Origin of the sequence: Streptomyces sp. NPDC007808 (assembly GCF_042868655.1) — a bacterium.
Lineage (GTDB): Bacteria > Actinomycetota > Actinomycetes > Streptomycetales > Streptomycetaceae > Streptomyces.
On the sequence record NZ_JBIAEQ010000007.1, the window covers coordinates 277,573 to 332,594 of the forward strand.

Here is a 55,022-nt window from a genome sequence, read left to right on the forward strand (position 1 = left end):
ATGAACTCGCCGCCGCCCTCGGTGACACCGCCGTTCGCCAGGTTCAGTCCCACGACCCGGCCGCCGACGCGGTCGCGGGCCTCCAGGACGGTGACCGACCGGCCGGCGGCCACCAGGTCGCGGGCCGCGGTGAGGCCGGCCAGCCCGGCGCCGACGATCGCGACGTCCACGTCGCGCGACACGGCCGCCGAGGCCGTACCGGCGGCGGTCGTGGTGAGGGCCGCGCCGCCCGCTGCCGCCGCGGCGCCCCCGAGCAGGGAGCGCCGGGAGAGGCGGGGGGCTCGGGAGAGCCGCGGGTTCCGGGGGGCCCGAGGGGACGGGCTTTCGGGTTGCTGTCCTTCACGTGCCACGTGCGTCCTCCGTCGTGCGAGAGGGGAGTGGAGCCGAAAAGTTGAACAGGGCTCACATTCTGGCTCCGTGCCGGGGCGCGGTACAGCCCTCCCGCCACTTCTGACGCGGAAGTAACAAAGGGACCACGTAGGAGAGTTGAGCGGTCTACGTCACCGGCAGCCGTGAGACCCGCAGCGACCTGTCCCGGGCGACGGATTTGGCGATCTTCGTCGCGTCGATCGCCATCTCCCGGAGGTTGCCGCTGATCGGGTTGGTGAAGCCGGTGAAGTAGAGGCCGGGCGCGTTCGCCGGGGTGCGGCCGCCCCGGGCGGTCGGCCTGCCGCGCGGGTCGAGGACGCCGAGGTGTCCGACGAGGCCCTCCAGGGCGCGGACGTAGCCGGTGGCGGCGATGACGGCGTCCGGCGAGAGGCGGCTGCCGTCGGCGAGGATCACCTTGTCGCCCTCGAAGCCGTCGACGGCGGCCACGATCTCCACGCGGCCCTTGCGTACCGCGTCGACGAGACCGACGTCCAGCACCGGGACGGCGCCTTCCTCGACCCGGCTGTACAGGCCGGTGTCGGGGCGCGGCAGCCCTTGCGCCGACAGGTCGGGCACACTGAGCCTGGCCAGCGGCCTGGCGAGCCGGTCGACGAGCCCGACCGGCAGCCGCCGTACGAGGATGCTGGTGAACTGGGCGGCCCACCCGGCGGTGGAGCGGCGCACGATGTGCGGAGTGGTGCGCACCGCCAGCCGTACCCGCGAGGCCCCGCCCTCCGCCAGGTCCACGGCGATCTCGGCGCCGGTGTTGCCGACGCCGACGACCAGGACGTCGCGGCCGGTGTAGGGCGCCGGGTTGCGGTACGCGCGGGCATGCAGGAACTCGCCGCTGTAGGTGTCCCGTCCGGGCCAGTCGGGGATGCGCGGCGTGTGGTTGTGGCCGGTGGCCACGACGACCGCGGCGCCGGTCAGTTCGCGGCCGCCGGTGGCGCGCAGCAGCCAGCCGGAGCCGTCAGGGGAGGGCTCGACGCGGGAGACCTCGACGCCGGTGACGATCTCCAGGTCGTGGTGCTCGGCGTACTTCTCCAGGTAGCGCACGACGTCGTCCCGGGACACCCAGCGTCCGAAGCGACGCGGCATCGGCAGCCCCGGCAGGCCCGACAGCCGGCGGGTGGTGTGCAGGTGAAGCCGGTCGTAGTGGCCCCGCCAGGAGGCGCCTATCCGGTCCGACTTCTCCAGCACGACGGCACGCAGTCCTTGGGCGCGCAGGGTGTGTGCGACGGAGAGTCCACCTGGGCCGCCGCCGATGACGTAGACGGGATGGTCCGTGTGGTTCGGGGACGCTGTGGAGTCGGCCATGGTCGGGAGCGTAATCACGCTGTCGGTTGATGGGTCTCGGTCAAGACCGGAATTGGTTGCGGATCGATCACGACTGTAGGAGTTGCGGGCGGGGTCTGTGACGTAGGTCGCCTGGTTGTGGCGCGGCGGTGGATGTGGCGCGGATCCCGGCGGGGTGTGACGAGGGGGGAAGCGGAGCGGGAAGTGGAGGGGGAGCGGAGCGGGAAGCGGAGGGCTCGTCCTCAATCTCCGGGGGCACAGGCCCGGGCGATCGAGAGGCTGTTCTCGTAGAGGTGGTGGCGCGTGATCCGGCCGTCCTCGACGGTGAGGCGCAGCGCGAACGGCCCCTCGAAGGACTTCCCCGTCGCGCACACGGTCCCCGAGAGGTGCCCCGTCAGGACGGCGTCGGTGCCGTCGACGAGGAAGGCGTCCACGCGGGCCCGGGCGTCCTCGGGGACCGTGTACCGCATCAGATCGGTGAACTGCGCGGCGCATTCGGCGCCGGTGGAGCGCGGGCGGATCCAGGGGACCCCGGGATTCTCGGCCAGCACCCAGTCCACCTCCTCGGCGAAGAGCTCGACCAGCCGCCCGGTGTCCCCGGCCAGCCGGGCGGCCAGGAACTCCAGTACGACGGCCCGGGTGGCCTCGGTGACCGAACAGGCGGCGGTGCCCGGACGTTCCCTCACGGCGGCGGACTCGGCGGTCATGACTCTCTCCTCGCGACTTGGGCGGGCTGCGGCGGGCTGCGGCGGGGGTCCCCGCCGGTGTGCCCGATCCTGCCGGGGGAGTGCGTGGCGGTCGATTACGCGGGAGGTAAGGAGCGGCGCGCCAGGCCGTTCCCCTGGCATCCTCTGCCCCGAGGAGGGTCCATGGCACTGGGACGCAGGGGCGCACGGCGCATCGTCGTCGACGGCACGGCCTACCGCTGGCGGGTGCGACGCCGGCCGACCTCGGTGCAGGGGCTGTGCTGGGCTCCGTGCAGCTTCGCGGTGGAGTGCGCGGATGCCGTCGGGGCGGTCCTCGTGGTCGTCACCGACCGGCCCCGTGCCGACAACTGGATCGGGCGGGAGACGCGGCCCGTGCTGCCGTCCGATGTGGCCCGTGCCGTCGAGCGGGCCCTGCGGGAGGGCTGGGCCCCGACGGCACCGGGCTCCCCGTTCCTTCTCGACCTGTCCGGCGGCTTCGAGGCGTCGCCCTGAGGGAGGGCGGGCAGTGCCCCGCTTCCGGAAGCCGGGCGGGCCGCCCTCGCCTGCCGGGCCGCGCCGTTCGGGACTGCGCCGCACGGGCGTTGTCGGCCACCCTTATCTGACGTACCGTCAGATCCATGGACGCGATCTGGCTCACGGGTGCGCAATGGCTGGCCGTGCTCCGCATAGGCCTCGGGCTGTGGTGGCTGGAGAGCTGGCGGCACAAGGACAAGAAGAGCTGGTTCGAGGGCGCCGGGATCAGGTGGGCGGCGGACGTGGCTGCCAAGCACCGCTGGAACGCCGTACGTTCCGGATTCCGGGCCGTCGTGGCGCCCCGGCCACGGGCCATGGCGTACGTCGTCCTGTACGCGGAACTCGCCCTCGGGCTCGGGCTCGTCCTCGGGTTCCTGACCCCGGTCGCCCTCGTCGGCGCGCTGCTGCTCAACGGCCTCTACTTCGCCCTGATGATCCACGACTGGGCCGAGCAGGGCCAGAACTCGATGATGGCGCTGATCTCACTGGTCGCGCTGTTCGGGATGTCGTGGCAGTCGTGGTCGGTGGACAGCGCGCTGGGGCTGTTCTGATGCGGTACGACGTCCCCGAACCCGACGCGTTCACCCGGCCTTACTGGGACGCGGCGGCGAACGGACGGCTGCTCGTCCGGGCCTGCCGGGCGTGCGGTCGCTGCCACCACTACCCCCGCGAGTTCTGCCCGCACTGCTGGAGCGAGGACGTGACCTGGCGGCCCGCGAGCGGCCGGGCCACCCTCTACACCTGGTCCGTCGTCCACCGCAACGACCTGCCGCCGTTCGGGGAGCGGACACCGTACGTCGCCGCGGTCGTCGACCTCGCCGAGGGCCCGCGGATGACGACGGAGGTGGTGGAGTGCGCGGACCCCGGGCGGCTGTACGCCGGGATGGACCTTCAGGTCGCCTTCCGGGACGGGGTCCCGGTGTTCCGCCCCGCGAAGTGACCCGCAGGGGTTCGAAGCCGGCCTCGCCGGTGCACCGCTCGAACGCGACCACGCCGTCGGCCACGACTCCTCGCATACCGGGACAAGGACCTGCGCGCGCGAGCGGCGACGGGCGCCCCGGACGTCAACCAGCCGGCCCGCGCGGCGTGAACACGGCGCCCCTCGACGCCCGCCTGGGAGTGGGCTCTTGTGTCGGGTTCGTATCCACGGCGGAAAACCGTGCACAACTGCCCCCGGGGCGCGGGATCATGAGCTATGCGCCCGGACCACTGGTACTGCACCGAGGACCTCACCGGCTTTCTCGCCCACGCCGGTGGCTTCCTGCGCTCACGCCCCGATCTGCACACCGTCGCCCTGACGGTCACCGAGTCACTGCGCACGAACGGGCTTCGCGCGTACGGCGACGAGGCGCCCGTCTTCGGTGTACTGGAGCTGGACGGGCAGGTGCGTGCCGCCTACTTCCGCACCCCGCCCTACCGGCTGAACGTCACCCCCCTCACCCCCGAGGAAGCCGACGCCCTGGCCGCCCACCTGGTGGCCCTCGGCCACCCGGTGCCCGGTGTCATCGCGGCGCACGAGACCGCCGAGGCCTTCGTCGCCGCCTGGCGGCGGCACGCGGGCGTACGGGCCGCGGTCAGCCAGCGCCAACGCCTGTACCGGCTGGGCAACCTGACCCTTCCGCAGCCCGCCCCGGCGGGCCGGGCACGGATCGCCGGCCCGCACGACCGGGAGCTGCTGGCGCGCTGGTACGCCGAGTTCGTCGAGGAGGCTGGGCATCACGCCGCCCGTGACGCCGAGGCGTGGGCCGACTCACGGATCGCCTACGGAGGCGTCACCCTCTGGGAGGCCGAGGACGGCACCCCCCTCTCCATGGCCGGCGTGACCCCGGTCGTCGCCGGCCAGGTCCGGGTCGCCCCCGTCTACACCCCGGCCCCACTGCGCCGGCGCGGGTACGCGGGCGCGGTCACCGCCCGGGTCAGCCGGGCCGTGCTCACCTCCGGGGCGCGTGAGGTGCTGCTCTTCACGGACCTGGCCAACCGCACGAGCAACGGCCTCTACCAGCGCATCGGGTACCGGGCGGTGGTCGACTTCGCGGCGTACGACTTCCGGCGGAACCGCACCTACTGACGGGCGCGGGCCCTCAGGGCCAGAGCAGTTCCCTGGCCCAGCCGTCCGGCGTACGGCGATAGACGAGCCGAACGTGGCGGCGCTGCGCGTCGCCCTGGAAGAACTCCACCTCCTCGGGCCGCAGGCGGTAGAGGGTCCAGGACGGGACCGGGGCGTCCGGTTCGTGCCGGGCCCGTTCCCAGGCCGCCCGAGACTCCCGCGCCAGCTCCTCCAGCGAGGACAGGACCTCGCTCTGGCGGCCGGTCAGGGCCGCCGCCAGCGCCCCGGTCGAGCGGGCGTGCAGGTCGGCCTGGGACTCGGTGGACGGGGCGGCCGTCACCGCGCCCCGCACCCGCACCTGGCGGCCCTGCGCCGCCCAGTAGAAGCCGAGGGCCGCGTGCGGACGGGCGGCGAGCTGACGGCCCTTGCGGCTGCCCGCGTGGGTCGCGAAGGACCAGCCGGACGCGTCGGCGCCGTGCAGCATCACAGTCCGTACGTCGGGCAGGCCCTTCTCGTCCACCGTGGCGAGGGACATCGTGTGGGGCTCCACCTGCCCGGCCTCGACCGCCTGCGCGAACCAGTCCGTGAAGAGGGTGAGCGGGTCGGCGGGCGCGGCGCCCGGGTCGAAGGAGGGCAGGTCGACGTCCCAGACCCGCAGCGACCTCAGCAGCTCATGAAGATCCGTTGCCATGCCCCGATTGTGTCCCGCGGCTCCGGCTCACACCTGACCGAGGTCGGACGACACCCAGCGTTCGGGCCGCATGTGCAGCACGACCTGCTCGCCGTGGTCCTTCCAGGCGGACTCGACATAGCCGTCGACCTTCTCGGCCGGAAGGTAGCGGGCCGAGATCTCCCGGAGCTGGTCGAGGGTGGCGGGGGCCGTCTTCACGCTGATTCAGTTCTCACGAGGGCCGAGCCGTAAGAGGGCCCTCTCCGCAGAGTGTTCCTGCGGAGAGGGCCCGTCCGTGTTTCCACGTCAGTGGCGCTGCTCGCTGTTCTTCACCGGCCGACGCAGTACGTTCCTGATGCGCCACCACAGCTTGCGGGCACGTGGGGTGTCAGTGGCGTAGCTGTTGCCGAGCCGGATGCCGTCCGCGGTGCCCCCCAGTGGTGTGCCTTCGGGTGAGTACCGCGTGGGGGGGTGTTCGGCCATGCGCTTCTCCTACGGATTCGGAGACCTGGTCCCGCATCCCTTGCGCAGTTCGTTGTCGGAGCGGGTCTTCGGGCCCCAGCCGATCCCGCTGGCGCACGCGACGCCGGCAGCGGGTGGGCGCTGGGTGGTTCGAGTTGTCTCGATCATCGTCTCAATCCCTGCCCAGTACCAACGTCCCCGACGAGCAGAACCATCCCCCGGTCGCCGAAGCGACTGCGAGGCGCGGCAGACTCCCTGCGCGGCACCGGACTTGGCGCTCGCCGCCCTCGCCGCGCAGCTGCCGCACCGCCTCGACCAGAAGGAACAGCCCCCGCATCCCGGGGTGTTGGGCCGACAGGCCGCCGCCGTCCGTGTTGACCGGAAGTTCCCCGCCCCGCACCAGCAGCCGTCCCTTCTCCACGAAGGCCCCGCCCTCGCCCTTCCCGCAGAAGCCGAGGTCCTCCAGGGTCACCAGGGTCATGTAGGTGAAGGCGTCGTAGATCTCCGCGAAGTCGATCTCCTGGGGCCGCACGCCGGCGCGTTCGAAGGCGAGTCGTCCGCTCACCGCCGCCGGGCCCGTCGTGAAGTCGGGCCATTCGGACATGGCGCAGTGCGAGACGTGCTCGCCCGTGCCGAGGATCCACACCGGTGCCGTACGGCAGTCCCGTACGACATCCTCGGCGGCCAGCAGCACCGCCGCCCCGCCGTCGGAGCGCAGGCAGCAGTGCAGCTTGGTGAAGGGGTCCGCGATCATCGGACCCGACAGGACGTCGTCCACGGTGATCGGGTCACGGAACATGGCCTCGGGGTTCAGTGCCGCGTTCGCCCTGGCCTGGACGGCGACCTGCGCCAACTGCTCGATCGTGGTGCCGTGTTCGATCATGTGGCGGCGGGCGGCCATGGCGTACTTGGCGATCAGGGTGTGGCCGTAGGGGACCTCGAACTGCGCGGGGCCCCGGGAGCCGAAGGAGAGGTTCCCCGTCCGCCGGCCGGCCCTGACGTCCGCGCGGGCCGTCGAGCCGTAGACCAGGAGCACGGCCCGCGCGTGCCCGGCCGCTATCGCGTCCGCGGCGTGGGCCGCCATCACCTCCCAGGTGGAGCCGCCGACGGAGGTGGAGTCGACCCAGGTGGGACGCAGGCCCAGGTACTCGGCCACCTCGACGGGGGCGAGGGTGCCCAGGCCGGCGGAGGCGAAGCCGTCCACCACCGCGCGGCCCAGCCCGGCGTCGGCGAGGGCGCGGCGGGCCGCCTGGGCGTGCAGGGCGTACGGGGTCGTGTCGTCCAGGCGGCCGCAGTCGGAGAGGGACACCCCGACGACGGCGACTTTCCGGCTCCGGGCGGTCATGCGAGGCCTCCAACCCCTGGGCATATCGCTGCGACCCTCCTAATATGACGGCCCGTCAGATACGGAGGGAAGAGCCATGGACGCCCGCTTCACCCCCGAACAGGACGAGATCCGCCGCACCCTCCGCGAGCTGCTGCACAGCCGCTGCGGCCCCCGCGAGCTGCGCGCGGCCCTCGACACCCCGGCCGGACACGACCCCGCCCTGTGGGCGGACCTCGCCGGCCGGCTCTGCCTGCCCGGGCTCGCCCTCCCCGAGGCGTACGGCGGTGTCGGCTGCTCGTCGACCGAACTCGCCCTCGCCTGCGAGGAGACGGGGCGCGTGCTGGCCCCCTCACCGCTGCTGGCCACCGCCGCGCTCGCCGCGCCGCTGATCGCCGCCCTGGGCACCGCAGCCCAACGCGCCCGGCTGCTGCCCCGCCTCTGCGGCGGCACGCTCACGGCCGCCCTCGCCGTCCCCGGTACGGCGCTCGCCACCGCCCTCGCCCTCACCGGCGCGGGCGGCGGCGACTGGGCCGGTGGCGGACGCGCCGGAGGTGTGCAGGCGCGGCGGACGGAGAGCGGCTGGCGGCTGTACGGGCAGGTCGACCAGGTGCTGGACGGGCACAGCGCCGGGCTGCTGGTGGTCGCCGCGCACGCCGGGGGGTTCGTCCGCTCCCGCACCCTGCTGTTCCTGGTGCCGGGGGACGCGGCCGGCGTCGTCCGGACGCGGCAGACGGCGCTGGACGCGACACGACCGCAGGGGCGGGTGCAACTGCGGGACGTGGAGGCGGAACCGCTGGGGGAGGAGAGCGCGCAGGTGCTGGGCGCCCTCGCCGACACCGGGGAGCGGACCGCCGCCGTCCTGGCCTGTGAAGCCGTGGGGGCCGCCGACCGGGCGCTGGAGCGGACCGTGGAGTACGTCGGGCGTCGGGAGCAGTTCGGCCGGCTGATCGGGTCCTTCCAGGCGGTGAAGCACCGGCTCGCGGACGTGTACGTGGCGGTGCAGGCGGCACGCTCGGCCGCGTACTACGCGGCGTGGGCGACGGCCCACGGGGAGCGGGTCGGCGGGCTCGCCCTCGCACAGGCCCTGGAGGCGCTGCGGATCGCCGCCGCCGAGGGGATCCAGTTGCACGGCGGCATCGGTTTCACCTGGGAGCACGAGGCCCACCTGTACTTCAAGCGGGCCGCTGGCGACGAGCTGCTCTTCGGGCCGGTGCACCGGCTGCGGGCGCACGCCGCCGAGACGGCCCGGCTCTTCACGGTCGCCGAGGCGCGGGAGGTGGCGGTGTGATCGGCGTGCGCCTGGTGCAGAAGGTGTCCTCGACGCGGGGCTTCGCCAAGCTCGCCCCGCACGTCGTCCCCGCGCTCGACCGTGCCGTGCACCGGCTCACCCGTGGCAAGGTGCTGCTCAGCGCCCAGCTGCTGCCCGGGGTGATCCTCACCTCGACCGGCGCCCGCAGCGGTCTGCCCCGTCGTACGCCGCTCGCCTGCATGCCCGAGGACGACGGCCGCTGCTGGATCCTCGTCGGCTCCAACTTCGGCCGCCCCGGCCACCCGGCCTGGACCCACAACCTCCTGGCCCACCCCGAGGCCGAGGTCAGCTGGAAGGGCCGGGACGTCCCGGTCACGGCCCGGCTGCTGGAGGGGGACGAGCGGGCGGCGGCGTGGCGGGCGGTGCTGGAGTTCTGGCCGCCCTACGCCTCGTACCAGGCGCGGGTGGAACGGGAGATACGGCTGTTCAGGATCGTCCGTCGCGCCCGGTGAGCCGGGATCACAGCGTCGCCAGGCGCTGCACCAGCAGGAACGCGCCGATCCCCAGCATCGCCGCCCCCGACGTGCGGGTGACCGCCCGCGCCGCCGCCGGGCGGGCGCCGAGGACCGCGCGGGCCCCGAAGCCCACGGCCAGGTAGACGGCGGCGCAGCACACCATGTGGAGCAGGCCGAGTACGGCGGTCTGGGCGGGGACCGGCAGGTGGTCGCCCTTCGTCACCAGGAACTGCGGCAGCACCGAGAGGTAGAGCAGCAGCCCCTTGGGGTTCAGGCCGCTGATCGTCGCGCCCCGCAGAAAGGCGCGGGACGGGCTCGCGGCGACCGGCTCCTCGGCGGCCCCCGGCGTGCCCGGCCGGCGCAGTACGCCCCATCCCAGCCACACCAGGTAGCCGGCGCCTGCCGCCGTCAGCGCGGTCAGCAGCCCCGGCTCACCCGCCACCAGCACCGCCAGGCCGGCCGCGGCGAGGGCCGTGTGCAGCGCGTACCCCGTGACCAGGCCCGCCACCGCCGTCGACGGCGAGCGGTCGCGCAGTCCCGCGGAGATCGCGTACGCCCAGTCGGCGCCCGGAACGCAGACGAGCAGCAGGTCGATGGCGAGGAAGGAGAGGAGCAGTCCGGAGTCCATGGTGGCGACATTAGGCGTGAATGGCTCGAAAGTGTTGTCGAAGTTTGCGGGTAGGGGGCCTCATCGAGGGAAGATCTGCCTCATGGACGACGTGGACAGAAAGATTCTTGCCGAGCTCCAGCAGGATGGGCGGCTGACCGTGACCGAGCTGGCCGCGCGGGTGCGGCTCAGCGTCTCGCCGTGCCACCGGCGGCTGCGGGAGCTGGAGCGGGCCGGCGCCATCAGCGGATACCGGGCCGTGGTGGACCCGGCCGCCGTCGGCCTGAACTTCGAGGCGCTGGTCTTCGTCTCCATGCGGCAGGAGGACCGGGACACCGTGGCCGAGTTCGAGCGGGCGCTCGGCGATGTGCAGGAGGTGCTGGAGGCACAGCGGTTGTTCGGCGAGCCGGACTACCTGCTGCGGGTCGTGGCCGCCGACCTCGCCTCCTACCAGCGGCTGTACGACGAGCGGTTGGCCACGCTGCCGGGGGTGCAGCGGCTGACGTCGACGCTGGTGATGAAGCACGTGGTGAAGGACCGGCCGCTGCCAGGCTGAGCGGCCGGTCCCCGAAAGCGCAGCGGGCGGTGGTCCACCCGTGAGTGAACCACCGCCCGCGAGACAGGACTTCGGGATCCGGAGAGCGGCTGCCGGCCTCCCGGTGCTACTTGGTCGGCTTCTTGCCGGTCACGCCCAGATGCACCAGGAGCGCCAGGTTGGGCTTGAGTTCGGCCTGCTTGACGCCCCACGTCTGGAAGCCCTTCTGGTGCGAGGCCACCGCCGCGAGCATCGCGACGAGCGACCCGGCGACCGCGGCCGGGTTGACGTCCTTGTCCACCCTGCCCTTGGCCTGCAACTGCGCGACGGCGTCCGCGAGGGAGTTGTTGACGGAGTTCAGGATCTTCATGCGGATCTTGTAGAAGCGCTTGTCGCCCTCGGACGCGCCGAGGTCGACGACCCTGAGGATCGCGTCGTTCTTGCGCCAGAACTCCAGGAAGCCGTCCACGAGTTCCTGCGCGGTCTGCCAGCCGGCCTTGCCGACCCAGCTGCGGCCCTCCACGAGCTCGGTCAACCCGGCTCCCTCGGCGGCCATTTGCTCGGCGATCTCCAGGACGGCGCCCTCGACGTCCGGGAAGTACTGGTAGAAGGTCGCGGGCGAAGTGCCCGCCTTCCGGGCGACATCGATGACTTTGACGTCCCGGTACGGGGAGGAGCTGAGCATCTCGCTGAGGCAGTCGAGCAGCTTCTGCCGGGTCGCCTGCCCACGTCGGCCGGCCACGCGGCCGTCGACGGTACGCACTTGTCCTGTCATGTCGTCAGCTTACCGAGGCGTGATCGGGGCGCGATTCGGCCGACTGCAAATGGGGTGCGCGAGGACGTGGAGGCTGGTGTGCCTGGTCTGCGGGTTGCGCGCAGGGCCGTTACTTTGGCGGCATGGCCGAAAACAGGGCATCCGCGAACGGAACGGGATATCGGGAGGGCGTCCCGTGCTGGGTGGACGCGCAGCTCGCCGACGTGGAGGCGGGCAAGCGCTTCTACGGTGAGCTCTTCGGATGGGCCTTCGAGGAGGCTTTCGACTCCACCGTGCTCGCCCGGCTGGACGACGAGCCCGTCGCCTCCCTCTCGCGCAAGACGGACGGGCGCATGCCCACCGTGTGGACGGTGTACTTCGCCACCCCGGACGCGGGAGCGCTGGCCAGGCGGGTGCGCGAGGCCGGGGGGCAGGTGGTCACCGCGCCCGTGGAGGTGGGGGACGCGCTGGGCAGGGTCGCCCTGGTCACCGACCCCGAGGGTGCCGTCTTCGGCCTCTGGCAGGCGGGCGAGCACAAGGGTTTTGGGCGTCGGCACGAGATCGGCACCTTCGGCTGGGCCGAGCTGTACGCCCGGGACACCGAGGTCGCCAACGCCTTCTACGGCGAGCTCTTCCACGACGCCCTGTTCGGCCCGGACGCCGAGCCGGACTTCGGGCGCGCGGCCGTCGGGGAGGTCTTCCCGGCGATGATGCCGCCCCACTTCGTCGTCCACTTCCGGGTGGCGGACTGCCAGGAGGCCCTCGGTACGGTGAACCGGCTCGGCGGACGCGTCCAGGTTGCGCCCTTCGAAACGTCGTACGGGACGGTGGCGGTGGTCAGCGACGACCAGGGGGCGTCCTTCGCGCTCCTGGAGCGCCGGACCGCGCCGTAGGCCTGACCTGGGCCCCACTCGTGCCGTCCCACCATGCGAGCCGGAGCTTCCGGTGGGGCCACGGCTGTGGTTTTGTCCCAAGACACCCCGTTCCGCCCTCGGGTTCGCAACCACGCCCTCGGACAGGAAGAATCGGGGTGCGTGCCGCCAAGGCGGTGCGGTGGTGAGACGCTGCACGGGGTCGCGTACATATGTGGGTGACGCGGCTCGTACGGGGAGGTGGCAGGCAGAGTGGTGGATCAGCTGACGCAGCACGATCCGCGCAGGATCGGGCCGTTCGAGGTGCTCGGACGGCTGGGTGCCGGCGGCATGGGGCTGGTCTATCTCGCGCGCTCGGCGTCCGGGCGACGCGTGGCGATCAAGACAGTGCGTACGGAACTCGCCGAGGACCAGCTGTTCCGGGTCCGCTTCACCCGTGAGGTGGAAGCGGCCCGCGCGGTCTCCGGCTTCTACACGGCGGCCGTCGTCGACGCCGACCCGCGCGCGGCCGTGCCGTGGCTGGCCACCGCGTACGTCCCCGCGCCCTCTCTCGAAGAGATAGTGAACGAGTGCGGGCCGCTCCCGGCCCAGGCGGTGCGCTGGCTGGCGGCGGGTGTGGCTGAGGCCCTCCAGTCGATCCACGGCGCCGGTCTCGTCCACCGGGACCTCAAGCCGTCCAACGTGCTGGTCGTCGAGGACGGCCCCCGCGTCATCGACTTCGGCATCGCGTCCGGCGTATCGAACACGCGTTTGACGATGACCAACGTCGCCGTCGGTACGCCCGCCTACATGTCGCCGGAGCAGGCGAAGGACTCCCGGAGCGTGACCGGCGCGAGCGACGTCTTCTCGCTCGGCTCGATGCTGGTCTTCGCCGCCACCGGCCACCCGCCCTTCCACGGCGCCAACCCGGTCGAGACCGTCTTCATGCTGCTGCGCGAGGGCCCGGACCTGGAGGGCCTGCCGGACGAACTGCGTCCGCTGATCGAGTCCTGTATGCAGATGGACCCGACGGCCCGCCCGAACCCCGCCGACCTCCAGGCCCAGCTGGCCCCCCACCTGTTCGGCTCCGGCTCCGACGACAGCGGTACGGCCTCGGCCTGGCTGCCCGAGCGGGCGGTCGGCCTGATCGAATCCCGAAGAGGCGGCCGCCCGGCGGCGAAGCCCTCGACCGGCGGTCGCAGCGGAGGCCGGATCGCGGCCCCCGTGCCGCCGCCGCCCTCGCGCGACCCGGTGGTGCCCGGCCCGCAGCCCGCCCCCGTCCCGGTCGGCGCCCCCGACACCGGCCCGGTACGGCTGGCCGGCGCGGCGGTGCCCATCGGTCCCGGGCCCCGGGTGGCCGACGTCCGCTCCGCCGCGATGCAGGCCCCGCCCCCGGAGGCCGGCCTGGTCGCCTCCTGGACCAAGCCCCGCCCCGGCGTCAACGGCGCGGATCCCGCCGTGGGCCCCGCCGTACCGGCGCCGCCGCCGCTGCCCCCGGAGACGGCGGCCGGCTGGCGCCCCTGGCGGTTCCGCATGTCGAACGACGTCTGGGGCACCCCCTCGGTCGCCGACGACCTCGTCTACGTCACCTCCTTCGAGGTGCACGCCCTGGACGTGGCGACCGGCCGGCGCCGCTTCAAGACGCGGGACGTGGCCTGGTCGATGGCGGTGGCGGACGGCCGTATCCACGCCTCCGACGGACCGACCCTGTTCGCCCTGGACTGCCGCGAGGGCGCCGACCTCTGGCGCCTGCAGACGGACGCCTGGGTGTACTCCCTCAAGGCCGAGCGGGGCACCGTCGTCACCGGCACCCGCGGTGGCGGGGTGCAGGGCTGGGAGGCCTCGAACGGGCAGAAGCTGTGGGAGATCACCGGGGCGCAGACCGACTTCGAGTCGCCCGAGGCCGGGCCGGCGCTGTACGACGGCACGGTGTACGTGTGGCAGGACGCCAGGCTGCGCGCCCTGGACGCCCGTACGGGTGACGAGCGCTGGTCGTACCCCATCGGCGACGCCGCCTCCTGCGGCGGGGTTCCGGTGCGGGTGGCGCAGGCGCCGGACGGTTTCGTGTACGTCTCGGCCGGGACGCGGGTCCTCGCGCTGGACGTGGCGAGCGGCCATGTCCGCTGGCACTTCGAGGCCCCGGCGGTCTTCCTGTGCCCGCCCGCCTTCGTACCGGGTCCGGCGGTGACCGGCGGCGGCGTGTACCTCGCCGACTACCTCGGCACCGTCTACGCCCTGGACGCCACCGACGGCCGCGACCGCTGGCGCATCGCGACGGAGTCCCGTTCCTCCACCGACCCGGTGCTGGTGGCGGCGGGCCATGTGCACGTCGGCAGCGGCAAGGGCCTGTACACGCTGGACGCGGTCACCGGGACGCCGAAGTGGCGCTTCCAGGCGGGTGGCGACATCGTGGGCGCACCGGCGGTCGCCGAGGGCCGGATCCACTTCGGCTCCACGGACCATCTGCTCTACACCCTGAAGGCCGACGACGGGCGGCTGCGCTGGAAGCTGGCGACCGGCGGCGAGATCACCGGCTCCCCGGTGGTGAAGGACGGGGTCGTGTACGCGTGCAGCAAGGACCGCTGCGTGTACGCGCTGGACGCGGAGAAGGGCACGGGCACGGCCCGCGGCGCGTAGGGCCTGTCGTTCGGATCACGCCGGGTCGCGGGGCCCCCCGGGGGCGTTCGTGACGGCCGTCGTACCGGCACACGGAAGGGATCCGGACGGCGGCCGTCCCGCACGGAGGCGGTCATCTTCACCGCTCCTGCACGAGACGCTACGCCGGGTAAGCGCTGTCCGCCACGCGGCCGCTGCTAGCGTGACGTGCTCACGCTCAGAACGCCAACGGGGTGGCACGACAAATCGGGGGTTGTACCAAGTGAAGCTTCGCCATGTCCGCGCTGTGGCCGTGTTCGTCGGTGTGGTGGTCGCCCTGACGGGGGCGCGGCACTCCAGCGGCGGCGGCTGCGACAGCAGCTCCAACTCAAGCAGCTCGTCAAGCAGTTCGGGCGGCACGTCGGGGGGCAGCACCTACGGCGATGACGACGACTACGGCTCCTCCGGCGGCACGGGCGGCGGCACCGAGAGCGCGTCCGCCGAGCCCACCGCCGACGTGCGGCTGGAGAGCTGCACGTACGACGCGAGCCGGGGCATCGTCGCCCGCGTCAAGGCCACCAACAGCAGCACGATCACCACGTACACCTACGCGTTCGGCGTCACGTTCAAGGACCCCGACGGCGCGGTCGTGCGCACCAGCTCGTCCACCATGCCGTTCGTGGGCCCGAACTCCTCCGACACCCTGGACGTGGCCGCCGTCTACGTCCCGCCGGCCGGCGAGAGCACGACCGGTGTCGTCACCTGTGTACTGGACGACGTCACGCGCACCGCTCACTAGGTGATCAGCGCGTAAGGCTCAGCGCAGCCGGTGCTCGCGGCGCCGTGCCCGGAACAGCTCGCCCTGCCGCTCGGCCGGCAGGTTGCCCAGCGAGATCAGGTGCGGCGCCTGCGCGAACGCCTGGGCGAGGGCGGCCTCCCTGGCCGCCCACAGCGCCCGCACGGTGCCCTGCACCGCCGCGGCCGGATACCCGGCGATGACGGTCGCGCAGTCCATGGCGGCCGCCAACGCCGCGCCCGGCGCGGTCACTTCGGAGACGAGTCCGATCTCGTGGGCCCGTCGCGCCGACAGCCGCTCCGCGCTGCCCATCAGCGCCATGCGCGCGGCCTCCCCGTAGGGCATGCGCAGCGCCATGAGCATCGACTCGTAGGCGCTGACCATGCCGTAGGTGGTGTGCGGGTCGAAGAAGGTGGCGTCGGGTTCGGCGATGACGAAGTCCGCCTCCCCGAGCAGGTAGAAGGCGCCCCCGCAGGCCATGCCCCGGACGGCGGCGACCACCGGTTTCCACAGGTCGTTGGCCTTGGGCCCGACCCGCAGCAGCGGATCGTCCGTCATGTACGGCGAAGGGGGCTGCGGTACGACGGCGTCCCGGTCCAGCCCGGTGCAGAACGCCCGCTCCCCCGCTCCGGTGAGTACGACGGCCCGTACGGTGTCGTCGAACCGCAACGCCCGCCAGGCGGCCACGAGTTCGTCCCGCAGCGCGAGGTCCAGTGCGTTGAGCCGCTCCGGCCGGTCAAGGGTGACGACGGCGACCGCGGTGGCCGCGTCGATGCCGACGTCCAGGCTCACGGGCGCTCCAGGGCCCACCGGACCAGCCCGGTGGTGTCGAAGACGGCCTGGACCTTGGCGCCGATCCGGATCCGGTCCGGCGCCAGGGAGTCGAGGGGCGCGTCCGGGCCGGTGACGAGGTTGCCGACCAGCCGGATGCGGGGCGCGTCGGTGAGTTCGACGACGACCACGTTGTACGGCGCCCGCTCGGCGTAGCCGGGCAGCAGGGGAGGGTGCGGGACGACGTACGACCAGACGCGGCCCTGCCCGGACGTGCGGCGCCATGCGCTCGCGAAGGACTGGCAGTGCGGGCAGCAGGGGCGGGGCGGGAAGCGGGGTTCGCCGCAGTCGGCGCAGGTCTGGACACGCAGCTCGCCCTGGGCGGCGTACTGCCAGAAGGGGGCGCCGTCGGGATCGGTGACGGGGGAGAGCACCGTGGATCAACTCCTCAGGAGCAGCGCGGAGGTGGGGACGCCCTCACCGGCGGTGACGAGGCAGGTGGTGGCCCCGGGGACCTGGGCGGTACTGGTGCCGCGGAGCTGTTTGACGCCCTCGGTGACGAGGTTGAACCCGTGGACGTACGCCTCGCTGAGCCCGCCGCCCCCGGTGTTGAGGGGCAGCAGCCCGCCGATCTCCAGTGCGCCCCCTTCCGTGAACGCCCCGCCCTCCCCTCTCCCGCAGAAGCCGTAGCCCTCCAGGGACAGCGGTATCAGGGCCGTGAACGCGTCGTAGATCTGGGCGACGTCCACATCCTGGGGAGTGAGGTCGGCGTGCTTCCACAGGTGCCGGGCGGCGGTCCAGGCGGGGCCGGTGAGGGGGTCGTCGTTCCAGTAGTTGACCATGCCGTGGTGCTGGGCGGGCAGGCCCTGGGCGGCGGAGTGGACGTACACGGGGGTGTGCGGGCAGTCGCGGGCCCGCTCGCGGCTGACGACCACGCAGGCCAGCGCCCCGTCGGTCTCCAGGCAGTTGTCGAAGAGGCACAGCGGTTCGCTGATCCACCGGGAGGTCATGTACATCTCGCGGGTCAGCGGCCGCTCGTGCATCACGGCGGCCGGGTTCTGGTTGGCCCGGTTCCGGCAGGCGAGCGCGACGTTGAAGAGGTGGTCCCGGGTCGCCCCGTACTCGTGCATGTAGCGGCGGGCGAGCATGGCGATCTCGTCGACGGGCCGCAGGAGCCCGTACGGTCGCGTCCACTGGGCGGGGGTGGGCAGTTGGGTGGCGGTGTTCCGCCAGGGACGCGGCCCGCTGCCCCGTTTCCGCGACCGCCACGCCACCCCCACCGTCGCCTGGCCGGTGGCGATCGCGGCGGCCAGATGCGCGACCGTCGCGCACGAACCGCCGCCCCCGTAGCCGACCTTGCTGAAGAAGGTCAGGTCGCCGAAGCCGACGGCCTTCGCCAGCTCCACCTCGTCCGTCTCCTCCATGGTGTACGAGGCGAGCGCGTCGACCTCGCCGGGCGCGATCCCGGCGTCGTCGAGGGCGGCGAGGACGGCACGGCAGGCGAGGGTCCGCTCGTCCTGTGGGAGGTGCTTGGCGAACGGCGTCTGACCTATGCCGACGATGGCGGTCGCGTCCTTGAGTCCGGCCATGTGCACACCTCCGCGCCGCGGACAGGTTGCTGACAGGTCGTCAGGCTACCGTTAATCTGACGGGTAGTCAGCTACCGAGTTCGGGGAGGCCGATCGTGCAGTGGCAGAGCATCCCGGAGCTGGTCCGCGGGGCGGCCGAGCGGTACGCGGACACCGAGGCGGTGGTGGAGGGCCGGACCCGCGTCTCCTACGGCGAACTCGGCGCCCGCGTCGAACGGTCGGCGGCGGCCTGCCTGGCCAACGGCGTCGCGCCGGGCGACCGGGTCGCCATCTGGGCCCCCAACTCCCTGGACTGGATCGTGGCGGCGCTGGGCGCGGTGTCGGCGGGCGCGGTGCTCGTGCCGGTGAACACCCGGTTCAAGGGCACGGAGGCGGCGGACGTACTGCGCCGCAGCGGGGCCCGGCTGCTCTTCGTGACCGGCACCTTCCTGGGCACCTCGTACGTGGCGTCGCTGCGCAGGGCCGTCGCTCAGTGGCCGGGGCTGCCGCAGCTGCGGCAGGTGGTCGTGCTGTCGGACGACGCCCCCGCGGACTTCCGCACCTGGAAGGACTTCCTGGCGAGCGGGGACGGGGTGAGCGAGGCGGAGGTGCGGGCGCGCGCGGCGGCCGTGGCCGGCTCCTGGCCCTCGGACATCGTCTTCACGTCCGGGACGACGGGCCGCCCGAAGGGCGCGGTGATCACCCATGCGCAGACCCTGCGCGCCTACGAGGTGTGGAGCGAGCTGGCGGGACTGCGCCACGGCGACCGCTACCTCATCGTGAACCCCTTCTTCCACACCTTCGGTTACAAGGCGGGAGTGATCGCCTGCCTGATGCGGGGCGCGACGATGATCCCCCAGCCGGTGTTCGACATCGACACGGCACTGGCGAACATCGCGGCGGAACGGGTGTCGGTGCTGCCGGGCCCGCCCACCCTGCACCAGTCGCTGCTGGACCACCCGGCCCGCGCCGCGCACGACCTCTCGGCGCTGCGGCTGGTGGTCACCGGCGCGGCGGTGGTGCCCCTGCGGCTGGTGGACCGCCTGCGCGGGGAACTGGGCGTGCGCACGGTGCTGACGGCGTACGGCCTGTCGGAGGCCAGCGGCATCGTGACGATGTGCCGGCGCGGCGACGACCCGTCGGTGGTCGCGTCCACGTCGGGGCGCGCGATCCCGGGCACGGAGGTCCGTGTCGAGGCGCCGGTCGGCGAGCCCGGCGAGGTGCTGGTGCGGGGCTTCAACGTCATGCGGGGCTACTACGAGGACCCGGCGGCGACGGCGGAGGTGCTGACGGCGGACGGCTGGCTGCGCACGGGCGATGTGGGGGTCCTGGACGAGGCGGGCAATCTGCGGATCACCGACCGCATCAAGGACATGTTCATCGTCGGCGGCTTCAACGCCTACCCCGCTCAGATCGAGCAGGCCCTCGGCCTGCATCCCGCGGTGGCGGACGTCGCGGTGATCGGCGTACCCGACGCGCGGCTGGGCGAGGTGGGCAAGGCGTTCGTGGTGCGCCGGCCGGGCGCGGTGCTGACCGCGGACGACCTGATGGCGTGGGCGCGGCGGGAGATGGCCAACTACAAGGTGCCGCGGGTGGTGGAGTTCGTGGCGGAGCTGCCGCGCAACGCGAGCGGGAAGGTGCTCAAGGGGGAGCTGCGGGGACGAGGCGCCGCGCCCGCATGACACCCCTCGGCCGCGGCGGCTCCCCTCCGTGCCGCCGCGGCCGATCCCCGTGGGGTGTGGTCCTCAGGCCTCGTCGCTCGTGATGTGGGTGTCGCCGAGCGGCTTGACCGTGCCCGCGTCGGCGTCGGTGATGTGGGTGTCCCCGAGCGGCTTGACCGTGCCCGCGTCGGCGTCGGTGATGTGCGTGTCGCCGAGCGGCTTGACGGTGCCGTCGGTCTTCTTCTCTTCGGCCATGCTGTTCAACTCCTGTGGCTGGGTGACGAGGCCCGCCCGGCGACTCCCCCGAGGACCGCCGGACGGGCTGGTCAGGGCCGTTCACCTTAACGGTGGGCCTCTTTGACGAACCGTCTGCCCCCCGACGCGACGGTTCGACGGCCTTCAGCATGCCGGGGGGCGATAAACGAACGATGAACGCGGGCCGTTGCCGGCTACGCGGCGGCCACGGGCAGGAGCAGGCCCCGCACCTCCGCGGCCTCCGGGGAGCCCAGACCCTCGTAGATGGACAGGGCCTCACGCCAGCAGGCCTGCGCACGGTCGAGCTGCCCGATGCCGTACAGGGCACGCCCGAGGACGGTGAGCACGTTCCCCCGCCGCCAGTCCCCGCCGATGCCGCGCAGTACCGCGAGTGACTGCTCCGCGAGCGTGGCGGCCTGGGCCGGCTTGCCCTCGGTGAGCAGTATCTCGGCGATCCGGAAGATCGTCATGCCCTCCCAGAGGCGCTGGCGACTGTCCCGGAAGACCTCAAGCGCTTCGTTCAGCTGGTCGACGGCCTGGGTGAGTTCCCTGGCCTGCGCGAGGGCCAGCCCCAGCGCGTAGCGGCCGTTGGCGCCGCGCAGGGTGTGGCCCAGACGGTCGTAGATGCCGACGCCCTGTCGTGCGAGCTCGATCGCGCTCGTGGTCTGCCCCATGGCCAGGTGCGCCCGGGAGAGGTTGCACAGCGCGCTGGCCTCACCCGCCAGGTTGCCGTCCGACCGGAAGCTGGTGATGGCCTCCTGCAGGTAACCGGCCCCTTCGGCGTGCCGGCCGCCGTAGACCGCGATCACGCCGCGGTGGTTCGGCACCCAGCTGTTGAGTGCCGGATCGCTGACCTCCCGTGCCAGCGTCGCCGCCCGGCCGACTTCCTCGTCGGCCTGGGCGAAGCGGCCCGCCGCCAGATGGGCGTCGGTCAGCGTCGTGCGGGCCCGGCCTTCCGCCTGCGCGTCGCCCGCAGCCTGAGCGGCGTCGCGCGCGGCCGTCGCCGCCGCCTCGTAGTCACGGGAGTTGGCGCCGGACTCGGCCAGGTCCTTCGCCGCCCAGAGAAGGTCGACGGCCCTGCGCAGCTCGCCGGTGCGCACGGCCTGACTCGCGCAGGCCAGCAGGCAGTTCGCCTCGGAGTACAGCCAGTCCTGCGCCTCATGGCGATCGTCGAAGCGCAGGCCCGGGAACTCCCCGTGCTCCAGGTGGTCCACCAGCCGGTCGCCGGGCCGCTCGATCGCGTACACCTGCGCGGTCGTGGCCAGGTAGAAGTCCAGCAGCCGCGACAGCGCCGCGTCGCTCCCCCACTGCCCGAAAGGCGTGGGAGGTGCCCCCTCGCTCGGCGGCTGCTCGTCCCGTTCCGCGCAGGCACGCGCGTAGAGCCGGACCAGATCGTGGTACCGGTACCGACCGGGCGCCGCCGACTCCAGCAGCGACGTGTCCACGAGGGACTCCAGCAGGTCCTCGGTCGTCTCCACCGGGAGGTCCAGCACCGCCGCCGCGGCGGCGAGCGAGATGTCCGGGCCGTCGGCCAGCCCCAGCAGCCGGAAGGCGCGGGCCTGGGCGGGCTCCAGGGCGCCGTAGCCGAGCTCGAAGGTCGCCTTCACCGCGAGGTCTCCGGCCTGCAGCTCGTCCAGGCGGCGGCGTTCGTCCGCGAGCTTGGCGGCGAGCACCGACACCGTCCACGTGCGCCGCGACGCCAGGCGGGACGCGGCGATACGGATCGCCAGCGGCAGGAAGCCGCATGCCGCGACCACGTCCAGGGCCGCGTCGCGCTCCGAGGCGACCCGCTCCTCGCCCACGATCTTCGTGAACAGGGACAGCGCCTCGTCCGGGGACATCACGTCCAGGTCGACCAGATGGGCACCCGCCAGGTCCACCATGCGCACCCGGGACGTCACCAGCGCCGCGCAGCCCTCCATGCCCGGCAGCAGGGGCCGCACCTGGGCGGCGTCCTTGGCGTTGTCCAGGAGCACGAGCACCCGACGGCCGTCCAGCACCGACCGGTACAGCGCCGCCCGCTCCTCCAGCGAGTCCGGGATCGCCGAGTCGGCCGTGCCCAGCGCCCGCAGGAAGGAACCCAGCACCGTCTCCGGATCCGCCGCCCGCGGGCCGGCGCCCTGGAGGTCGACGTAGAGCTGGCCGTCGGGGAAGGCAGTGCGGGCCTGGTGCGCCACGTGTACCGCCAGCGTCGTCTTGCCCACGCCGCCGATGCCGGCCAGGGCGGACACGGCCATCACCCGGCCGTCCGCGGAGGCGAGGACCTCGCCCAGCTCGTCGACGAAGGCGGACCGCCCCGTGAAGTCGGGGACCGTGGCGGGCAGTTGCGCCGGGCGCACCGGGACCACCGCCGGTTCCGCCACCGGTGCCGACGGCTCCGCCAGTGCCGGGTCCGCCTGCAGGATGCGCTGTTGCAGTTCCTTCAGGCCCGGACGGGGGTCCACGCCCAGCTCGTCCGCCAGCAGCCGGCGCGTGTCCGCGTACACCGCCAGTGCCTCCGCCTGCCGCCCGCTGCGGTACAGGGCGAGCATCAGCAGCTCCCGCAGCCGCTCCCGCAGGGGATGCGCCGCCGTCAGCGCCGTCAGCTCCGAGACCGCCTCCGCGTGGCAGCCCTGCTCCAGGTCCATGTCGAGGCGGGACTCCAGCAGCTGGAGCCGCCACTCCTCCAGGCGGACCCGCTGCGCCTCCGCGTAGGGGCCGGGGACCGAGGCGAGCACCTCGCCGTCCCACAGGGCCAGCGCCCGGCCCAGGACCTCCCGCGCGTGACACAGGTCCCCGGCGCCGCGCGCCTTCTCCGCCTCCGCCGCCAGGTCCTGTGCCCGCGCGAGGTCCAGCGCGCCCTCGGTCAGGCCCCGCACCGCGTAGCCGCCGGACTCGCTCACCAGGACGCCGGGGTCCAGCACCTTGCGCAGCCGGGAGGCGTACGTCCGCACTGCGGCCAGCGCCTGCGACGGCGGTTCCTCGCCCCACAGGGCGTCGATCAGCTCCGCCGCGGTGGCCGTACGGCCCTCGCGCAGCAGCAGGGCCGCGAGCAGGGCGCGTTGCTGCGGGGAACCGGTGGGCAGCTGCTCCTCGCCGCGCCACGCGCGCACCGGGCCGAGCACGGCGAAGCGCAGCGCCGCCACCGGCTGTGCCGCTTCCGCCGAGGCGTCGGGACGCCTCTGCTCCGGCACTCGCGGTACCCCGTCCATCGCAGTCCCCCTAGGACCCGTTTACATCTCCGCCAGTTTGCCTTGTTCCGGCAGTCGCGTCAGCTGTGGAGAGGCTGATGACGCACTGGCGCGCGGGATATCACAGGGCCCTCACGTGCCCTTCGCAAGGCGGCCCCCTCCCGCGTAGCTGACGGTCCGTCAGATCGGCGCTACCGTGAACGCCATGGACGACACCGAGACGACGTTTCCGCTGATCATCTCCGTCGACGACCACACCGTGGAGCCGCCCACCGTGTGGCAGGACCGGCTGCCGAAGAAGTACCTCGACACCGGCCCCCGCACGGTCCGTGCCCCGCTGCGGGAGATGACCTTCCTCGGCGGCCGGTTCAAGCCCGTCATGGGCCGCCAGGGCGAGGACGGCCCGATCGGCGACTGGTGGGTCTACGAGGACCTGCACCGGCCCCTGACCCGCCTCGACACGGCCGTCGGCTACGGCAGGGACGAGATCAAGCTCGAGGTCATCACCTACGAGCAGATGCGCCCCGGTTCCTACGACGTGCCCGCCCGCCTCGCCGACATGGACGTCAACCACGTCCAGTCCGCGCTGTGCTTCCCGACCTTCCCCCGCTTCTGCGGCCAGACCTTCACCGAGGCCGCGGACCACGAGCTGGGCATGCTGTGCATCCGGGCCTACAACGACTGGATGGTGGAGGAGTGGTGCGGCCCCGAGGCGCACGGGCGTCTCATACCGCTCACCCTCATCCCGCTCTGGGACGCCGAACTGGCGGCGGCGGAGGTCCGGCGCAACGCGGCGCGCGGTGTGCGTGCCGTCGCCTTCTCGGAGATACCCCCGCATCTCGGCCTGCCCTCCGTCCACACCGACGCCTGGGACCCCTTCCTCGCCGCCTGCGACGAGACCGGCACGGTCGTCGCCATGCACATCGGCTCCTCCAGCCGGATGCCCTCCACCTCCGCCGACGCCCCGCCCGCGGTCGGCTCCACGATCACTTTCGCCAACTGCTGCTTCTCGATGGTCGACTGGCTGATGAGCGGCAAGTTCGAGCGCTTCCCGAACCTCAAGGTCATGTACGCCGAGGGGCAGATCGGCTGGATCCCCTACATCCTGGAGCGCGCCGACGTGGTGTGGGAGGAGAACCGCGGCTGGGGCGGGGTCGCCGACAAGGTGCACCGGCCGCCGTCCGAGCTGTTCGCCGACCACGTCTACGGCTGCTTCTTCGACGACGCCTTCGGGCTGCGCAACCTGGACGCGATCGGGCTGAACAACGTCCTGTACGAGACCGACTACCCGCACTCCGACTCCACCTGGCCGGAGTCCCGCCAGGTCGGTGAGGCGCAGATGGGACACCTGGAGCCCGAGGTCGTCGAGCGGATCGTGCGGCGCAACGCGATCGAGCTGCTGGGGCTGACCGACGACGGGCTCTGGGAGGGTTCGCGATGAGCCTGTCGTACGGGATCCAGCTCCCCGTCCAGTCCCAGAGCACGATGTACGCCGAGCCCTGGGAGGCCGCGGCCGGTCCCGCCGACCTGGTCGCCGTCGCCCGTGCCGCCGACCGCGCGGGCTTCGCCTACCTCGCGTGCTGCGACCACGTCGCCGTCCCGCGCCGCCTGGCGCCCGCGATGAGCACGGTCTGGTACGACCCCGTCGCCACCCTCGCCCATCTCGCGGCGGTCACCGAGCGCGTCCGGCTGCTCAGCCACGTCGCCGTCGTGGGGCTGCGGCATCCGCTGCTCAGCGCCAAGCAGTACGCCACCCTCGACCACCTGTCGGGCGGCCGGCTGATCCTCGGCGTCGGGGCCGGCCATGTGCGTGAGGAGTTCGAGGCGCTGGGGGTCGACTTCGAGCGGCGCGGACTCGTCCTCGACGAGACGATCGACGCCCTGCGGGCCGCCCTCGGGCCCGAGGAGTTCCCCGAACACCACGGCAAGCTCTTTGACTTCGAGGGCCTCGGGCAGCTGCCACGGCCCGCCCAGGAACGCGTCCCGGTGTGGGTCGGCGGCTCCTCACCGACCGCCGTGCGCAGGGCCGCGCTCAAGGGGGACGGCTGGCTGCCGCAGGGGGACCCGCGGGACCGGCTGCCGGCGCAGATCGCGCGGATCCGGCAGCTGCGCGAACAGGCCGGCGAAGACACGCGCTTCGTCGTCGGAGCCATCGCCGAGCCGCTGTACGTCGGCAGCCCCGGCTGGGACGTCGGACGCCGGACGCTCACCGGCGGCGGCGAGGAGCTCGCCGAGTCGCTGCGGGCCTACCGCGCCATGGGTGTGCACCAGCTCCAGGTGCGCTTCCGGTGCCGTGGCCGCTCCGAACTCACCGACCAGATCGAGGCGTTCGGGGCGGAGGTGGCACCGCTGCTGTAGCCGGGCCGACGCCGTGCGCTCGTCGCACCCCTGACAGGGTCGGACATCCGGCAACGCCCCCGACTTGTATCTGACGCTGTGTCAGATATGGCGCTACGATGCGGGCTCCACCGTGTCCACCGCGTGAAGGGGGCCGAAATGGGCAAGCTCGACGGGCGTGTCGTCATCGTCACCGGGGCGGCGCGCGGGCAGGGGGAGCAGGAGGCGCGCCTCTTCGTCGCGGAGGGTGCGAAGGTCGTGGTGGCGGACGTCCTCGACGAACAGGGAGCGGAGCTGGCCGAGGAGATAGGCGCGCTCTACGTCCACCTGGACGTGGGCCGTGAGGCCGACTGGAAGGCCGCGGTGACCGCCGCGCGTGCGGCGTACGGCCATGTCGACGGTCTCGTCAACAACGCCGGCATCCTGCGCTTCAACTCGCTCGTCGACACGCCCCTGGAAGAGTTCATGCAGGTCGTGCGGGTCAACCAGGTCGGATGCTTCCTCGGGGTCAAAACGGTGGCGCCCGAGATGGCCGACGGCGGCACGATCGTGAACACCGCCTCGTACACGGGGGTGACGGGCATGGCGGCCGTGGGCGCGTACGCGGCCACCAAGCACGCCGTCCTCGGTCTCACTCGCGTCGCCGCCCTGGAGCTGGCGCCCCGTGGGATCCGGGTCAACGCCGTGTGTCCCGGCGCCATCGACACCGCGATGTCCAACCCCGCCCACCTGGACCCGGCGGCGGACGCCGAGGAGACGTCCAGGGCCCTGGACGGCCTGTACCGCAAGCTCGTGCCGCTCGGTCGGATCGGGCGGCCGCAGGAGGTGGCACGCCTCGCGCTGTTCCTGACCTCGGAGGACTCCTCGTACATCACCGGGCAGCCGTTCGTCATCGACGGCGGCTGGCTGGCCGGAGTGTCCGTCATCTGACTGACCGTCAGCTATTGACGGTGCCCGCGGGCGGTGCGACAGTCGGGCGGCAGAGCATCTGACGGTTCGTCAGGAACTAGGGATGGTGACCCGCCGTGGAATTCGGGCTCTTTGTACAGGGGTACGTGGGCAAGCGCGCCGAGACCGACCCACTCGCCGAGCACAAGGCGCTGATGGAGGAGACCGAGTACGTCATCCAGGCGGACAAGTCCGGCTTCAAGTACGCGTGGGCGTCGGAGCACCACTTCCTGGAGGAGTACTCGCACCTGTCCGCGAACGACGTGTTCCTCGGCTACCTGGCGCACGCGACGGAGCGGATCCACCTGGGATCCGGGATCTTCAACCCGCTCGCCCAGGTCAACCACCCGGTCAAGGTGGCCGAGAAGGTCGCCATGCTCGACCATCTCTCGCAGAACCGCTTCGAGTTCGGCTCCGGCCGCGGCGCCGGCTCCCACGAGATCCTCGGGTTCCTGCCGGGCATCACCGACATGAACCACACCAAGGAGATCTGGGAGGAGACCGTCGCCGAGTTCCCGAAGATGTGGCTCCAGGACGAGTACGCCGGCTTCCAGGGCAAGCACTGGTCCCTGCCGCCGCGCAAGGTGCTGCCCAAGCCGTACGGGAAGTCGCATCCGGCGATGTGGTACGCGGCCGGGTCGCCCCCGTCGTACGCGATGGCGGCGCGGAAGGGCCTGGGGGTGCTCGGGTTCAGTGTGCAGAAGGTCTCGGACATGGAGTGGGTGCTGGAGCAGTACAAGACGGCCGTCGTGAACGCCGAACCCATCGGGGACTTCGTCAACGACAACGTGATGGTGACGACGACGGCGATCTGCGCGCCGACGCACGCCGAGGCGATCGAGATCGCGGTCAACGGCGGGCTGCACTATCTGCCGTCGCTGGTGTTCCGGTACCACGACACGTTCCCCCGCCCCGAGGGCTTCCCGGTGTGGCCCGAGACGCTGCCGGAGTACACCGCGGAGTTCGTGGAGCTGCTGATCGAGGAGGAGCTGCTGATCTGCGGTGACCCGGACGAGGTGCTCACGCAGTGCAAGCGGTGGGAGCAGGCGGGCGCCGACCAGTTGAGCTTCGGGTTGCCGGTGGGCGTGCCGAAGGAGGAGACGCTGCAGACGATCCGGCTGATCGGGGAGCACGTGATTCCGAAGATCGACACGGATCCGGTGCACCGGACGTCGCGGTTCCGGCAGGGCGCCTGATCATCCCGCGCCCCTGGGCGGGCAGCTCGCCCCGGCATTCAAGGAGGCAAGGCCCATGCTCGATCACGTCATCAAGGGGGCGTCCGTCGTCGATGGGACCGGTGCGCCCGCGTACACCGCCGACGTGGGTATACGCGACGGTCGTATCACCGTCGTCGGGGCCGTCACCGAACAGGCCCGCACCACCGAGGACGCCTCCGGGCTCGTCCTCGCGCCCGGCTTCGTCGACCCCCACACCCACTACGACGCCCAGCTCTTCTGGGACCCGTACGCCACGCCCTCCCTCAACCACGGCGTCACGACCGTCGCCGCCGGGAACTGCGGGTTCACGCTCGCGCCGCTGAACCCCGACCGGCCCGGGGACGCCGACTACACCCGGCGCATGATGTCGAGGGTCGAGGGCATGTCGCTGGTGGCGCTGGAGGAGGGGGCGCCCTGGAGCTGGCAGTCCTTCGGGGACTACCTGGATGCCCTGGAGGGGCGGATCGCCGTCAACGCCGGGTTCATGGTGGGCCACTGCGCGCTGCGGCGGTACGTGATGGGGCCGCGGGCCATCGGCGGACAGCCCACCGACGAAGAGCTCGCCGCCATGCTTCGGCTCTTCCACGAGGCCATGGAAGCCGGTGCCTGGGGGTTCTCCACCACCCAGTCCTCCAGCCACTCCGACGGCGACGGGCAGCCGGTGGCCTCCCGGCACGCTCGACCGGCGGAGCTGCTGGCGCTCGCGCGGGCCGTCGCCGAACACGAGGGCACGCAGATCGAGGCGATCGTCGCGGGATGTCTCGATCAGTTCAGCGACGCCGAGATCGATCTGCTGGCGGACCTGAGCGCGGCGGCCGGGCGGCCGCTGAACTGGAACGTGCTGACCATCGACGCGGCCGTCCCCGAGCGAGTGCCGCGGCAACTGCTCGCGAGTGAGCGGGCGCGCAAGGCGGGAGGCCGGGTCGTGGCCCTCACCATGCCGATCCTCACGCCGATGAACATGTCGCTGGGCACCTTCTGCGCCCTCAACCTGATCCCGGGCTGGGGCCCGATCCTGGCCCTGCCCGTGCCGGAGCGCATCGCCAGGCTCCGCGACCCCGACGTGCGGGCCGAGATGCTGCGGCGGGCGGGGTCGAAGGAGGCGGGCGTCTTCCGACGGCTGACGCACTTCGGGCGGTACGTCATCGGGGACACCTACAGCGAGGCCAACCGCGGGCTGAGCGGACGAATCGTGCGGGACATCGCCGAGGAGCGCGGCCAGGAGCCCTTCCAGTGCCTGGTCGAGATCTGCGCCGCGGACGACCTGCGTACGGTCCTGTGGCCGATGCCCACCGACAACGACCCCGCGTCCTGGGCGCTGCGCGCCGAGACCTGGAGCCACGAGGACGTGCTGCTCGGCGGCTCGGACGCGGGGGCGCATCTGGACCGGATGTGCGGGGCCCCGTACACCACCCGGTTCCTCGGGGACTGTCTGCGCGGGCGGCGGCTGGCGAGCCTGGAGCAGGCCGTGAAGATGCTGACGGACGATCCCGCCCGGCTCTTCGGGCTCAGGGAGCGCGGCCGGATCCAGGAGGGCTTCCATGCCGATCTGGTGCTCTTCGACCCGGAGCGGATCGACGCCGGCACCGCCACCCTGGTGCACGACCTGCCGGGTGACAGCCCGCGGCTGGACTCCAGGGCGATCGGGGTACGGGCCGTGTGGGTCAACGGGGTCGAGGCGATCCGGGACGACGTGGTGACCGGGGCCGTGCCGGGGCGGGTGCTGCGCTCGGGGCGCGACACCAGGACGGTGGCCACGAGGTGAGTGCCGAGGGCGTCGAACGGCAGCGGTTGTTCGTCGGCGGTTCGTGGGTGGAGCCGGACGGCGGCTGGTACCCCGTGATCGATCCGGCGACCGAGGACACCGTCGGATGGGCTCCGGAGGCCTCTCCGGATCAGGTGCACGCGGCCTGCGCCGCGGCCCGCGAGGCCCTCGGGCCGTGGTCGCGCACGGCGCCGGAGGAGCGGGCGGCCGTACTGGGGAGGGCGGCGGACATCATCCGCGGCCACCTCGTGCCGTACGCCGAACTCGCGCAGGCCGAGACCGGCGCGACCACGTCGACGGCCCGGGGCATGCAGGTCGGTGTCGGCGCGGCCAGGTTCAGGCGGTACGCGCGCGTGGAGCCCGCGGAGTGGGCGATCCCGCCGCAGATCAACGAGGCCGGTCCGATGGGGAAGGCGGGTGTGCTGGGCGCGCTGGCCGTCCGCCGGCCCGTCGGGGTGGTCACCTGCATCACCTCGTACAACAACCCGTGGGCCAACCCCGCGGGCAAGATCGCGCCCGCGCTCGCCATGGGCAACACCGTCGTGGTGAAGCCGGCCCCGCAGGACCCCCTGTCCGTCTACCGGATGGCCGAGGCGCTGGAGGCGGCCGGGGCGCCGGCGGGGGTGGTGAACGTCGTCTCCGGGCGCTCGGTGGAGGTCGGCGAGGCGGCCGTGGCCGGGGACGTGGACATGGTGAGTTTCACCGGCTCCACGGCGGTCGGGCAGCGTATCGCCGAGGTGTGCGGGCGGGACATGAAACGGCAGTTGATGGAACTCGGGGGGAAGGGCGCGGCGGTCGTCTTCGACGACGCGGACATCGGCTCGGCGGTCGCCGGGATCGGTACGACCTTCTCCTTCTACAGCGGGCAGATCTGCACGGCGCCGACGCGGGTGCTGGCCCAGCGGGGCGTGTACGAGCGGCTGGTCGAGCAACTGGCCCTTTACGCAGGCCGGTTGCCGGTCGGCGACCCGCGCGACCCGGCCACCATCGTCGGCCCGGTGATCTCGGCCGAGCACCGGGACCGGGTGGAGGCGTACGTGGAGACGGGCCGGAAGGACGGCGCGGTCGTGGTGACGGGCGGTGAACGGCCGCCGCTCGACCGGGGTTTCTACGTGGCCCCCACCCTCCTCGCGGACTGCACGCCCGACATGCGGGTGGCCCGCGAGGAGATCTTCGGGCCGGTCGTCTGCGTGATCCCCTTCGACGACGAGGACGAGGGCATCGCCCTCGCCGACGACACGGACTACGGCCTCATCGACTACGTCTGGTCCGGCGACGTCGCCCGCGCCTTCCGCGTGGCCCGGCTGCTGCGGGCCGGCGGTGTCGGCATCAACACCGTCGGCCGCAACATGGAGGCGCCGTTCGGCGGCTTCAAGAAGAGCGGTGTCGGCCGGGACGTCGGCTCGTACGCCCTGCACGCGTACAGCGAACTGCAGTCGATCGTCTGGCCGGGGTGAGACCTCGGACGGCACGGGGGACGCGGCACGGGCGGGCATCCGGTGCGGTGCCCGCCGCGGTGCGCTGGCCCGTGACGATCGAGGCCCCGTCCGCCGGGCGGGTCCTCAGCCCCTGTCCAGGCCCAGGTCCCGGTCCAGGTCCACCCGCACGGTCAGCAGCCCCGTCCCGATCAGCCGTACCGCCGCACTGTTGAGGCGGGGCAGGTCGCGCAGCCGGGCGACCGGGTCGTCGTCCGGCAGCAGGTGGGCGGTGCCCGCGTACCAACGCCCCCCGAGCCGTACCCGCACCCGCGGATCCGCCTCGATGTTGCGCACGTAAGCCGACCTGCGCCCGAACTCCGAGACCAGCCAGAAGGAGTCGGCGATGCGGCGTCCGCCCACCGGTGTCCGCCGGGGGAGCCCGGAGACGCGCCCCGTGGTCTCCAGGACCGTCTGGAACGGCAGCCGGCGCATCACCGGGTTGACCAGGCGCCGCTGGATCGTGGTGGCGGCACGGAATCGGAGGTCGGCCGAGCGGGACATTGTGTGAGGGTCTCCTGTTTCCTGTCGGGTGGCACGGCGTGAAGGTCGAACTGTTGCTTCAATGGTTCCCGACGCGGCAGGACGAGAGCGGGTGGCTGCGGATGCGGGTCGTGACCTGGAACCTCTGGTGGCGCTTCGGGCCCTGGGAGGCCCGGCAGAAGGCGATTCTCGCCGCGCTGCGCGAACTGCGACCCGACGTCGTCGGCCTTCAGGAGGTGTGGGCCGCCGACGGAGAGAACCAGGCGGAGTGGCTGGCCGGAGAACTCGGCATGCACTGGGCCTGGGCCCCCTCGCCCGCTCCCGAACGGTGGCGCCGCCGGATCGGCGACCCCGCGGTCGACATCGGGAACGCCGTACTGAGCCGCTGGCCGGTGGTGACCCAGCGGACGCTGCGCCTGCCGGCCCCCTCCGACGTCGACGACGGCCGCCTCGCCCTCCACACCCGCCTGGCCACCCCCGCCTACGACATCCCCTTCGTCACCACCCACCTCACCTCCGCCCTGCACGGCTCGGCCGTCCGCTGCCGCCAGGTCGCCGCGCTCGCCGAGTTCATCGCCGAGAACCGGATCGACACGCCGTTCCCGACGGTCGTCACCGGGGACTTCAACGCCTGGCCGGACTCCGACGAGATCCGTCTCTTCGGCGGCTACCGGACCGCCCCCATCGTGCCCGGCCAGGTCTTCTTCGACGCCTGGCAGTACGCCGACCCCGCCGAGCCCTCGGCCACGTGGGACCGCGACAACCCGTATGTCGCCTCCGGCCGGGAGCCGAGTGCGCGGGTCGACTACATCCATGTGGAGCCGCCCGGGGCGGGCGGGCTGGGCCATGTGCGCGCCGTACGGCGCGCGGGCGACGGCCCGGTCGACGGCGTCTGGCCGTCGGATCACGCGGCAGTGGTCGCCGACCTGGCGGACGAGCCGGCATCCTGACGCCGCCGCGCCCGCACCCCGGGCACCCCGAGGGCAGGCGAGGACGGCTTTCACGCCCGCACGGCCTCCAGCCGGAGGGACGGAACGCGGCGGAGCGAGACGTGGACGGCTGAACCCACCGACCGGACGGGAACGCGGCCCGTCCGTCGACGTCGGCTGGCGGCCGCGGGTCCGAACGCCGCCCATGCTCGGTGGCGGCGGCGCGGTATCGAGCCCCACCCCCGCAGGTGCGTCGGCCCACTGCCCTGCGACCGGCCCACGTGCGGGCTTCGTTGACGCCCCCTGGTCTCGTGGGCGCGCGGTGTGAACCTCAAATCGCCCTCAACTCCCCATGTACAGCTTTGGGATGACATCTCCGGCATGATTAAGTGATCTTCATTCGGCGCCGGGGGGAACCTCCGGCACGAACGACCAACGTGCCGCGCGACCGGGTGAATTGATGGGGCAACGGCCCCTCTTCTTCTCTGACCAAGGAGCAAGTTGTGAAGACCTTCCGCCGCCGTGCGGCCCTCGTCTCCCTTGTGTGCGCGGCCTCCGTGACCTTCAGTGGCGTCAGTACGGCCTACGCTGCCGCCCCGCAGGCCCCGGCTGTCACCTCGGTGTCCGCGGAGGAGGTCTCCGAGCAGCAGATCACCGAGCTGGCGGAGTACCTGGAGGCCATCTACAGCGGTGAACTGACCGCCGCCGACGGCACGTTCGACCGGGCCGCCGCCGAGGCGAAGTTCGGTGAGGAATTCGCGGACACGGTGGAAGCGCAGATCGCCGAGCATCGTGCGAGCGCCGCCAAGTCCAAGGCGTCGTCCGCCCCGCGTGCCGCCAAGGGCAAGGACAGCTACGGCAAGTGCCTGCTGAAGGCCGTGGGCCTCGGCGGCCTGGGCGGTGCCACCTCCGCCATCATGAACAAGCTGTCGGAGAAGAAGTGGTCCGATGCCGCCCGGCTGATCACCAAGGAGGCGGCCAAGCGCGGCATAAAGATCGCCGTGAAGGGCGGGGTCGTGGGGCTCGCCGCCACCCTCGCAGCCAGCGGCATCTGGTGTGCCACGCCCTGGGCCTGACGGGTCTGCGGGTCTGCTGAACCTCATGCAGGGCAGCAGGGCTGAACGGACGGGGTGGGCTGTTGCGGCTCGCCCCGTCTCCCCGCGCGGCCCTGACATCGCCCGCTAGTCCAGATCCGCCTGTACGACCTTGCGCAGTTCTTCCAGGTACTCCTGGAACTGCTCCCGTCCGGAAGGCGAGAGGCGGACTCGCGTCACGGCGTGTCGCCGTTCTCGGAACTTCGCGATCTCGACCAGGTTCTCCTTCTCCAGGATGCCCAGTTGCCGGGAGAGCTCGGGGGCGGAGAGTTCCAGAGCGTTCTGCAACTCGGCGAAGTTGACCTGCTGGACGTGTCTGAGGACCCCCAGGATGGCGAGACGTGTGGGGGAATGCATCACCGTCGTCAGGCGGGTGCGCGGCTGCGGGGGCATGTCAGCGCCTCCACCGCAGGGCGAGGTAGCAGGCGAGAACGACGGTGGGCACCGCGGCCGCGACGAGTGCGCCCGGGAGTGCGACCGGGTTGTTCCACAGCAGCCCGAGCGCGGGGATCGCCAGGGAGGCGGGGCCGATGAAGGAGACCCGCTCCTCCGCTTTGGTGTGCGGCCGCCGACCGGGGGCCCGGAGGTGGTACCAGCGCCAGCGCAGTACGAGAGCCAGTGCGAGGACCAGGACCACGCAACCCAGCGCCACGGGAATCTCGATCGCGGCTGCCGTGGCGAGCACGGCGAAGAGCACCGATGCGGACAGCACACCCAGAGCGCGCTCCCTGCTGGACGCGGCATGTGTGAGGACGGGTGCGCCCTCTACGGCACGCAGTTGCTCCGCGGAGTTCACGTTCTCCCCCATGTTCGGCCTTTCACGGTCGTCGCTGGCTGCACAACAGCTTATGTACATGGTTTCCAAATGTGCAACTAGCTGCCGACAGTCGAACTGGCCACCCGTACAGGCCAAGTACGTCAGTACGTCACCGACGCCACACGCGGCCTCACCGATGCCCCAGGAAGATCGGGTTCGTGAACGCCGCCAACGCCCCCGGCAGCGGCCCCGCCGCCGTCTCGTGGCGCAGCTCCGCCCGTACGTAGGCCGCGTACGACGGTGTCGTACGCCACTCCACGACCCCCGCCCCCGACACCGGCAGCGGTGCGCTCGTGAACAGCACGCCCTGGTCGGTGACGAAGCGGACCGTGCAGCGGGGCGCGCCGGACGCCTCCAGCCGGACCGTGACCGGGGTGTCCCGGTCGACCTCCAACCGGCCGCCGATGCCCGCGTGCTGACCGCGCCCGCCCGACACCGTGAACGCCAGGGACACGTTCTTCGACTCGGCCACGTACGACCGCCCCGCCCGGATGCCCTCCTGGATCGCCTCGCGGGTGAGGTCGTCGGCGAGGACGACCGTCTGCGGGCTGCCGACCGGGTCGGGGTCGCGGTGGGCGTCGCTGTTGCCCATCGCCGGGATCCAGGAGCGGGTGGCCGAGCGCACGGACGCGACCAGCATGCTGTCCCAGTCGGCCAGGGCCATCTCGTCGTCGGGGGTGTAGGGGCCGTTCCAGACCTCGACGGCGTCGGCCTCGCCGAAGCCGAACTTCCAGTTGCAGCCGACACAGGTGGCGTGCGGGTGGGCCGGAACCACGAGGCCGCCCGCCGCCCGGATCTGCCGGGCGAAACGGCCGAAGCGGTTGTCCCGGGCCCGGTAGCGCCAGTCGACGAAGGTCCCGGGGTCGGTGCCGAGCGCCACCACGTGCCCGTTCCTCGTCGTGACCTCCTCGCCCAGCATGATCAGCAGGTCGTCGCCCGCCACGTCCGCCCAGTGCGCGTGCGAGGAGTGCGTGTTGTGCTCGGAGGTGTTGATGAAGTCCAGACCCGCCGCCCGCGCCAGCGCCGCGATCTCGGCGGGCGTGCGGCGCCCGTCGGAGTACCAGGAGTGCAGGTGGCAGTCGCCCCGGTACCAGGCCCGGCCCCGGCCCTTCGCCCGATCCGGCGGGTACGCCGGCTCGACCGCCTCGCCGGGCTCGCCGTACGTCAACGTGATCGTGACCTCGTACGGCAGGCCCTGCGGCGCGACCGTGTAGGGGCCGAGCGCGATGTGCCAGGTGCCCTTGCGGACCGGGCCCGGGATGTACCCCGGCGTGGCGTCGTCCGCCCGGATGAAGAACTCCGTGCGCGCGCCGCCCGACCAGCCGCGGAAGCCCCGGCCGCCGAGGTCCGTGCCGCGCTGGTCGAACATGCCGATGTCCAGGGCGTTGCCCGGGGTCCCGGCCGGGACGGAGGGCTTGTCGTAGGTGTAGGAGACCTTGATCTCCCGTACACCGGCGGGTACTTCCACCGGCAGGTACACGAAGTCGGGGGACCCGGGGGGCAGAGTGCCCCGCACGGTGCGGGTCTGCGTGCCCCGGCCGTTGTCGGCGCCTGACGCGAAGGTCACGCTTCCCAACGTAAGCGCGGCGGCCGCGCCCGTCACGAACAACGCGCGTCTTCCCAGGCCCGCCCGGTCGTCCTCGCACATGCTGCTGCTCCCCAGGTCGTCGTGAGTGACATGGCGTGGGTGGTGCGGTGGCGATGCGTGCAACTCTCGTATTCAGCCGTGAACTGCCGTGCAAGGGAAGGCAATCGGCGGACAATCGGCAGGAGAGCGTAAGGCGCCCGGAGCCGGGAACCATCCTGTGCCGACCAGTCGGTATGGACATCGTGGCGTCCGCGCGGTACAGATGCAGGCATGCGTATCTCCGTCACGATCTTCCTCACCGACGAGACGATCACCCCGACCCGGCTCGCCCGTGAGCTGGAGCAGCGGGGATTCGCCGGTCTGTACCTGCCCGAGCACACCCACATCCCGGTCGAGCGGACCACCCCCTACCCGGCCGGCGGGGACCTGTCGCCCGAGTACGGCCGTACCCTCGACCCCTTCGTCGCGCTCGGCCAGGCCGCCGCCGTCACCGAACGCCTCGGCCTCGGCACCGGCATCACACTCGTCGCCCAGCACGACCCGATCGACCTGGCCAAGCAGATCGCGACCCTGGACCACCTGTCGGGCGGACGGTTCACGCTCGGCCTCGGCTTCGGCTGGAACGTCGAGGAAGCGGCCGACCACGGCGTCGACTGGGCCGCGCGCCGCGAACTCGTCCGGGACCGGATGGCCCTGATGCGTGCGCTGTGGGCGGACGAACCCACCGCGTACGACGGCGAGTTCGGTTCCGTACGGGCCAGCTTCGCCTACCCCAAGCCGGTGCAGAAACCGCGCGGGCCGAAGGTCAACGGTCCGCGCACCCTCATCGGCGGAGCCGCCGGTCCGAAGCTGTTCGCGCACATCAGCGAGTACGCCGACGGGTGGCTGCCGATCGGCGGGCGCGGACTGTCCGAAAGTCTTCCCCGGCTGCGGGAGGTCTGGGCGGACGCCGGACGCGACCCCGAGGCGCTCCAGGTGGTGCCGTACGCCGTGTATCCCAACCCCGGCAAGCTCGCCCACTACGCGGACCTCGGGATCGAGGAGGTCGTGGTGCAGTTGCCGCCGGCGGGGGAGGCGGAGGTGCTGACGGCACTGGACGCGTGCGCCGGGTATCTTCCCTGAGGGGACGACCGAACAGACGACCGAACAAGGGGGAGATCACGCTGCGCATCGTCTGGTTCGCCTGGCTGGCACGGCATTTCGAAGAGTACGGCTACAGCCGGGGGCTGGTGCGCGGCGCGATCGGCACCACCGCCGTGCTGGTGACCGCGGCGCTCGTCTGGTTCGCGCTGCACCGCAACCGGCCGGCCGCCGTGACCGCCGCCGGCCTCACCTGCGCCCTGGGCATCGGGTGGCTGGCCTTCCACTGACCGGGCCACCCGAGGCTGATCAGGGCGATCGTATGCTCGAAGGATGACGACCTCCGCGACCTCCGGAACCGGCCCCACCGACCGCCCCGGCGGCACCGGCCCGACCGAGAACTCCATGCGTCGCGCCCTCAAGCGCGCCCGGGACGGCGTCGCCCTCGACGTCTCCGAGGCGGCCGTGCTGCTGCAGGCCCGCGGCGAGGCCCTCGACGACCTCGTGACCTCCGCCGGCCGGGTGCGCGACGCGGGCCTGCGGGCGGCCGGCCGGCCCGGCGTCATCACCTACTCGAAGAGCGTCTTCATCCCGCTCACCCGGCTGTGCCGGGACAAGTGCCACTACTGCACGTTCGTCACCGTCCCCGGCAAGCTGCGCCGCACCGGACACGGGATGTTCATGTCGCCGGACGAGGTCCTCGACATCGCCCGCAAGGGCGCGGCCCTCGGCTGCAAGGAAGCCCTCATCACCCTCGGCGACAAGCCCGAGGACCGCTGGCCCGAGGCCCGGGAGTGGCTCGACGCGCACGGCTACGACGACACGATCGCCTACGTCCGCGCCGTCTCCATCCGCATCCTGGAGGAGACGGGACTGCTGCCCCACCTCAACCCGGGCGTCATGAGCTGGACCGACTTCCAGCGGCTCAAGCCCGTCGCCCCGTCCATGGGCATGATGCTGGAGACGACCGCGACCCGCTTGTGGTCCGAGCCCGGCGGCCCGCACCACGGCTCCCCGGACAAGGAACCCGCCGTCCGGCTGCGGGTGCTGGAGGACGCCGGCCGTTCCTCCGTCCCCTTCACCTCCGGGATCCTGATCGGGATCGGCGAGACGTACGAGGAACGCGCGGACTCCCTCTTCGCGCTGCGGAAGGTCTCCCGGGCGTACCACGGCATCCAGGAACTGATCATCCAGAACTTCCGCGCCAAGCCGGACACCGCGATGCGCGGCATGCCGGACGCGGAGCTGGACGAGCTGGTCGCCACGGTGGCCGTCGCCCGGCACATCATGGGCCCGAGCGCCTGCCTCCAGGCCCCGCCCAACCTGGTCGACAGCGAGTACGAACGGCTGATCGCGGCCGGCATCGACGACTGGGGCGGCGTCTCTCCGCTGACCATCGACCACGTCAACCCCGAGCGTCCCTGGCCGCAGATCGAGGAGCTGGCCGAGCGCTCGGCGGCGGCCGGCTTCGAGCTGCGTGAACGTCTCTGCGTCTACCCGGAGTTCGTGCGGCGCGGCGAGCCCTGGCTGGACCCGAGGCTGCGCCCGCACGTGGGAGGTCTCGCCGATCCGGAGACGGGCCTCGCCGTCCCGGACGCGGTGGTCGAGGGGCACCCGTGGCAGGAGCCCGAGGAGGCCTTCGTCGCCTCCGGTCGTACGGACCTGCACACCACCATCGACACCGAGGGCCGTACGTCCGACCGGCGCGACGACTTCGACGAGGTGTACGGCGACTGGGGCGCCCTGCGCGAGGCCGCGGCGCCCGGCATGGCGCCGGAGCGCATCGACACGGACGTGCGCCAGGCGCTGCGGGTCGCCGCCGACGACCCGACCCGGCTCACCGACGAGGAGGCGCTGGCGCTGCTGCACGCGGACGGCCCGGCGCTGGACGCGCTGTGCGCGGTGGCGGACGACGTGCGCAAGTCGGCGGTCGGCGACGACGTCACGTACATCGTCACCCGCAACATCAACTTCACCAACGTCTGCTACACCGGCTGCCGCTTCTGCGCCTTCGCCCAGCGCCGCACCGACGCCGACGCCTACACCCTGTCCCTGGACCAGGTCGCCGACCGGGCCCAGCAGGCCTGGGACGTGGGCGCGGTGGAGGTCTGCATGCAGGGCGGCATCCACCCGGACCTGCCGGGAACGGCGTACTTCGACATCGCGCGGGCGGTGAAGTCCCGGGTGCCCGGCATGCACGTCCACGCCTTCTCCCCGATGGAGGTCGTCAACGGCGCCACCCGCACCGGCATGTCGATCAGGGAGTGGCTGACGGCGGCGAAGGAGGCGGGCCTGGACTCGATTCCCGGGACCGCCGCCGAGATCCTCGACGACGAGGTCCGCTGGGTCCTCACCAAGGGCAAGTTGCCGACGGCGACCTGGATCGAGGTGGTCACGACCGCGCACGAACTCGGCATCCGGTCGAGCTCGACCATGATGTACGGCCACGTCGACCAGCCCCGCCACTGGCTCGGCCACCTGCGCACCCTGGCCGGCATCCAGCAACGCACGGGCGGCTTCACCGAGTTCGTGACGCTGCCGTTCATCCACACCAACGCGCCGGTGTACCTGGCGGGCATCGCGCGCCCCGGTCCGACGACCCGGGACAACCGGGCCGTGACGGCGATGGCGCGTCTCCTGCTGCACCCGCACATCCCCAACATCCAGACCAGCTGGGTCAAGCTCGGCGCGGAGGGCGCGGCCGAGATGCTCCGCTCCGGGGCCAACGACCTGGGCGGCACCCTGATGGAGGAGACGATCTCGCGGATGGCGGGCTCGTCGTACGGCTCCTACAAGTCGGTACGCGACCTGGTGGCGGTCGCCGAGGCGGCCGGCCGCCCCGCCCGGCCCCGCACGACCCTGTACGGCGAGGTGCCGAGCGAGCGGCAGCGCGCGGCGGCGGCCTCGGACGGGCACCTGCCGGAGCTGCTGCCGGTACTGGACTGAGGGAGGGCGCCTCGCGGGGGTCGGTACGATGATCCGACCCCCGGTGGAGGGGTCCCGTAGCTGAGGAGATGCGTGCCCGTGCCTGCTCCCAAGGTCTGGGTGACCGGTCTGACGGTGGGAGCGATAGCCGCCGTCGCCGTCCTGGCCGTGCAGGCCGACAAGGGGCCGCACCCCACGGCCGCGGCGGCCCGCCCGAGCGCGTCGGCGACCCCGGGCGCGAGCCCCGCCCCGTCGAAGTCCGCCGCCCCCGCCGCCGTCCCGGACGACTCGGGCAGCGGCCGCAGGATCGTCTACTCCCTCGGCGGCAAGCGCGTCTGGCTGGTCGACGCGAGCGACGCGGCCCGTCGGACCTTCGCCGTCTGGCCGGGCACGGTGAGCCCGGACCCCGGCACCTACCAGGTGTCCTCGCGCAACGAGGCGACCACGGGCTCGGACGGCGTGGAGATCGAGAACATCGTCTACTTCGCCGCGAAGTCCGGGATCTCCATCGCCTTCTCCAACGCCGTGGACGGCTCCTCGCCCCCGCCCGCCGAGGGCAGGCAGACCGGCGGGGTGCGGATGCGTACGGCCGACGGGGACGCGTTGTGGGCGTTCGGCGAGACGGGTACGCAGGTGGTCGTGGTCGAGTAGGAGCCCGCTTGCGGTTCTCGGCAGGGCCCCTGGAGTCGCTCCAGAAGGGGGCCCTGCGCCACTGACCCGGGTCAGGCGTCGGTCTGCCGCACCTGTCCGAACGGCAGGTGGTTGACGATCAGCACCAGGCCGCTGAACAGGAACACCCGCGTCGCCGCGTCCAGTCCGTTCCAGTCCCCGGACTGCCACATGGCGAACCACTCACCGCCGATCGCGATGAACCCGCCGCCGAACAGCAGCATCAGCATCAGCAGACCGTAGGTGGAGAAGCGCCGGGCGCGCGGGTCGTCGCGGCGGAACCACAGCCAGGTGCCGTATATGAGCACGAGGGCGGCGACCGTCTCCCAGGCGATGATCGCGACGTACGCCGCGTCCGCCAGGCCCTTGCTGGTGATGGCTCTCCACATCTGGTCCTCGTCCTTGAACGTGGTGTCCATCGCCAGCACATGCCGCACGAACTGCTGGTTGGTGCCGAAGTCGGTGATGTTCCCGAAGGCGACGAGGGCCGTGTAGAGGGCGACGCTCGCGGTGAGCAGGGTCGCGGCCAGATGCAGGGCGGTGCGTGGGGGTGTCGTAGGCATGATGGTCATCTTCCCCGGGGGACCGGCACCCCCCATAGGCATTGAGCCAGAATGGGCGCAACACAGACGAGCGGGAGGATCCACGCGTGGGGCAGGCGCGGCCGTCGATGCAGGAGCTGATCGGCCGGCGCAGTCGTGCCGGTTTCGTGGGCCGGGGCGCCGAACGTGCCGCGTTCCGGGCCAACTTGGACATCCCGCCGGAGGACGAGCGGCACCGTTTCCTGTTCCACGTGCACGGCAACGCCGGTGTCGGAAAATCCTTCCTGCTCCGTGAGCTGGAGCAGATCGCCCGGGAACGCGGGGCGTTGACGGCGTACGTGGACGAGGGTGCGGGAAGCGTGCCGGAGGTGCTGGAGGCGGTCAGCCGGCAGTTCGCCGCGCAGGGCAGGCGGCTGAAGGACCTGGACCGGCTGCTGACGGCACACCGGGAGCGCCTGCACGAAGCGGAACTGGCCGCGTTGACGGCGCAGTCGGAGCAGCCGGGGCAGCAGCCCGGACCCTCGGCGGGCAGCATGGCCGTGGCCCGGGCCGGGCTGGTGGGGCTGGGCATGGTCCCGGGCATCGGCGCCTTCGCGGGCGCCCTCGATCCGACCCAACTCGCCGAGGGTGCCGAGCGGTTGCGGTCCGGGCTCGGCGCCCGCTTCCGCACCCACGAGGACGCGCGGCTCGTGCTCGCCCCCGAGGGCGTGCTCACCCCGGTGCTGCTGGAGGAACTCTCCCAGGCCGCGTCCGCCGCGCCCTGGATCGTGCTGTTCTTCGACACCTACGAGCGCACCGGCCGGTTCCTCGACCGGTGGCTGCACACCGTGATGACCTCCGAGCGGTACGGCCCGCTGCCCGCCACCGTCGTCGTGGTGACGGCCGGACAGCTCCCCTTCGACGCGGCCCGCTGGGGCGCCTTCGGCGACTTCATGACCGACCTGCCCCTGCTGCCGTTCACGGAGTCGGAGACACGGGACCTGCTCGCCGGAAAGGGAGTGGTGGCCGAACCGGTCGTCTGGGAGGTGCTGCGCCTCACCGGTGGTCTGCCGGTGCTCGTGTCGACCCTCGCCGAGAGCCGGCCCGCCGATCCGGCCGACGTAGGCGACCCCAGCGCCACGGCCGTCGAGTGGTTCCTCAAGCGGGAGGCGGATCCGGTACGACGGTCGGTCGCCCTGGCCTGCGCGCTGCCACGGCGTCTGGACGCCGACGTGTTCCGGGCGGTCGTGGGCCTCGCCGACGCCGAACTGGACGGGCTGTACGCCTGGTTGCGGGGACTGCCGTTCGTCAGCGAGCGGGGCGGCCTGGTCCGGTACCACGACGTCGTACGGGCGCCGATGCTGCGGTTGCAGCGGCGGCAGGCGCCCCGGACCTGGGCGGCCCGTCAGCAGGCGCTCGCCTCGGTGTTCCGGGAGTGGCGCTCGGAGGCGGAAGCCGGACGGAGCGTCGAGGAGCGGTGGGCGGACGAGACGTGGCGGGAGCTTCGGCTGGCGGAGCTGTACCACCTGCTGTGCGCGGGGCAGCGGTCGGCGCTGACGAGCGTGCTCGGGGACGTCGTCGACGCCTGCGAGCAGGGCGAGTCCGCCGCCGAGCGGTGGGCGCGGGTCCTGGTGGAGGCCGGGGCGGACGCCGAGACCTGGGCGGTGACCCGGTGGGGACAGCGGCTGGCGGCGGCGCTCGACGCCGGCGGGCCGCCCGCGGCACTCGATCTGGTGCTGCGGGCCACGGGGTTCGAGCCGGCGTCGGCGTCCGCGGAGCCGGCGGCGTACGGCGCGCCGGTGGCCGCCGGGCCGGGGGTGCCGGCCGCCTGGCCGGTGGCGGGCGCCACGGCGTCCGGCACGGAGTGGGGCACGGCCGCCGCCGCGGCTTCCCCGGGGCCGTCCGTACCGGCCGGTACCGGGGGTGTGCTGTACAGGGAGCGTCCCCGTCGGCCCGGTGCGGCGGCCACCAGGCCGGGTTCGCCCGGTGACGGGCCGCCCGATGAGGCCCGGCAGGGAGGTGCCCCGGGCGGGCCCACTGCGACGCCGCAGCCCGATCCGCAGGACGAGGACGTGGAGCCGTCGCACCTGGTGCCGCAGGACCAGCACACCCAGGAGGCGGCGCACTCGGTGGCCCTGGCCGACCATCCCTGGGCGAACGAGATGTCCGACGCCGACTGGCGGGTCCACCTCGCCCCGGCCGCCGCGGCCCGCGCCTACCGCGCCAGTGCCATGGCCCACGACCTCGCCGGCGACGTGCGCGCGGCCGTCGCCCGCCTCGACCGTGCCCTCGAACTGGCCCCCGACGACCCCCGCAGCCTCGCCCTGCGCGGTGAGTACCACCGTGCCCTGGACCACCACGACGAGGCGATCCGCGACCTGGACCGGGCGCTCGCCCTGAACCCCGCCGACGCCTTCGCGCTGGCCTCCCGCGGCGCCACCCGCCTCAGCCGCCGGGAGTACGCCGAGGCGCTCACGGATCTCGACCGGGCCGTGGAACTCAAGCCGGACTACCCCTGGGCGCTGGTACGCCGGGCCCGGGTGCACCGCGCCCTCGGAGACCCCGCGCGGCAGCTCGCCGACCTCGACCTGGCGGTGGCCGTGGACCCCGACTGGGCCTGGGTCCGCTGCGAACGCGGTGACGCCCTGCGCGTCGCCGGCCGCGACGAGGAGGCCCTCGCCGACTACGACCACGCGCTCGCCCTGGAACCCGGGTACGGCTCGGCCCGCGCCAGCCGGGGCGCCTCGCTGGCCAACCTCGGCCGCTACGAGGAGGCCCTCGCCGAGCTGGACCGGGTGCTGGAGCGCAGGCCGTCGTACACCTGGGCCGCTGATCAGCGGGCGGCCGTGCTGAGCAGACTGCGGGAGGGCTCCGCTACTCCCGCACGCACCGCAGGAACAGATGGGGCTCGGGCCCCGCACCGGGGTGATCAGGAGTGAACAGCACGTCCCGCGCGGACAGCACCGTCAGCCCCGCCCGGGCGACCATGCCGGTGAAGTCGTCGGCCGCGAAGCTCGTCGCCCGTACCGCCTGCACCATGAACACGACCTCGACGTCCTCCGCGTCCACGGGCACGGTCGCGAGCACCATGCTGCCGCCCGGCCGCAGCACCCGCGCCAGCCGCCGCACGAGGGCCTCCTGCGCGGGGCGGGACATCTGCAGCAGGGAGAAGTACACGCAGACCGCGTCGAACGAGCCGTCATCGAGCGGGACTTCGGCGATGTCGGCGTGCCGGAAAGCGGCGTCCGGCACCTGCCGGGTGGCCAGGTCCACCATGACCGGGGACGCGTCGATCCCCAGCACGTCATGGCCCGCCGCGGCGAGCGTCTCGGCCGTGGGCCGCCCCGTCCCGCTGCCGACGTCCAGCACCCGGCTGCCGGGCGCGAGCCGTCCGGTGAGCCACGCCAACGACGCCCGGTGCTCCTCGGAGTGCGCGAACGCCTTCTCGTAGTCGAGGCCCAGCGCGTCGAAGACGGCGGCGGCCTGCCGTGCCTGCTCGCCGCCGCTCACGAGCGCGTGGGCATCTGCTTGACGAACTCGGCCCAGACGCTGTCGGCGAAGGCGAGGTGGGCGCCGCCGCGGTTCTTGGAGTCGCGGATGTGGATGGTGGTGTCGGTGGGGGATATGGCGACCTCGACGCACTCGGGGCCGTCGTTGCTGCTGTAGCTGCTCTTGAACCACTCCAGGTCGGGCTTCATGTCTCTTCTCCCAGGACTTTCTCGATGAAGGCCAGCGACTCCCGGGGGGTGAGAGCCTGCGCCCGGATGATCCCATAGCGCATTTCCAGGATTTGGACTTCCCGGGGATCGCTGATGACGCGGCTGTGCAGTTGGGCCTCTGAGTGCCCCAGTGTCTTTCCTGTCCGGAGCTTCAGCAGTTGAAGAGGTCCGCCCATGCCCGCGTGGTCTTCCCGGTCCGTCGGCATGACCTGGATCTCGACATGTCTCAACACACTGATCTCCAACAGGTGTTCGAGTTGTCGTCGCAGCACCATTCTGCCGCCGATGGGTCGCCGCAGTGTCGCCTCTTCCTGGACGAAGCTGAGCAGGGGCGCGGGGACATGCTCGAAGATGCGCTGGCGTGCCATCCGTGCGGCGACATGACGGTCGATCTCCTCATCCGTGTACGAGGGCCGCCGCATGGCGTACAGCACGCGCGCGTATTCCTCGGTCTGAAGGAGGCCGTGCATGTTGTGGTTGGCGTAGGCCCCCAACTCGACCGCCTCGTCCTCCAACTTCGCCAGATCCCGCACCTTCTTCGGATACCGGGCCCTCTCCACGTCCTCCTTCATCGCGGAGAGCTTCCCGCCCGCCCCGAGCACCTCGTCGGCCTTCTCCAGGAAGTCGGGCTTCGGAATGCGCCGCCCTCGCTCCACGGACGAGACCATCTCCTCGCCGTACCCGATGGCGGCACCGAGCTCGCCCTGCTTCTTCCCGGCGGCTTCCCGCCACATCTTGATCTGCCGTCCGACCGTCCTGAGTACGGCCTCGGCCTCCTCGTCCTCCACCGGCGTCCCTCCCGACGTACGAGCCGTACGACCCGTCCCCGCACCCGGACAGTCACGTTCCGTACCCGGGTCGTTGCTGTTCAGCGTAGGAACGGCTGGCCACGCTAAGTGACATGAGTCCGAAATCAGTCGCCCAAGTCACCTCCGCCCCGCACCACTTCGCGGTTCAGCTGTCCGCGACTCGAAGAGGTGCTCGACTGGCCCGGCTGCTCGCGGAACGCCAACTGGACGACTGGAACAGCCGCTTCGAGGGCGCCGTACCCGTCGTCGCCGAGCTGGCGTCCAACGCCGTACTGCACGGGCGCGTCCCCGGCCGGGACTTCCGGCTCAGGCTGCTGCTCCACACCGAAGGCACCCTGCGCATCGAGGTCACCGATGCCCGAGGTGACCGGATCCCGCAGGTCAAGGACGCGGTGGGCGACCACGTGGAGTCGGGCCGGGGCCTGCTGATCGTGGCCGCGTACGCCGACCGCTGGGGCGTGGCCGAGTCGCCCGCCAACTGCAAGACCGTGTGGGCCGAACTGACCCCGGATCGCGGGAAGTCGTGACCCGGTCGTTCCCGACGCCAAGAACCAAAGAACCGGGAAAAGAACCAACCCACCCCCACCGCCCCCGTCGATCACCCGCGGGAGTGAACATCGTCAACTCGACTGGCGCGGAAGGGAGTCGATGGTGCAGCGTCACCCTCAGAGACAACCGCACACATGAAACGGCCCCCGCCGGGACTGGCATCCCAGTGCGAGGGCCTGACACCGAGGAAGAACGGACCTTCCCGATGACTGAACAGCACCCTAGCGCGCCCGCGCCCGCCAAGTCCGGCCATTCCGCCGGAGGCGTCGAGCACGTCACCGAACCCCACCACGATCAGTTCGTCGTGGTCGGAAACCACCTCGCCCAGCACCCGGAGCTGTCCCTGACGGCGATCGGCCTGGCGGTCCACATCCAGTCGCTCCCGGCGCGGACCCCGATCGGGATCAAGACCCTCGCAGCGAAGTTCCCCGAAGGGGAGATCCGGATCGCCGCGGCCCTGCGGGAGCTGGAGGCGCACGGATACCTGGCTCGCACCAAGGAGCGTCTTCAATCGGGCCGAGTCGTGACCCGGACGATCTCGTACAACAGGCCGGGCCGCAGCACGGCGGTCCGGGCAGCCGCGCAGCCCGCCTCCCGCCCGGCGCCGCCGCCCCGCCCGGAGGCGACGGGCACGCCCCGTGCCGCCGCCACCGACGTGCTCGCCGGCCTGCGCGCCTACGATTCCCGTCTGCTGCTGTCCGAGCGTGACGTACACCGCCTGGCCCCGGCCGTCTCCGACTGGCTGGAGCGGGGCGTACCGCCCACGGCCGTACAGCGCACGCTCACGAACGGCCTGCCCCAGGACCCCATCCTGAATCCGGCGGCATTCCTGGCCCACCGCCTGGCAGCGCTGCTCCCGCCACCCCTCACCGCCCCGGCACCCGGTCCGGCCCCGGCCCGGCCGGCCCCGCTGCAGACCTGCGAAGGCTGCGACCGAGCGTTCCGCTCCCCACAGCCGGGCCGCTGCCGGGACTGTCGCCGGGTCGGTGCGGCAGCGTAGAGACCTTGAGGTGAGTCTCGTGACCAGCGCCGCCCGAGCCCCGCTGCACCGTCTCTGCCGGTACCGTACAAGGACCGAGCCACCCGCCCGGAGGCCACTGTGAGCGCCCAGACCGACGGCCCGTACGGACCGCTGATCCCCATGCCCGAGCTGACCCCGGACGCGCTGCGGGCCGCCGTTGCGCGCATTGCGCCAAGCCGGATCCCGGCCCTCACACAGCACCTTTTCGAGGCCACGACGAACGCCCAGCAGACGCAGAGCCTCGCCCCCCTGCGAGCCTTCGTGCACTCATGGGCCGTCTTCGTGGCGATCGAACGGCATCCACAACGCGCCGCGCGGCTGCATGAGCTGGAGCACGTCGTCGACGCGGGGGAGCGGGACCCGGCCGAGGCCATCGCCGAGATCCGCGCGATCCGGGAGGCTGCTGAGGCAGAGGCGGGCCTGTGACGGAGTGGGCATGGGACTACAACCCGAGCGCCGAGTACATCACCGGAGGTCTGCCGCCGGGCGTGGTGGCGGAGGTGGAACGGCTCGCCACCGAACTTGCTGCACGGCCATGACGCTGTGAGGGTCGGCAGGCCGCTGGACAAGGAGGGCGGCCTGCGTGAGTTCGACATCCTCGGCGGACGGGGCTTCATCAGCTTTCTGGCCGTGCCACGCCATGCCTGCGTATATATCTGCAATGTCACCTGGTACGGGTGACAACCGACCACTCCCGCCCACTTCGGTCACACCTCGCATACCATTCCGCCCCCTGAACCGATCGTCCCCGGTCGATTACAGTGACGAACTGTCGTACGGACGGTCGGGTGGGGGAGGTCTTGGTGGGTGCGACAGCCGGCGCCGTCTGGGGCCGTACCGAACAGCAGGACTTCCGAAGCCGGGTGCGCGGCACACTGCTCGGGGCAGCCGTCGGGGACGCCCTGGGTGCGCCGGTCGACGCGCTCGGGCTGGACGAGATCAAGGAGCAGTACGGTCCCGAGGGGCTTCTCGACCTCGGGTTCGGATACGGGCGGCGCGGTGCCGTCAGCCATCTCACCCAGCTGACCCTGTTCTCCGTCGACGGGCTGATAAGAGCCCAGGTCAGACGGGACACCGGCGCCTGGCATCCGCCCACCGACCTGCACCGGGCGTATCTGCGCTGGGCCGCCACGCAGCGGGACTGGGGACCCGACGAGCGCCGCAAGGAGGACGGCTGGCTGGCCCGCGAGGAGTGGCTGTACGCCCGCCGGGAGCCGACGCGGGGCCTGTTGCTGGCCCTCGGTGACGACGTCATGGGCACCCTGGAGGCGCCGAAGAACGCCGCCGAGCTCGGCCCCGAGGCCGCCGCCCGTTCCGCGCCCTTCGGGCTGCTCGTCGGCTGGGAGCCGCAGCTCGTCGTGCAGCTCGCCGTGGAGTGCGCCACGCAGACCCACGGTCACCCCGTCGCCTACCTGTCGGCGGGCGCGTACGCGGTGATCGTGCACGGACTCGCCTGCGGGGAGAGCCTGGACGGGGCCGTGCAGCGGGCGCGGGCCCTGCTCGCCCTGCGGCCGGGGCACGAGCCCGTGTCGGACGCGTTGCAGCACGCGCTGGGCGCCGTACGGCAGGGCATGCCCACCCCGGCGCGGGTGGAGGAGCTGGCGGCCGACGGTTCGGCGGACGGGCTGCTCGCGGCGGCCGTGTACTGCGCCCTGGTGGGCGAGGACGTCCGGCACGGGCTGTGCCTCGCCGTGAACCACGACGGGCCCTCCGCCGCCGCGGGCGCCCTCACCGGCGGCCTGCTGGGCGCCCTGCACGGCGAGACGGCCCTGCCCCCGGCCTGGCTGGCCGAGCTGGAGGGCCGCCCCACGATCCTCGAACTCGCCGACGACTTCGCCATGGAGATGACCCAGGGCCCGGCACTGCACGGGCCCGCGGGGTCGTCACCGGGGTGGCTGGCCAAGTACCCACGGGCCTGAAGCCGCGCGACGGCCGCCCTCCGCCTCGTTTCGCCGTCGTACCTCAGTCCTTGACGCGCACCACGTCGTCCACCGGGCCCGCCGGCGCCGGTACCGCGGCCGCCGCGCCGTCATCCCCGTCCGTGTTGATGCGCTCGACGATCGCGAGCCGCTCCGGGGTGTCCTCCGGCTTGACGTAGCCGATGAGGACGTAGAGGACCAGCGAGACCGCCAGCGGGATGGAGACCTGGTACTGCAGCGGCACCCCGCCCTCGACGTTCCAGTGGATCGGGTAGTTGACCAGCCAGAAGGCGAGCAGGCCCATCGACCAGCTGGTGAGCGCGGCCGTCGGACCGGAGCGGCGGAACGGCCGCAGCAGGCCCAGCATCATCGGAATGGCCATCGGGCCCATCAGACCGGCGACCCACTTGATCACGACCGTGATGATGTCCTTGAAGGTGGGCGAGTTGACCTGGGTGGCGGCCGCCATGGACAGGCCGAGGAAGACGACGGTCGCGATCCGGGCGACCCGCAGACCCTGCCCCTCCGTCCACGTCCGCGCCCGGCGCCAGATCACCGGCGCGCAGTCCCGGGTGAACACGGCGGCGATGGCGTTGGCGTCGGAGGAGCACATGGCCATGGTGTGCGAGAAGAAGCCGACGATGACGAGTCCCAGCAGGCCGTGCGGCAGCAGCTGCTCGGTCATCAGGGCGTAGGAGTCGGAGCCGTCACCCTTCTCGGACGTCACCAGCAGCGGCGACATCCACATGGGGAAGAACAGCACCAGCGGCCAGACCAGCCACAGGATCGCCGACAGCCGGGCCGAGCGCTCGGCCTCGTACGGGGTGGCCGTGGCCATGTAGCGCTGGGCCTGGTTGAGCATGCCGCCGTTGTACTCGAAGAGCTTGATGAAGAGGAAGGCGAGCAGGAAGACCGTGCCGTACGGCCCGACCAGCGGCTCCTCGTGGCCCTGGAGCTCCGGCCGGTCCCAGACGCCGAAGAAGCCGCCGTAGTCGTCGAGTCTGACGAACACGGCGACGAACATCGCGACACCGGCGAGCAGTTGGATGACGAACTGGCCGAGTTCGGTCAGCGCGTCCGCCCAGAGTCCGCCGATGGTGCAGTAGATCGCCGTGATGCCACCGGTGATGAGGATGCCCTGGTTCAGCGAGACACCGGTGAACACCGACAGCAGGGTCGCGATCGCCGCCCACTTGGCGCCCACGTCGACGATCTTCAGCAGCATGCCGGACCAGGCCAGCGCCTGCTGGGTCTTCAGGTCGTAACGGCTCTTCAGGTACTCCAGCGGGGAGGCCACGTGCAGACGTGAGCGGAGCCTGTTGATGCGCGGCGCGAACAGCTTCGACCCGATGGCGATGCCGAGCGCGATGGGAAAGGACCAGGTGACGAAGGACGTGACGCCGTAGGTGTAGGCGATGCCCGCGTACCCGGTGAACATCACCGCGCTGTAGCCGGACATGTGGTGGGAGATGCCGGACAGCCACCACGGCATCCTGCCGCCCGCGGTGAAGAAGTCGCTGACGTTGTCCACCCGCTTGTGCGACCAGACGCCGATCGCCACCATCACGCCGAAATAGCCGATGAGCACGGCCCAGTCGAGACTGTTCATGTGACCCCTTCCAGGGTTCCGCCCTGTGAACGGCTCGCCCATGGTGGGTGGGGTGGCGCGGGCACGACAAGCGCATGTAGGGTCAACACAAGGTAAAAAAGTTCTGAGTGGTGACCTCTGTTCATCTACATGAACGCCCCGAGGGGTGTGATGCAGAGGGCGATCGGGGTGCGGTCAGCGCATCAGCTCCCCCGCGTTCACCAGGAGCGACTGTCCGGTGATCGCCCGCGCCCGGTCGGAGGCGAGGAAGACGGCGGCGTCGGCCACATCCGCGTCCGTGGCCAGTTCCGGCAGGGCCATGCGATCGGTCAGGCGGGCCAGCACGTCGGGCTCCGGGACGCCTTCGGTCCGCGCCGCGAACCGCACGTACGCCTGGACCGGCGGGCCCCACATCCAGCCCGGCAGGACGGTGTTCACCCGGATGCGGTGCGGTCCGAGTTCCCGGGCCAGGGAGTACATGGCGCTGGTGAGGGCGCCCTTGGAGGCGGCGTAGGCGGCCTGGCGCACCTGCGAGGGGGCGGCCACGGCCGACTGGGTGCCGATGAACACCACCGAACCGCCGCGCTCCTTGAGGGCCGGCAGGCAGGCGCGGGTCATCCGCAGCGAGCCCAGCAGGTTGACGTCGATCACCGACTGCCAGGTGGTGAAGTCGGCGTCCTCCAGGCCGCCGAAGTAGGAGTCCAGGGCGGCGACATGGACGACCCCGTCGATCCCCCCGAACCGCTCCCGGGCCAGCGCGGCGAGCGCACCGCACTGCAGCTCGTCGGTGACGTCGGTCGCCCGGTACGCCGTGTGCGCCCCGTCGGGATCGATCTCGGCGGCGCTCTTCGCCAGGTTCGCCTCCGTGCGCGCCCCGAGCACCGCGTTGCCGCCGTCCCGTACGACCGCCGCCGCCACCTGGTGACCGAGCCCGGCGCCGACTCCCGAGACGACGACGGTCTTGCCGTCGAGCAGTGACATCGGTCCTCCATGGGTCGTCCCGGTCCGCCACCGACTCTGGCGGATTATCTGACGGAGCGTCAGAGTATGGGCGTCCGAGGGAGGAAGGAAGGGAAGGGAACGGCATGAGCGAGGACACCCGCAGCGAGGTGTACGCCGAACTGGCCGCCGTCGGCCCCTACGGCGTCCACCCCGGCCACGCCCTGATCACCATGGTCGAACCGCACCCCGGCCACGAGTACGCCTACAACCGCTGGTACGAGGACGACCACTACTACGCCGGCGCCATGGCGATGCCCTGGATGTACGCCGGCCGCCGCTGGGTCGCCACCCGGGAGCTGCAACTCCTGCGCTACCCCGAGAAGTCGGCGATCGCCCAGCCGGTCACCGCCGGCTGCTACCTCTCCACGTACTGGATCACCGCCGGTCGCTACGACGACCACATGCGCTGGACGGTCGCCATCAACAAGCGCCTCAACCGCGACGCCCGCGTCCACCACAACCGCACCCACGTCTTCACCGCGTTCCAGGACCACGAGGCGACGGTGTACCGCGACGGCGCGGCGGGCCCCCGCGACTTCCACGCCCTCGACCACCCCTACGCGGGCCTGGTCGTCCAGGTCGTCGACGCCGAGGCGCCCGAGCGGCGGGCCGAGTTGCTGGAGTGGCTGCGCACCCGCCATCTCCCGAGGCGCCTGGCCGGTTCCCCGGCCGCCCTGGTGACGGTCTTCCGCCCCACCCCGCTCCCGCTCGACCGCATGTCCTACGTCAAGCAGGTCGAGGGCGTCGACACCCGCCTGACCCTCCTGTGGTTCCTGGAGGCGGACCCGAGGCGGTGCTGGCAGGAGCGCTTCACCGGCCTGGACACCGCGGTGGAGGAGACGGGACTGGGCCGGGTGGAACTGGTCGCGCCGTTCATCCCGACGGTGCCGGGGACGGACCGGTACGTGGCCGAGCTGCGCTGAGACGGGGAGGCGTCGATCGGCGACCGGACACGGCCGAGCCCCCTCGGCAAGGACGGCGGGCTGGTCGAGAGGGCTCTTCCTGTACTGCTTGTGCAGTTGTCGATCGTGAGGTCGGTCGAGGGGTGAGGATCAGACAGATCGCCCCTTACGCCTTGACCGACGCCACGAAGGTGTTCCACGCCTGTGCGGGGAACGCCAGGACCGGGCCCTCGGGCACCTTGGAGTCCCGTACCGCCATCGCCGCCGTGATCGGCGACTTGACCTCGACGCACGCGCCGTTCCCGGTGGAGTACGAGGACTTGGTCCACGTGTCCGTGGCACCCTGACGAATTGCCATGTCTGCTCCGAATTGCCAGATGTTGAGTTGCTGTCACCGCCCCGCGCGGTCCGTGACGGAAACCCGCGGAGCGATTCACGCCAACGTTGTTGCTGGGTGGCGTGATCGACGCTACTCGCCAACATCGGCCGACGAAGCGACTATTCACTCGGCCGGGTGGCATATTCCAATGGAGTCTTCCATCCCGGCCAGGGGACGGTGTACCGTACGGCGCTTCTCCGGGCGGGACGCTCGGAGCGCCGTCGCCCGGCGTCCGTCGTCAGCGCGCGTACTCCTTGGCGATGTCCGCGATGAACTGGCGCGACTGGTCCACGTTCAGCGCCTGCGCCCGCAAGTGCTCGTACATCACGCTGTACTTCTGGACGTCGTTCGCCTTCTCCAGGTACAGGTCGCTGGTGACGCCCTCGATGTAGACGACGCTGGAGTCGGCCGCGTCCGGGAACTCCAGGATCGCGTACTGCCCGTTGAGGCCCGGATGGGCGCCCATGTCGAAGGGGATCACCTGGACGGTGACATGGGGCAGCTGGGACTGTTCGACGAGCTGTTCCAGCTGGTCGCGCATGAGGGAGCGGTTGCCGACGACCCGGCGCAGGGCGGCCTCGTCGAGGACGGTCCACAGCCGCAGCGGGTTCTCCTCGGTGGAGATTCGTTCCTGTCGGCGCATCCGCACCTGGACCCGCTTCTCGATCTCGGTGGACGCCGTCTCCGGCAACGCGCCCGCGATCAGGGCCTCGGCGTACTGCTTCGTCTGCAACAGCCCCGGAACGACCTGGGGGTCGTACACCCGCAGGCTCGCGGCGTCCGTCTCCAGCCCGATGTAGACGCTGTAGGGGATGTCGCCGAACGAGTGCCACCAGCCCTGCTGCCGCGAGTCCTTGGCCATCTGCATCAGCGAGTCCACGATCCGGTGGTCCTCCACCTCGTAGACCCCGCACAGGTCCCGGACGTCGCGCTGGCTGATACTGCGCCGCCCGTTCTCCAGCCGGCTGATCTTCGACTGCGACACCAGCAGCCGCTCGGCCACCTCCTCGGCCGTCATGCCCTTGAGCTCGCGGAGCCGGCGCAGCTCCTGGCCCAGCCGGCGTCGCCTGACGGTGGGATTGACATTGGACGCCACGGGACGCGCACCTCCGGCTGCCTGCCTTGTGATTGCCACTTTGCGTATCTGCTGCTGAGCAGACTGCCACCAAGGTGCTTACTACCGCTGGGAAACGGTGGATATGCGCTGGATACGCGCCAGTTCGGGGCCGTCCGGGGCACATGCGGCCGCGCGGGGCGACGGGACCTCGGAGCACGTCCGAGCACACGGACGTACGGTCCCGTCGCCCCGCGCGGACCAGCGGCTCCCGTACCGGGTCTCGGGGGACTGCGGTGTGGCGCCGGGTGCGTATGGCGCATGCGGTGCTGTGGAGCATGTGGTGCTGTGGAGCATGTACTGCCAGTGGACCAAGTGGTGACTGTGGACCAGGTGTTACCAGGTGCATGTGATGCGGGCGTGCAGTACCCGCGGGCTTGCGGTCCGGAACGGTGGTACGTGATCGAGCGCGCGCCGCCGCCCCGCGTGGTGCGGGCCGCCGACCGCTGCTCAGTGAGCCACGACGCGCGCCATGGCTCCGCGGCGCGGCTGCACCGGAACGCCGCGAGCGGGTTCCGCCGTCGCCCTGCCACCGGGAGCGGCCTGACGGCCGGCCGGGGCCGGGCTGCGGCGCGGCTGGGCCGCCGCGCCGTTCTGGACGTCCATCACGGCGTGCGCGACGAGACCGCCCATGGGGTCGTGCCTGATCAGGTCCCGCAGCCGGGAGCGGGACGACCGTCCCTCGTTCCCCGGGTACAGGTGCTTGCCGAGGCCGACCGCGTGTGCCAGGGCGGCGAGCGCCGCGGTCCGCGGGTCCGGCGGTACGCCGGTGCGGATCGCTGAGTCCAGCCGGGCCCTGATCTCCCGGCTGATCTCGTTGTCCGTCGCCTGGTAACGAGTCGTCGGCAACACCCCGCACATCTGACCGGCGACGGCATGCACCATGCCGCACCGCTCCAGATGCGAGAGGTAGGTCTGGCGCAGCCCCAGCCGGGGCCCGCCGATCCAGTGGACGGCCCGTACCGGAGCGCCACGCCTTCGCAGCAACTCCAACGCGCAGTCCAGTGTCGGATCTCCAGTCGGCCGTGGTACCACCACGGCGATACGATCCCCGTCTGGGGCTATCCGTCCTGCCAGCGCCAGCTCCACTAGCTGTGCTCCGGCCAGGCCGAGGTCGAGCGACTGCGGCTGTGCGGTGGTACCCGTGGCCGGGTCCAACGCCAGCAGCAGAAGCTCCTCCGGAAGTGTTCTGCGGCTCCTGCCCATCCATGCCTCCCCGCGTGGATGAATGACAGGGTGACCCCTCTCACATTGGTCTGTCGAGGGTGCGTGACCGCTTCGTGAGGGAACCGGTAGGTATGTCGTTCTCGTCTACCGCATGAGTCGAGGGTCGCGCACAGGACACTGGTACATGGTTCGGACAGCGGCACGGGGGCCGTACGGGCACGGGTCCGGGCGGTGGCTCAGGGTTCGACAACCGCACGCGGTGCGTGCGGCGGCACATGGAGGAGGCA

General features: G+C 72.0%; 55 protein-coding genes and 1 pseudogene (1 of these 56 running past the window's edge). 29 read left to right on the forward strand and 27 right to left on the reverse strand.

What is annotated here, in order from left to right; all coding sequences use genetic code 11:
* The 3 genes from ACFYNL_RS26765 to ACFYNL_RS26775 all read right to left on the reverse strand — a co-directional run.
* Window positions 1-257, reverse strand: the 5' end (the start) of a protein-coding gene (locus tag ACFYNL_RS26765; protein WP_388807964.1) for a flavin monoamine oxidase family protein. The gene continues 1,201 nt to the left of window position 1, outside the view; only the first 257 of its 1,458 coding nucleotides appear in the window; its start codon is at window positions 255-257; the stop codon falls past the left edge of the window.
* Window positions 258-495: 238 nt separating this feature from the next.
* Window positions 496-1,686 (reverse strand): flavin-containing monooxygenase, encoded by a 1,191-nt coding sequence (locus ACFYNL_RS26770; protein ID WP_388807540.1) that lies wholly within the window; start codon window positions 1,684-1,686, stop codon window positions 496-498.
* A 221-nt stretch (window positions 1,687-1,907) separates the two neighbouring features.
* On the reverse strand, window positions 1,908-2,372 hold the full coding sequence (locus ACFYNL_RS26775; RefSeq protein WP_388807541.1) for a nuclear transport factor 2 family protein: 465 nt from the start codon (window positions 2,370-2,372) through the stop codon (window positions 1,908-1,910).
* 162 nt (window positions 2,373-2,534) lie between these two features.
* Between ACFYNL_RS26775 and ACFYNL_RS26780 the strand changes: the two genes are divergently transcribed.
* The 4 genes from ACFYNL_RS26780 (at window position 2,535) to ACFYNL_RS26795 (ending at window position 4,953) form a co-directional block, all read left to right on the forward strand.
* On the forward strand, window positions 2,535-2,864 hold the full coding sequence (locus tag ACFYNL_RS26780) for a hypothetical protein (RefSeq protein ID WP_388807542.1): 330 nt from the start codon (window positions 2,535-2,537) through the stop codon (window positions 2,862-2,864).
* A 125-nt stretch (window positions 2,865-2,989) separates the two neighbouring features.
* Complete coding sequence (locus ACFYNL_RS26785) at window positions 2,990-3,436, forward strand: DoxX family protein (protein WP_388807543.1); 447 nt, start codon at window positions 2,990-2,992, stop codon at window positions 3,434-3,436.
* A complete protein-coding gene (locus ACFYNL_RS26790) occupies window positions 3,436-3,825 on the forward strand; it encodes a Zn-ribbon domain-containing OB-fold protein (RefSeq protein WP_388807544.1) in 390 nt (129 codons plus the stop codon). Before ACFYNL_RS26785 ends, ACFYNL_RS26790 begins: the two co-directional genes overlap by 1 nt.
* Window positions 3,826-4,080: 255 nt before the next feature.
* Window positions 4,081-4,953: a GNAT family N-acetyltransferase gene (locus ACFYNL_RS26795; protein WP_388807545.1), complete on the forward strand. Its 873-nt coding sequence runs from the start codon at window positions 4,081-4,083 to the stop codon at window positions 4,951-4,953.
* A 13-nt stretch (window positions 4,954-4,966) separates the two neighbouring features.
* Here ACFYNL_RS26795 and ACFYNL_RS26800 read toward each other — a convergent pair whose 3' ends face one another.
* The 4 genes and pseudogenes from ACFYNL_RS26800 to ACFYNL_RS26815 all read right to left on the reverse strand — a co-directional run bounded on the left by ACFYNL_RS26800 (window position 4,967) and on the right by ACFYNL_RS26815 (window position 7,409).
* The gene (locus ACFYNL_RS26800; protein WP_388807546.1) at window positions 4,967-5,623 is read right to left on the reverse strand and encodes a pyridoxal 5'-phosphate synthase; all 657 of its coding nucleotides are present in this window, start codon (window positions 5,621-5,623) and stop codon (window positions 4,967-4,969) included.
* 27 nt (window positions 5,624-5,650) lie between these two features.
* Window positions 5,651-5,821, reverse strand: a pseudogene (locus ACFYNL_RS26805) (pyridoxamine 5'-phosphate oxidase family protein); the annotation flags it as partial.
* A gap of 87 nt (window positions 5,822-5,908) precedes the next feature.
* Entirely contained in the window at window positions 5,909-6,085 is a 177-nt protein-coding gene (locus ACFYNL_RS26810; RefSeq protein ID WP_388807547.1) for a hypothetical protein, read from the reverse strand.
* A gap of 151 nt (window positions 6,086-6,236) precedes the next feature.
* Window positions 6,237-7,409: an acetyl-CoA acetyltransferase gene (locus ACFYNL_RS26815; protein ID WP_388807548.1), complete on the reverse strand. Its 1,173-nt coding sequence runs from the start codon at window positions 7,407-7,409 to the stop codon at window positions 6,237-6,239.
* A gap of 76 nt (window positions 7,410-7,485) precedes the next feature.
* Here ACFYNL_RS26815 and ACFYNL_RS26820 point away from each other — a divergent pair, with 76 nt between their 5' ends.
* On the forward strand, window positions 7,486-8,679 hold the full coding sequence (locus ACFYNL_RS26820) for an acyl-CoA dehydrogenase family protein (protein ID WP_388807549.1): 1,194 nt from the start codon (window positions 7,486-7,488) through the stop codon (window positions 8,677-8,679).
* Window positions 8,676-9,152, forward strand: a complete 477-nt coding sequence (locus tag ACFYNL_RS26825; RefSeq protein ID WP_388807550.1) for a nitroreductase family deazaflavin-dependent oxidoreductase — start codon at window positions 8,676-8,678, stop codon at window positions 9,150-9,152. Before ACFYNL_RS26820 ends, ACFYNL_RS26825 begins: the two co-directional genes overlap by 4 nt.
* Before the next feature lie 7 nt (window positions 9,153-9,159).
* On the opposite strand, the gene ACFYNL_RS26830 is transcribed toward ACFYNL_RS26825, so the two are convergent.
* Window positions 9,160-9,783, reverse strand: a complete 624-nt coding sequence (locus ACFYNL_RS26830; RefSeq protein WP_388807551.1) for a LysE family translocator — start codon at window positions 9,781-9,783, stop codon at window positions 9,160-9,162.
* Between the two features lie 82 nt (window positions 9,784-9,865).
* On the opposite strand from ACFYNL_RS26830, the gene ACFYNL_RS26835 reads away from it, so the two are divergent.
* Window positions 9,866-10,318, forward strand: a complete 453-nt coding sequence (locus tag ACFYNL_RS26835; RefSeq protein ID WP_388807552.1) for an Lrp/AsnC family transcriptional regulator — start codon at window positions 9,866-9,868, stop codon at window positions 10,316-10,318.
* Window positions 10,319-10,424: 106 nt separating this feature from the next.
* Here ACFYNL_RS26835 and ACFYNL_RS26840 read toward each other — a convergent pair whose 3' ends face one another.
* Window positions 10,425-11,060: a TetR family transcriptional regulator gene (locus ACFYNL_RS26840; RefSeq protein ID WP_019758484.1), complete on the reverse strand. Its 636-nt coding sequence runs from the start codon at window positions 11,058-11,060 to the stop codon at window positions 10,425-10,427.
* 134 nt (window positions 11,061-11,194) lie between these two features.
* Here ACFYNL_RS26840 and ACFYNL_RS26845 point away from each other — a divergent pair, with 134 nt between their 5' ends.
* From ACFYNL_RS26845 to ACFYNL_RS26855, 3 genes are all read left to right on the forward strand, one after another.
* Window positions 11,195-11,944: a VOC family protein gene (locus ACFYNL_RS26845; protein ID WP_388807553.1), complete on the forward strand. Its 750-nt coding sequence runs from the start codon at window positions 11,195-11,197 to the stop codon at window positions 11,942-11,944.
* Window positions 11,945-12,175: 231 nt separating this feature from the next.
* The gene (locus tag ACFYNL_RS26850; RefSeq protein WP_388807554.1) at window positions 12,176-14,539 is read left to right on the forward strand and encodes a PQQ-binding-like beta-propeller repeat protein; all 2,364 of its coding nucleotides are present in this window, start codon (window positions 12,176-12,178) and stop codon (window positions 14,537-14,539) included.
* Window positions 14,540-14,780: 241 nt separating this feature from the next.
* On the forward strand, window positions 14,781-15,296 hold the full coding sequence (locus ACFYNL_RS26855) for a hypothetical protein (protein ID WP_388807555.1): 516 nt from the start codon (window positions 14,781-14,783) through the stop codon (window positions 15,294-15,296).
* A gap of 18 nt (window positions 15,297-15,314) precedes the next feature.
* On the opposite strand, the gene ACFYNL_RS26860 is transcribed toward ACFYNL_RS26855, so the two are convergent.
* The 3 genes from ACFYNL_RS26860 to ACFYNL_RS26870 are packed head-to-tail and all read right to left on the reverse strand — an operon-like array spanning window position 15,315 to window position 17,653.
* Window positions 15,315-16,085, reverse strand: coding sequence for an enoyl-CoA hydratase/isomerase family protein (locus ACFYNL_RS26860; protein WP_388807556.1), 771 nt, complete (start codon window positions 16,083-16,085; stop codon window positions 15,315-15,317).
* Window positions 16,082-16,498, reverse strand: a complete 417-nt coding sequence (locus ACFYNL_RS26865; RefSeq protein WP_388807557.1) for a Zn-ribbon domain-containing OB-fold protein — start codon at window positions 16,496-16,498, stop codon at window positions 16,082-16,084. Before ACFYNL_RS26865 ends, ACFYNL_RS26860 begins: the two co-directional genes overlap by 4 nt.
* A 6-nt stretch (window positions 16,499-16,504) precedes the next feature.
* A complete protein-coding gene (locus ACFYNL_RS26870) occupies window positions 16,505-17,653 on the reverse strand; it encodes a lipid-transfer protein (protein WP_388807558.1) in 1,149 nt (382 codons plus the stop codon).
* Window positions 17,654-17,748: 95 nt separating this feature from the next.
* Here ACFYNL_RS26870 and ACFYNL_RS26875 point away from each other — a divergent pair, with 95 nt between their 5' ends.
* The gene (locus tag ACFYNL_RS26875; protein ID WP_388807559.1) at window positions 17,749-19,314 is read left to right on the forward strand and encodes a FadD3 family acyl-CoA ligase; all 1,566 of its coding nucleotides are present in this window, start codon (window positions 17,749-17,751) and stop codon (window positions 19,312-19,314) included.
* 63 nt (window positions 19,315-19,377) lie between these two features.
* Here ACFYNL_RS26875 and ACFYNL_RS26880 read toward each other — a convergent pair whose 3' ends face one another.
* Together ACFYNL_RS26880 and ACFYNL_RS26885 are read right to left on the reverse strand one after the other, a co-directional pair.
* Window positions 19,378-19,548 carry a hypothetical protein gene (locus ACFYNL_RS26880; protein ID WP_388807560.1) on the reverse strand — a complete coding sequence of 57 codons (171 nt, stop codon included), beginning with the start codon at window positions 19,546-19,548 and terminating at the stop codon, window positions 19,378-19,380.
* 194 nt (window positions 19,549-19,742) lie between these two features.
* Window positions 19,743-22,739 carry a BTAD domain-containing putative transcriptional regulator gene (locus tag ACFYNL_RS26885; RefSeq protein ID WP_388807561.1) on the reverse strand — a complete coding sequence of 999 codons (2,997 nt, stop codon included), beginning with the start codon at window positions 22,737-22,739 and terminating at the stop codon, window positions 19,743-19,745.
* A gap of 184 nt (window positions 22,740-22,923) precedes the next feature.
* Here ACFYNL_RS26885 and ACFYNL_RS26890 point away from each other — a divergent pair, with 184 nt between their 5' ends.
* The 6 genes from ACFYNL_RS26890 to ACFYNL_RS26915 all read left to right on the forward strand — a co-directional run bounded on the left by ACFYNL_RS26890 (window position 22,924) and on the right by ACFYNL_RS26915 (window position 30,442).
* Window positions 22,924-24,159 (forward strand): amidohydrolase family protein, encoded by a 1,236-nt coding sequence (locus ACFYNL_RS26890; protein WP_388807562.1) that lies wholly within the window; start codon window positions 22,924-22,926, stop codon window positions 24,157-24,159.
* Complete coding sequence (locus ACFYNL_RS26895) at window positions 24,156-25,076, forward strand: LLM class F420-dependent oxidoreductase (protein WP_388807563.1); 921 nt, start codon at window positions 24,156-24,158, stop codon at window positions 25,074-25,076. Before ACFYNL_RS26890 ends, ACFYNL_RS26895 begins: the two co-directional genes overlap by 4 nt.
* 138 nt (window positions 25,077-25,214) lie before the next feature.
* Window positions 25,215-25,985: an SDR family NAD(P)-dependent oxidoreductase gene (locus ACFYNL_RS26900; protein ID WP_388807564.1), complete on the forward strand. Its 771-nt coding sequence runs from the start codon at window positions 25,215-25,217 to the stop codon at window positions 25,983-25,985.
* A gap of 95 nt (window positions 25,986-26,080) precedes the next feature.
* Window positions 26,081-27,199, forward strand: coding sequence for an LLM class flavin-dependent oxidoreductase (locus ACFYNL_RS26905; protein WP_388807565.1), 1,119 nt, complete (start codon window positions 26,081-26,083; stop codon window positions 27,197-27,199).
* Between the two features lie 55 nt (window positions 27,200-27,254).
* Window positions 27,255-28,985: an amidohydrolase family protein gene (locus ACFYNL_RS26910; RefSeq protein ID WP_388807566.1), complete on the forward strand. Its 1,731-nt coding sequence runs from the start codon at window positions 27,255-27,257 to the stop codon at window positions 28,983-28,985.
* Complete coding sequence (locus ACFYNL_RS26915; RefSeq protein ID WP_388807567.1) at window positions 28,982-30,442, forward strand: aldehyde dehydrogenase family protein; 1,461 nt, start codon at window positions 28,982-28,984, stop codon at window positions 30,440-30,442. The genes ACFYNL_RS26910 and ACFYNL_RS26915 overlap by 4 nt, the downstream gene beginning before the upstream one ends.
* A 105-nt stretch (window positions 30,443-30,547) precedes the next feature.
* Here the strand turns inward: ACFYNL_RS26915 and ACFYNL_RS26920 are convergent, their stop codons facing one another.
* Window positions 30,548-30,964 (reverse strand): nitroreductase/quinone reductase family protein, encoded by a 417-nt coding sequence (locus ACFYNL_RS26920; protein ID WP_388807568.1) that lies wholly within the window; start codon window positions 30,962-30,964, stop codon window positions 30,548-30,550.
* A gap of 101 nt (window positions 30,965-31,065) precedes the next feature.
* Between ACFYNL_RS26920 and ACFYNL_RS26925 the strand changes: the two genes are divergently transcribed.
* Window positions 31,066-31,893: an endonuclease/exonuclease/phosphatase family protein gene (locus tag ACFYNL_RS26925; protein WP_388807967.1), complete on the forward strand. Its 828-nt coding sequence runs from the start codon at window positions 31,066-31,068 to the stop codon at window positions 31,891-31,893.
* A gap of 482 nt (window positions 31,894-32,375) precedes the next feature.
* Window positions 32,376-32,948 (forward strand): hypothetical protein, encoded by a 573-nt coding sequence (locus ACFYNL_RS26930; RefSeq protein WP_388807569.1) that lies wholly within the window; start codon window positions 32,376-32,378, stop codon window positions 32,946-32,948.
* A gap of 105 nt (window positions 32,949-33,053) precedes the next feature.
* Here ACFYNL_RS26930 and ACFYNL_RS26935 read toward each other — a convergent pair whose 3' ends face one another.
* The 3 genes from ACFYNL_RS26935 to ACFYNL_RS26945 form a co-directional block, all read right to left on the reverse strand.
* The gene (locus ACFYNL_RS26935; RefSeq protein ID WP_019753973.1) at window positions 33,054-33,359 is read right to left on the reverse strand and encodes a transcriptional regulator; all 306 of its coding nucleotides are present in this window, start codon (window positions 33,357-33,359) and stop codon (window positions 33,054-33,056) included.
* Between the two features lies 1 nt (window position 33,360).
* A complete protein-coding gene (locus tag ACFYNL_RS26940) occupies window positions 33,361-33,774 on the reverse strand; it encodes a hypothetical protein (RefSeq protein WP_388807571.1) in 414 nt (137 codons plus the stop codon).
* Between the two features lie 139 nt (window positions 33,775-33,913).
* A complete protein-coding gene (locus ACFYNL_RS26945) occupies window positions 33,914-35,431 on the reverse strand; it encodes a CehA/McbA family metallohydrolase (RefSeq protein ID WP_388807573.1) in 1,518 nt (505 codons plus the stop codon).
* A 210-nt stretch (window positions 35,432-35,641) separates the two neighbouring features.
* Between ACFYNL_RS26945 and ACFYNL_RS26950 the strand changes: the two genes are divergently transcribed.
* The 4 genes from ACFYNL_RS26950 (at window position 35,642) to ACFYNL_RS26965 (ending at window position 40,027) form a co-directional block, all read left to right on the forward strand.
* Complete coding sequence (locus ACFYNL_RS26950; protein ID WP_388807575.1) at window positions 35,642-36,493, forward strand: LLM class F420-dependent oxidoreductase; 852 nt, start codon at window positions 35,642-35,644, stop codon at window positions 36,491-36,493.
* Window positions 36,472-36,741: a hypothetical protein gene (locus ACFYNL_RS26955; RefSeq protein WP_388807576.1), complete on the forward strand. Its 270-nt coding sequence runs from the start codon at window positions 36,472-36,474 to the stop codon at window positions 36,739-36,741. The genes ACFYNL_RS26950 and ACFYNL_RS26955 overlap by 22 nt, the downstream gene beginning before the upstream one ends.
* 43 nt (window positions 36,742-36,784) lie before the next feature.
* On the forward strand, window positions 36,785-39,397 hold the full coding sequence (locus ACFYNL_RS26960) for a bifunctional FO biosynthesis protein CofGH (protein WP_388807577.1): 2,613 nt from the start codon (window positions 36,785-36,787) through the stop codon (window positions 39,395-39,397).
* A 78-nt stretch (window positions 39,398-39,475) separates the two neighbouring features.
* Window positions 39,476-40,027, forward strand: coding sequence for a hypothetical protein (locus ACFYNL_RS26965; protein ID WP_388807579.1), 552 nt, complete (start codon window positions 39,476-39,478; stop codon window positions 40,025-40,027).
* 71 nt (window positions 40,028-40,098) lie between these two features.
* Here the strand turns inward: ACFYNL_RS26965 and ACFYNL_RS26970 are convergent, their stop codons facing one another.
* The gene (locus tag ACFYNL_RS26970; RefSeq protein WP_388807580.1) at window positions 40,099-40,608 is read right to left on the reverse strand and encodes a DUF2165 domain-containing protein; all 510 of its coding nucleotides are present in this window, start codon (window positions 40,606-40,608) and stop codon (window positions 40,099-40,101) included.
* A gap of 107 nt (window positions 40,609-40,715) precedes the next feature.
* Here ACFYNL_RS26970 and ACFYNL_RS26975 point away from each other — a divergent pair, with 107 nt between their 5' ends.
* Window positions 40,716-43,505, forward strand: coding sequence for an AAA family ATPase (locus ACFYNL_RS26975; RefSeq protein ID WP_388807969.1), 2,790 nt, complete (start codon window positions 40,716-40,718; stop codon window positions 43,503-43,505).
* On the opposite strand, the gene ACFYNL_RS26980 is transcribed toward ACFYNL_RS26975, so the two are convergent.
* The 3 genes from ACFYNL_RS26980 to ACFYNL_RS26990 are packed head-to-tail and all read right to left on the reverse strand — an operon-like array spanning window position 43,441 to window position 45,073.
* Complete coding sequence (locus ACFYNL_RS26980) at window positions 43,441-44,076, reverse strand: class I SAM-dependent methyltransferase (protein WP_388807581.1); 636 nt, start codon at window positions 44,074-44,076, stop codon at window positions 43,441-43,443. The genes ACFYNL_RS26975 and ACFYNL_RS26980 overlap by 65 nt on opposite strands.
* Entirely contained in the window at window positions 44,073-44,264 is a 192-nt protein-coding gene (locus ACFYNL_RS26985) for a DUF397 domain-containing protein (RefSeq protein ID WP_388807582.1), read from the reverse strand. The genes ACFYNL_RS26980 and ACFYNL_RS26985 overlap by 4 nt, the downstream gene beginning before the upstream one ends.
* Window positions 44,261-45,073, reverse strand: a complete 813-nt coding sequence (locus ACFYNL_RS26990) for a helix-turn-helix domain-containing protein (RefSeq protein WP_388807584.1) — start codon at window positions 45,071-45,073, stop codon at window positions 44,261-44,263. Before ACFYNL_RS26990 ends, ACFYNL_RS26985 begins: the two co-directional genes overlap by 4 nt.
* 113 nt (window positions 45,074-45,186) lie before the next feature.
* Here ACFYNL_RS26990 and ACFYNL_RS26995 point away from each other — a divergent pair, with 113 nt between their 5' ends.
* The 4 genes from ACFYNL_RS26995 (at window position 45,187) to ACFYNL_RS27010 (ending at window position 48,583) form a co-directional block, all read left to right on the forward strand.
* Entirely contained in the window at window positions 45,187-45,621 is a 435-nt protein-coding gene (locus tag ACFYNL_RS26995; RefSeq protein ID WP_388807586.1) for an ATP-binding protein, read from the forward strand.
* 227 nt (window positions 45,622-45,848) lie between these two features.
* Window positions 45,849-46,643, forward strand: a complete 795-nt coding sequence (locus ACFYNL_RS27000; RefSeq protein WP_388807587.1) for a helix-turn-helix domain-containing protein — start codon at window positions 45,849-45,851, stop codon at window positions 46,641-46,643.
* A gap of 99 nt (window positions 46,644-46,742) precedes the next feature.
* A complete protein-coding gene (locus ACFYNL_RS27005; RefSeq protein WP_388807589.1) occupies window positions 46,743-47,090 on the forward strand; it encodes a DUF6247 family protein in 348 nt (115 codons plus the stop codon).
* 377 nt (window positions 47,091-47,467) lie between these two features.
* Window positions 47,468-48,583, forward strand: coding sequence for an ADP-ribosylglycohydrolase family protein (locus tag ACFYNL_RS27010; RefSeq protein ID WP_388807591.1), 1,116 nt, complete (start codon window positions 47,468-47,470; stop codon window positions 48,581-48,583).
* Window positions 48,584-48,626: 43 nt separating this feature from the next.
* Here ACFYNL_RS27010 and ACFYNL_RS27015 read toward each other — a convergent pair whose 3' ends face one another.
* The gene (locus ACFYNL_RS27015; protein ID WP_388807592.1) at window positions 48,627-50,192 is read right to left on the reverse strand and encodes a sodium:solute symporter family protein; all 1,566 of its coding nucleotides are present in this window, start codon (window positions 50,190-50,192) and stop codon (window positions 48,627-48,629) included.
* A 174-nt stretch (window positions 50,193-50,366) separates the two neighbouring features.
* Window positions 50,367-51,152 (reverse strand): SDR family oxidoreductase, encoded by a 786-nt coding sequence (locus ACFYNL_RS27020; RefSeq protein ID WP_388807593.1) that lies wholly within the window; start codon window positions 51,150-51,152, stop codon window positions 50,367-50,369.
* Window positions 51,153-51,256: 104 nt separating this feature from the next.
* Between ACFYNL_RS27020 and ACFYNL_RS27025 the strand changes: the two genes are divergently transcribed.
* Window positions 51,257-52,096, forward strand: a complete 840-nt coding sequence (locus ACFYNL_RS27025; protein ID WP_388807595.1) for a hypothetical protein — start codon at window positions 51,257-51,259, stop codon at window positions 52,094-52,096.
* Between the two features lie 145 nt (window positions 52,097-52,241).
* On the opposite strand, the gene ACFYNL_RS27030 is transcribed toward ACFYNL_RS27025, so the two are convergent.
* The 3 genes from ACFYNL_RS27030 to ACFYNL_RS27040 form a co-directional block, all read right to left on the reverse strand.
* Complete coding sequence (locus ACFYNL_RS27030; protein ID WP_388807597.1) at window positions 52,242-52,433, reverse strand: DUF397 domain-containing protein; 192 nt, start codon at window positions 52,431-52,433, stop codon at window positions 52,242-52,244.
* A gap of 259 nt (window positions 52,434-52,692) precedes the next feature.
* The gene (locus ACFYNL_RS27035; protein ID WP_388807599.1) at window positions 52,693-53,550 is read right to left on the reverse strand and encodes a helix-turn-helix domain-containing protein; all 858 of its coding nucleotides are present in this window, start codon (window positions 53,548-53,550) and stop codon (window positions 52,693-52,695) included.
* 468 nt (window positions 53,551-54,018) lie between these two features.
* Window positions 54,019-54,774, reverse strand: a complete 756-nt coding sequence (locus ACFYNL_RS27040; RefSeq protein WP_388807600.1) for a GPP34 family phosphoprotein — start codon at window positions 54,772-54,774, stop codon at window positions 54,019-54,021.
* Window positions 54,775-55,022: the final 248 nt, after the last annotated feature.

Excerpts from the sequence above, each read along its gene's own strand:
- ACFYNL_RS26870 (WP_388807558.1), bottom strand. The coding sequence starts at position 17,653 with ATGGCCGGACTCAAGGACGCGACCGCCATCGTCGGCATAGGTCAGACG.
- ACFYNL_RS26800 (WP_388807546.1), bottom strand. The coding sequence starts at position 5,623 with ATGGCAACGGATCTTCATGAGCTGCTGAGGTCGCTGCGGGTCTGGGAC.
- ACFYNL_RS26945 (WP_388807573.1), bottom strand. The coding sequence starts at position 35,431 with ATGTGCGAGGACGACCGGGCGGGCCTGGGAAGACGCGCGTTGTTCGTG.
- ACFYNL_RS26785 (WP_388807543.1), top strand. The coding sequence starts at position 2,990 with ATGGACGCGATCTGGCTCACGGGTGCGCAATGGCTGGCCGTGCTCCGC.
- ACFYNL_RS26925 (WP_388807967.1), top strand. The coding sequence starts at position 31,066 with ATGCGGGTCGTGACCTGGAACCTCTGGTGGCGCTTCGGGCCCTGGGAG.
- ACFYNL_RS26810 (WP_388807547.1), bottom strand. The coding sequence starts at position 6,085 with ATGGCCGAACACCCCCCCACGCGGTACTCACCCGAAGGCACACCACTG.
- ACFYNL_RS26940 (WP_388807571.1), bottom strand. The coding sequence starts at position 33,774 with ATGGGGGAGAACGTGAACTCCGCGGAGCAACTGCGTGCCGTAGAGGGC.
- ACFYNL_RS26775 (WP_388807541.1), bottom strand. The coding sequence starts at position 2,372 with ATGACCGCCGAGTCCGCCGCCGTGAGGGAACGTCCGGGCACCGCCGCC.
- ACFYNL_RS27025 (WP_388807595.1), top strand. The coding sequence starts at position 51,257 with ATGAGCGAGGACACCCGCAGCGAGGTGTACGCCGAACTGGCCGCCGTC.
- ACFYNL_RS26815 (WP_388807548.1), bottom strand. The coding sequence starts at position 7,409 with ATGACCGCCCGGAGCCGGAAAGTCGCCGTCGTCGGGGTGTCCCTCTCC.
- ACFYNL_RS26770 (WP_388807540.1), bottom strand. The coding sequence starts at position 1,686 with ATGGCCGACTCCACAGCGTCCCCGAACCACACGGACCATCCCGTCTAC.
- ACFYNL_RS26835 (WP_388807552.1), top strand. The coding sequence starts at position 9,866 with ATGGACGACGTGGACAGAAAGATTCTTGCCGAGCTCCAGCAGGATGGG.
- ACFYNL_RS27020 (WP_388807593.1), bottom strand. The coding sequence starts at position 51,152 with ATGTCACTGCTCGACGGCAAGACCGTCGTCGTCTCGGGAGTCGGCGCC.
- ACFYNL_RS26970 (WP_388807580.1), bottom strand. The coding sequence starts at position 40,608 with ATGCCTACGACACCCCCACGCACCGCCCTGCATCTGGCCGCGACCCTG.
- ACFYNL_RS26885 (WP_388807561.1), bottom strand. The coding sequence starts at position 22,739 with ATGGACGGGGTACCGCGAGTGCCGGAGCAGAGGCGTCCCGACGCCTCG.
- ACFYNL_RS26960 (WP_388807577.1), top strand. The coding sequence starts at position 36,785 with ATGACGACCTCCGCGACCTCCGGAACCGGCCCCACCGACCGCCCCGGC.
- ACFYNL_RS26780 (WP_388807542.1), top strand. The coding sequence starts at position 2,535 with ATGGCACTGGGACGCAGGGGCGCACGGCGCATCGTCGTCGACGGCACG.
- ACFYNL_RS27015 (WP_388807592.1), bottom strand. The coding sequence starts at position 50,192 with ATGAACAGTCTCGACTGGGCCGTGCTCATCGGCTATTTCGGCGTGATG.
- ACFYNL_RS26820 (WP_388807549.1), top strand. The coding sequence starts at position 7,486 with ATGGACGCCCGCTTCACCCCCGAACAGGACGAGATCCGCCGCACCCTC.
- ACFYNL_RS26790 (WP_388807544.1), top strand. The coding sequence starts at position 3,436 with ATGCGGTACGACGTCCCCGAACCCGACGCGTTCACCCGGCCTTACTGG.
- ACFYNL_RS26935 (WP_019753973.1), bottom strand. The coding sequence starts at position 33,359 with ATGCCCCCGCAGCCGCGCACCCGCCTGACGACGGTGATGCATTCCCCC.
- ACFYNL_RS26910 (WP_388807566.1), top strand. The coding sequence starts at position 27,255 with ATGCTCGATCACGTCATCAAGGGGGCGTCCGTCGTCGATGGGACCGGT.
- ACFYNL_RS27000 (WP_388807587.1), top strand. The coding sequence starts at position 45,849 with ATGACTGAACAGCACCCTAGCGCGCCCGCGCCCGCCAAGTCCGGCCAT.
- ACFYNL_RS26880 (WP_388807560.1), bottom strand. The coding sequence starts at position 19,548 with ATGGCCGAAGAGAAGAAGACCGACGGCACCGTCAAGCCGCTCGGCGAC.
- ACFYNL_RS26795 (WP_388807545.1), top strand. The coding sequence starts at position 4,081 with ATGCGCCCGGACCACTGGTACTGCACCGAGGACCTCACCGGCTTTCTC.
- ACFYNL_RS26985 (WP_388807582.1), bottom strand. The coding sequence starts at position 44,264 with ATGAAGCCCGACCTGGAGTGGTTCAAGAGCAGCTACAGCAGCAACGAC.
- ACFYNL_RS26950 (WP_388807575.1), top strand. The coding sequence starts at position 35,642 with ATGCGTATCTCCGTCACGATCTTCCTCACCGACGAGACGATCACCCCG.
- ACFYNL_RS26895 (WP_388807563.1), top strand. The coding sequence starts at position 24,156 with ATGAGCCTGTCGTACGGGATCCAGCTCCCCGTCCAGTCCCAGAGCACG.
- ACFYNL_RS26900 (WP_388807564.1), top strand. The coding sequence starts at position 25,215 with ATGGGCAAGCTCGACGGGCGTGTCGTCATCGTCACCGGGGCGGCGCGC.
- ACFYNL_RS26830 (WP_388807551.1), bottom strand. The coding sequence starts at position 9,783 with ATGGACTCCGGACTGCTCCTCTCCTTCCTCGCCATCGACCTGCTGCTC.
- ACFYNL_RS26920 (WP_388807568.1), bottom strand. The coding sequence starts at position 30,964 with ATGTCCCGCTCGGCCGACCTCCGATTCCGTGCCGCCACCACGATCCAG.
- ACFYNL_RS27040 (WP_388807600.1), bottom strand. The coding sequence starts at position 54,774 with ATGGGCAGGAGCCGCAGAACACTTCCGGAGGAGCTTCTGCTGCTGGCG.
- ACFYNL_RS27030 (WP_388807597.1), bottom strand. The coding sequence starts at position 52,433 with ATGGCAATTCGTCAGGGTGCCACGGACACGTGGACCAAGTCCTCGTAC.
- ACFYNL_RS26975 (WP_388807969.1), top strand. The coding sequence starts at position 40,716 with ATGCAGGAGCTGATCGGCCGGCGCAGTCGTGCCGGTTTCGTGGGCCGG.
- ACFYNL_RS26995 (WP_388807586.1), top strand. The coding sequence starts at position 45,187 with ATGAGTCCGAAATCAGTCGCCCAAGTCACCTCCGCCCCGCACCACTTC.
- ACFYNL_RS26890 (WP_388807562.1), top strand. The coding sequence starts at position 22,924 with ATGGACGACACCGAGACGACGTTTCCGCTGATCATCTCCGTCGACGAC.
- ACFYNL_RS26845 (WP_388807553.1), top strand. The coding sequence starts at position 11,195 with ATGGCCGAAAACAGGGCATCCGCGAACGGAACGGGATATCGGGAGGGC.